49 protein-coding genes and 1 pseudogene (2 of these 50 cut by a window edge) are annotated in these 57,671 nt (G+C 73.9%); 20 read left to right on the top strand and 30 right to left on the bottom strand.

All coding sequences use genetic code 11. The annotated features are described in order from the left end of the window. On the top strand, positions 1–1,577 hold the 3' portion of the coding sequence (locus CBP52_RS15525) for a glycosyl hydrolase (protein WP_094181722.1). It extends 2,164 nt beyond the left edge of the window; the window shows 1,577 of its 3,741 coding nt (coding positions 2,165–3,741); its start codon lies off the left edge, out of view; its stop codon occupies positions 1,575–1,577. A gap of 101 nt (positions 1,578–1,678) precedes the next feature. Here CBP52_RS15525 and CBP52_RS15520 read toward each other — a convergent pair whose 3' ends face one another. The 4 genes from CBP52_RS15520 to CBP52_RS15505 all read right to left on the bottom strand — a co-directional run bounded on the left by CBP52_RS15520 (position 1,679) and on the right by CBP52_RS15505 (position 6,935). Further along, positions 1,679–1,912, bottom strand: a complete 234-nt coding sequence (locus tag CBP52_RS15520; RefSeq protein ID WP_157732677.1) for a hypothetical protein — start codon at positions 1,910–1,912, stop codon at positions 1,679–1,681. A gap of 250 nt (positions 1,913–2,162) precedes the next feature. Continuing rightward, positions 2,163–4,865 carry a type I DNA topoisomerase gene (topA, locus tag CBP52_RS15515; RefSeq protein ID WP_094181720.1) on the bottom strand — a complete coding sequence of 901 codons (2,703 nt, stop codon included), beginning with the start codon at positions 4,863–4,865 and terminating at the stop codon, positions 2,163–2,165. An 81-nt stretch (positions 4,866–4,946) separates the two neighbouring features. Further along, positions 4,947–5,861: a phosphatase PAP2 family protein gene (locus CBP52_RS15510; protein WP_232514536.1), complete on the bottom strand. Its 915-nt coding sequence runs from the start codon at positions 5,859–5,861 to the stop codon at positions 4,947–4,949. Between the two features lie 105 nt (positions 5,862–5,966). Continuing rightward, positions 5,967–6,935 (bottom strand): IS481 family transposase, encoded by a 969-nt coding sequence (locus CBP52_RS15505; protein ID WP_157732448.1) that lies wholly within the window; start codon positions 6,933–6,935, stop codon positions 5,967–5,969. Between the two features lie 109 nt (positions 6,936–7,044). Between CBP52_RS15505 and CBP52_RS15500 the strand changes: the two genes are divergently transcribed. Beyond that, positions 7,045–7,692 (top strand): TetR/AcrR family transcriptional regulator, encoded by a 648-nt coding sequence (locus CBP52_RS15500; protein ID WP_094181718.1) that lies wholly within the window; start codon positions 7,045–7,047, stop codon positions 7,690–7,692. Between the two features lie 214 nt (positions 7,693–7,906). Further along, positions 7,907–8,200, top strand: a pseudogene (locus CBP52_RS15495) (winged helix-turn-helix domain-containing protein); the annotation flags it as partial. A gap of 48 nt (positions 8,201–8,248) precedes the next feature. On the opposite strand, the gene CBP52_RS15490 reads toward CBP52_RS15495, so the two are convergent. Beyond that, positions 8,249–9,316 carry a hypothetical protein gene (locus CBP52_RS15490; RefSeq protein WP_094181716.1) on the bottom strand — a complete coding sequence of 356 codons (1,068 nt, stop codon included), beginning with the start codon at positions 9,314–9,316 and terminating at the stop codon, positions 8,249–8,251. A gap of 122 nt (positions 9,317–9,438) precedes the next feature. Between CBP52_RS15490 and radA the strand changes: the two genes are divergently transcribed. Both radA and disA read left to right on the top strand, forming a co-directional pair. Continuing rightward, positions 9,439–10,890: a DNA repair protein RadA gene (radA, locus tag CBP52_RS15485; protein ID WP_094181715.1), complete on the top strand. Its 1,452-nt coding sequence runs from the start codon at positions 9,439–9,441 to the stop codon at positions 10,888–10,890. Between the two features lie 32 nt (positions 10,891–10,922). After that, a complete protein-coding gene (disA, locus tag CBP52_RS15480; RefSeq protein ID WP_094181714.1) occupies positions 10,923–11,999 on the top strand; it encodes a DNA integrity scanning diadenylate cyclase DisA in 1,077 nt (358 codons plus the stop codon). A 64-nt stretch (positions 12,000–12,063) separates the two neighbouring features. On the opposite strand, the gene CBP52_RS15475 is transcribed toward disA, so the two are convergent. After that, on the bottom strand, positions 12,064–12,408 hold the full coding sequence (locus tag CBP52_RS15475) for a hypothetical protein (RefSeq protein WP_157732676.1): 345 nt from the start codon (positions 12,406–12,408) through the stop codon (positions 12,064–12,066). A gap of 114 nt (positions 12,409–12,522) precedes the next feature. Beyond that, positions 12,523–13,128, bottom strand: a complete 606-nt coding sequence (locus CBP52_RS15470) for a hypothetical protein (RefSeq protein ID WP_157732675.1) — start codon at positions 13,126–13,128, stop codon at positions 12,523–12,525. A 200-nt stretch (positions 13,129–13,328) separates the two neighbouring features. Between CBP52_RS15470 and CBP52_RS15465 the strand changes: the two genes are divergently transcribed. Beyond that, entirely contained in the window at positions 13,329–14,273 is a 945-nt protein-coding gene (locus CBP52_RS15465) for an A/G-specific adenine glycosylase (RefSeq protein ID WP_094182437.1), read from the top strand. A gap of 10 nt (positions 14,274–14,283) precedes the next feature. Here CBP52_RS15465 and CBP52_RS15460 read toward each other — a convergent pair whose 3' ends face one another. Together CBP52_RS15460 and CBP52_RS15455 are read right to left on the bottom strand one after the other, a co-directional pair. After that, the gene (locus CBP52_RS15460) at positions 14,284–14,805 is read right to left on the bottom strand and encodes an amino-acid N-acetyltransferase (RefSeq protein ID WP_094181711.1); all 522 of its coding nucleotides are present in this window, start codon (positions 14,803–14,805) and stop codon (positions 14,284–14,286) included. 59 nt (positions 14,806–14,864) lie between these two features. Next, a complete protein-coding gene (locus CBP52_RS15455; protein WP_094181710.1) occupies positions 14,865–15,854 on the bottom strand; it encodes a sugar-binding transcriptional regulator in 990 nt (329 codons plus the stop codon). A 148-nt stretch (positions 15,855–16,002) separates the two neighbouring features. Here CBP52_RS15455 and CBP52_RS15450 point away from each other — a divergent pair, with 148 nt between their 5' ends. The 5 genes from CBP52_RS15450 (at position 16,003) to CBP52_RS15430 (ending at position 20,958) form a co-directional block, all read left to right on the top strand. Further along, positions 16,003–17,748 (top strand): glycerol-3-phosphate dehydrogenase/oxidase, encoded by a 1,746-nt coding sequence (locus CBP52_RS15450; protein WP_094181709.1) that lies wholly within the window; start codon positions 16,003–16,005, stop codon positions 17,746–17,748. 94 nt (positions 17,749–17,842) lie between these two features. Then, positions 17,843–18,574, top strand: coding sequence for an MIP/aquaporin family protein (locus tag CBP52_RS15445; protein ID WP_232514535.1), 732 nt, complete (start codon positions 17,843–17,845; stop codon positions 18,572–18,574). A 47-nt stretch (positions 18,575–18,621) separates the two neighbouring features. Further along, a complete protein-coding gene (glpK, locus tag CBP52_RS15440) occupies positions 18,622–20,145 on the top strand; it encodes a glycerol kinase GlpK (protein ID WP_094181707.1) in 1,524 nt (507 codons plus the stop codon). A gap of 94 nt (positions 20,146–20,239) precedes the next feature. Further along, positions 20,240–20,434, top strand: a complete 195-nt coding sequence (locus CBP52_RS15435) for a hypothetical protein (RefSeq protein WP_094181706.1) — start codon at positions 20,240–20,242, stop codon at positions 20,432–20,434. Between the two features lie 146 nt (positions 20,435–20,580). Beyond that, on the top strand, positions 20,581–20,958 hold the full coding sequence (locus CBP52_RS15430) for a hypothetical protein (protein ID WP_157732674.1): 378 nt from the start codon (positions 20,581–20,583) through the stop codon (positions 20,956–20,958). Here CBP52_RS15430 and CBP52_RS15425 read toward each other — a convergent pair. Next, positions 20,955–21,977 (bottom strand): glycoside hydrolase family 43 protein, encoded by a 1,023-nt coding sequence (locus CBP52_RS15425; protein ID WP_094181704.1) that lies wholly within the window; start codon positions 21,975–21,977, stop codon positions 20,955–20,957. The genes CBP52_RS15430 and CBP52_RS15425 overlap by 4 nt on opposite strands. A 123-nt stretch (positions 21,978–22,100) precedes the next feature. Between CBP52_RS15425 and CBP52_RS15420 the strand changes: the two genes are divergently transcribed. Together CBP52_RS15420 and CBP52_RS15415 are read left to right on the top strand one after the other, a co-directional pair. Next, positions 22,101–22,898, top strand: a complete 798-nt coding sequence (locus CBP52_RS15420; RefSeq protein ID WP_094181703.1) for an exodeoxyribonuclease III — start codon at positions 22,101–22,103, stop codon at positions 22,896–22,898. Beyond that, positions 22,895–23,527 carry a DUF4190 domain-containing protein gene (locus tag CBP52_RS15415; protein ID WP_094181702.1) on the top strand — a complete coding sequence of 211 codons (633 nt, stop codon included), beginning with the start codon at positions 22,895–22,897 and terminating at the stop codon, positions 23,525–23,527. The genes CBP52_RS15420 and CBP52_RS15415 overlap by 4 nt, the downstream gene beginning before the upstream one ends. A 4-nt stretch (positions 23,528–23,531) precedes the next feature. On the opposite strand, the gene CBP52_RS15410 is transcribed toward CBP52_RS15415, so the two are convergent. Further along, positions 23,532–24,575 carry a Gfo/Idh/MocA family protein gene (locus tag CBP52_RS15410; protein WP_232514534.1) on the bottom strand — a complete coding sequence of 348 codons (1,044 nt, stop codon included), beginning with the start codon at positions 24,573–24,575 and terminating at the stop codon, positions 23,532–23,534. 118 nt (positions 24,576–24,693) lie between these two features. Here CBP52_RS15410 and CBP52_RS15405 point away from each other — a divergent pair, with 118 nt between their 5' ends. Beyond that, entirely contained in the window at positions 24,694–25,320 is a 627-nt protein-coding gene (locus CBP52_RS15405; RefSeq protein ID WP_094181700.1) for a septum formation family protein, read from the top strand. Positions 25,321–25,347: 27 nt separating this feature from the next. Here CBP52_RS15405 and clpB read toward each other — a convergent pair whose 3' ends face one another. Further along, complete coding sequence (gene clpB / locus CBP52_RS15400; protein WP_094181699.1) at positions 25,348–27,936, bottom strand: ATP-dependent chaperone ClpB; 2,589 nt, start codon at positions 27,934–27,936, stop codon at positions 25,348–25,350. Positions 27,937–28,056: 120 nt separating this feature from the next. Further along, positions 28,057–28,638, bottom strand: coding sequence for a membrane lipoprotein (locus CBP52_RS15395; RefSeq protein WP_157732673.1), 582 nt, complete (start codon positions 28,636–28,638; stop codon positions 28,057–28,059). A gap of 196 nt (positions 28,639–28,834) precedes the next feature. Between CBP52_RS15395 and CBP52_RS15390 the strand changes: the two genes are divergently transcribed. Together CBP52_RS15390 and CBP52_RS15385 are read left to right on the top strand one after the other, a co-directional pair. After that, positions 28,835–29,506: a histidine phosphatase family protein gene (locus CBP52_RS15390; protein ID WP_094181697.1), complete on the top strand. Its 672-nt coding sequence runs from the start codon at positions 28,835–28,837 to the stop codon at positions 29,504–29,506. Between the two features lie 92 nt (positions 29,507–29,598). Beyond that, a complete protein-coding gene (locus CBP52_RS15385) occupies positions 29,599–30,567 on the top strand; it encodes an alpha/beta hydrolase (protein ID WP_094181696.1) in 969 nt (322 codons plus the stop codon). 105 nt (positions 30,568–30,672) lie between these two features. On the opposite strand, the gene CBP52_RS15380 is transcribed toward CBP52_RS15385, so the two are convergent. Genes CBP52_RS15380 through CBP52_RS15375 form a run of 3 tightly spaced genes read right to left on the bottom strand, consistent with a single transcriptional unit; the run spans position 30,673 to position 33,680 of the window. Then, the gene (locus CBP52_RS15380) at positions 30,673–31,347 is read right to left on the bottom strand and encodes a hypothetical protein (RefSeq protein WP_094181695.1); all 675 of its coding nucleotides are present in this window, start codon (positions 31,345–31,347) and stop codon (positions 30,673–30,675) included. A gap of 55 nt (positions 31,348–31,402) precedes the next feature. After that, complete coding sequence (locus tag CBP52_RS17700) at positions 31,403–32,197, bottom strand: hypothetical protein (protein ID WP_157732672.1); 795 nt, start codon at positions 32,195–32,197, stop codon at positions 31,403–31,405. Further along, positions 32,121–33,680, bottom strand: a complete 1,560-nt coding sequence (locus tag CBP52_RS15375) for a hypothetical protein (protein WP_094181694.1) — start codon at positions 33,678–33,680, stop codon at positions 32,121–32,123. Before CBP52_RS15375 ends, CBP52_RS17700 begins: the two co-directional genes overlap by 77 nt. 314 nt (positions 33,681–33,994) lie before the next feature. On the opposite strand from CBP52_RS15375, the gene CBP52_RS15370 reads away from it, so the two are divergent. Beyond that, positions 33,995–35,611 carry a cellulose binding domain-containing protein gene (locus CBP52_RS15370; RefSeq protein ID WP_232514533.1) on the top strand — a complete coding sequence of 539 codons (1,617 nt, stop codon included), beginning with the start codon at positions 33,995–33,997 and terminating at the stop codon, positions 35,609–35,611. A gap of 45 nt (positions 35,612–35,656) precedes the next feature. Here CBP52_RS15370 and CBP52_RS15365 read toward each other — a convergent pair whose 3' ends face one another. Beyond that, positions 35,657–36,718 carry a cation diffusion facilitator family transporter gene (locus tag CBP52_RS15365; RefSeq protein WP_094181693.1) on the bottom strand — a complete coding sequence of 354 codons (1,062 nt, stop codon included), beginning with the start codon at positions 36,716–36,718 and terminating at the stop codon, positions 35,657–35,659. Positions 36,719–36,774: 56 nt separating this feature from the next. Here CBP52_RS15365 and trmB point away from each other — a divergent pair, with 56 nt between their 5' ends. Then, on the top strand, positions 36,775–37,521 hold the full coding sequence (trmB, locus tag CBP52_RS15360) for a tRNA (guanosine(46)-N7)-methyltransferase TrmB (RefSeq protein ID WP_198303485.1): 747 nt from the start codon (positions 36,775–36,777) through the stop codon (positions 37,519–37,521). After that, positions 37,518–38,375 carry a LysR substrate-binding domain-containing protein gene (locus CBP52_RS15355; RefSeq protein ID WP_094181692.1) on the top strand — a complete coding sequence of 286 codons (858 nt, stop codon included), beginning with the start codon at positions 37,518–37,520 and terminating at the stop codon, positions 38,373–38,375. Before trmB ends, CBP52_RS15355 begins: the two co-directional genes overlap by 4 nt. Positions 38,376–38,386: 11 nt before the next feature. Here CBP52_RS15355 and CBP52_RS15350 read toward each other — a convergent pair whose 3' ends face one another. From CBP52_RS15350 to CBP52_RS15335, 4 genes are all read right to left on the bottom strand, one after another. Then, positions 38,387–38,767 carry a DUF5997 family protein gene (locus tag CBP52_RS15350; RefSeq protein ID WP_094182434.1) on the bottom strand — a complete coding sequence of 127 codons (381 nt, stop codon included), beginning with the start codon at positions 38,765–38,767 and terminating at the stop codon, positions 38,387–38,389. 230 nt (positions 38,768–38,997) lie between these two features. Next, positions 38,998–41,493, bottom strand: coding sequence for a glycogen/starch/alpha-glucan phosphorylase (locus tag CBP52_RS15345; RefSeq protein ID WP_094182433.1), 2,496 nt, complete (start codon positions 41,491–41,493; stop codon positions 38,998–39,000). Between the two features lie 153 nt (positions 41,494–41,646). Continuing rightward, positions 41,647–42,672, bottom strand: a complete 1,026-nt coding sequence (locus tag CBP52_RS15340; protein ID WP_157732671.1) for a helix-turn-helix transcriptional regulator — start codon at positions 42,670–42,672, stop codon at positions 41,647–41,649. Between the two features lie 118 nt (positions 42,673–42,790). Continuing rightward, positions 42,791–42,964 (bottom strand): thiazolylpeptide-type bacteriocin, encoded by a 174-nt coding sequence (locus CBP52_RS15335; RefSeq protein WP_094181690.1) that lies wholly within the window; start codon positions 42,962–42,964, stop codon positions 42,791–42,793. A 142-nt stretch (positions 42,965–43,106) separates the two neighbouring features. Here CBP52_RS15335 and CBP52_RS15330 point away from each other — a divergent pair, with 142 nt between their 5' ends. After that, positions 43,107–44,339: an amidohydrolase gene (locus CBP52_RS15330; protein WP_094181689.1), complete on the top strand. Its 1,233-nt coding sequence runs from the start codon at positions 43,107–43,109 to the stop codon at positions 44,337–44,339. Between the two features lie 78 nt (positions 44,340–44,417). Here the strand turns inward: CBP52_RS15330 and CBP52_RS15325 are convergent, their stop codons facing one another. The 9 genes from CBP52_RS15325 to CBP52_RS15280 form a co-directional block, all read right to left on the bottom strand. After that, the gene (locus CBP52_RS15325) at positions 44,418–46,340 is read right to left on the bottom strand and encodes a TOMM precursor leader peptide-binding protein (RefSeq protein ID WP_094181688.1); all 1,923 of its coding nucleotides are present in this window, start codon (positions 46,338–46,340) and stop codon (positions 44,418–44,420) included. Further along, a complete protein-coding gene (locus tag CBP52_RS15320) occupies positions 46,337–47,092 on the bottom strand; it encodes an ABC transporter permease (protein ID WP_094181687.1) in 756 nt (251 codons plus the stop codon). Before CBP52_RS15320 ends, CBP52_RS15325 begins: the two co-directional genes overlap by 4 nt. Then, complete coding sequence (locus tag CBP52_RS15315; RefSeq protein WP_094181686.1) at positions 47,089–47,988, bottom strand: ABC transporter ATP-binding protein; 900 nt, start codon at positions 47,986–47,988, stop codon at positions 47,089–47,091. Before CBP52_RS15315 ends, CBP52_RS15320 begins: the two co-directional genes overlap by 4 nt. After that, complete coding sequence (locus tag CBP52_RS15310) at positions 47,985–48,764, bottom strand: M50 family metallopeptidase (RefSeq protein WP_094181685.1); 780 nt, start codon at positions 48,762–48,764, stop codon at positions 47,985–47,987. Before CBP52_RS15310 ends, CBP52_RS15315 begins: the two co-directional genes overlap by 4 nt. Before the next feature lie 352 nt (positions 48,765–49,116). Then, a complete protein-coding gene (locus CBP52_RS15300) occupies positions 49,117–50,154 on the bottom strand; it encodes a lantibiotic dehydratase C-terminal domain-containing protein (RefSeq protein WP_094181683.1) in 1,038 nt (345 codons plus the stop codon). Continuing rightward, positions 50,151–52,874, bottom strand: a complete 2,724-nt coding sequence (locus CBP52_RS15295; RefSeq protein WP_094181682.1) for a lantibiotic dehydratase — start codon at positions 52,872–52,874, stop codon at positions 50,151–50,153. Before CBP52_RS15295 ends, CBP52_RS15300 begins: the two co-directional genes overlap by 4 nt. Next, positions 52,871–54,397: a nitroreductase family protein gene (locus CBP52_RS15290; protein WP_198303484.1), complete on the bottom strand. Its 1,527-nt coding sequence runs from the start codon at positions 54,395–54,397 to the stop codon at positions 52,871–52,873. Before CBP52_RS15290 ends, CBP52_RS15295 begins: the two co-directional genes overlap by 4 nt. Positions 54,398–54,480: 83 nt before the next feature. After that, positions 54,481–56,304 carry a TOMM precursor leader peptide-binding protein gene (locus CBP52_RS15285; RefSeq protein WP_094181680.1) on the bottom strand — a complete coding sequence of 608 codons (1,824 nt, stop codon included), beginning with the start codon at positions 56,302–56,304 and terminating at the stop codon, positions 54,481–54,483. Then, positions 56,301–57,671, bottom strand: the 3' portion of a protein-coding gene (locus CBP52_RS15280) for a TOMM precursor leader peptide-binding protein (RefSeq protein WP_094181679.1). The gene runs 735 nt beyond the window's last position; the window shows 1,371 of its 2,106 coding nt (coding positions 736–2,106); its start codon lies off the right edge, out of view; the stop codon is at positions 56,301–56,303. Before CBP52_RS15280 ends, CBP52_RS15285 begins: the two co-directional genes overlap by 4 nt.

Raw genomic sequence — 57,671 nt, 5'->3', positions numbered from 1 at the left:
CGTGGGGCAACCGCGCCAAGACCGACCTCGTCAGCCTGTCGACGGACGCGGGCGAGGGCGCGCAGGCGCTGGCGTTCACCTACGACCACGCGGACGGCGCGTGGCAGGACGTCGCGCGCTGGCTCGGCGGGCAGGACTGGTCCGGCCGGGACGCGCTGTCGCTGCGGGTCAAGGGCGACGGCACGGGCAACCAGCTCGCCGTCCAGCTCGGCCTGGGCGGCGGGACGTACTACCTCGCGCAGGTCCCGCTGACCGACACGTCGTGGCACGTCGTCGAGATCCCGTTCTCGTCGTTCGCACCGTCCTGGCCGCAGGACCTCACCACACCGATCTCCGACGAGGCGCTGGGCGTGGTGAACGAGCTCGTGCTCGCGTCGAGCTCGCAGAGCGGGTCGGGCACGTTCGGGGTGGACGAGATCCGCGTCGTGGGCGGTGACGCCGAGCCGGAGGTGCCGGACGGCACGCCCGAGGTGCTGGACCGGTTCGACCAGTACGGCGCCACCACGGACCTGCGCGCCGCGTGGAACAACATCGCCGAGCAGGAGTGGGGCGACGGCTGGCAGCTCGCGCTGGCACCCGGCAAGGGCGCGGGCGGCTCGGCGGCCGCCGCGTTCGCCTACGACTTCTCGACGACCACGTACCTGCAGGAGTCGCGCTGGCTGGGCGGACACTCGTGGGCCGGGCTCGACGGCATCTCCGCGTGGGTCGACCCGAACGGCTCGGGCCAGTCGCTCTCGCTGCGGTTCCGCACCGTGTCCGCGTCGGGCACGGGCGACGACTGGTACTGGGACCTCCCGGTGCCGCTCACGGGCTCCGCGCGCACCGTGCGTGCGGCGTTCGCCGACGCGGTCGCGACGTGGCCGGCGGGGATCGACCCGGCGACGCGGCCGACGCGCGCACAGCTCGCGAAGGTCAACGAGGTCATCCTCATGGCCACGCAGGCCGACCCCGCGCTGCCCCCCACCGGCACGTTCTACCTCGACGACCTCGAGGTCGGCGACTTCCCCGCCCAGCCCACCGAGGTCGCACCCGCCGTGACGACGCAGCCCACGGCCGTGACGGGGAAGATCGGCACGACCGTCACGTTCACGGCCCAGGCGTCCGGCCTCCCGGCGCCGACCGTCCAGTGGCAGTTCCGCAGCAAGGGCGCCGCGTCGTGGCGGCCGATCGCCGGCGCGACGTCGACGACCCTCACGCTGCGGCTCGCGAAGGCCCACGACGGCGGGCAGGTGCGCGCGGTGTTCACCAACGTGGCGGGCACGGCGGCCTCGTCCGGCGCCACCCTCACCGTGACGAGGACGAAGCCGCGCATCACGGCCCAGCCGCGGTCCCTCACCGTCGCCCGCTACCGCGCCGCGACGTTCCGCGTCACCGCCACCGGCTACCCCGCCCCCACCTACCAGTGGTTCCGCAAGGCGCCCGGCAGCGCGGCGTGGGTCAAGGTGACGGGCGCGACCTCGTCGAGCCTGACGGTCAAGCCCCGCACGACGAAGGACTCGGGCACCCGGTACCGGGTCGTGGTCACCAACAGCCAGGGCTCGGTGATCTCCGCGGTCGCCACGCTGCGCGTGCGCTGACCCCACGGACGACGACGCCCCGCCGGATGGGCTGCCGGCGGGGCGTCGTCATGTCCGGGAGCGGCGCGTCACGACGACGACGTGGCGCGGGCGGCACGCGGCTACGTCGTGTCGGACTGGTCCGCAGCGAGTGAACGCACCGAGCGGACGTCCTTCAGATCGGATGCCCACAGCGGCTTCCCGTGAGGGTCGTCGGCGGCGAGCGGTGCGGTGAGCGCCGCCCTCGCCGCGTGCGCCTGCTCGGGGTCGGTCGCGCCGAGTGACAGCTCCACGTCGACCTCAGGCGGCCCTTCGCCGCTGGCGACGTCGCTCACCGTGAACTCGAACGGCAGCACGTAGGCCTCCGAGCCGCGCTCGCCCACGGACCGGACCGGGCCCCCCGACCACACCCGACGCCGCCAGATCCGCCGACGTCAGCATGTCGTCGAATCCCGCGTACGGCTCGACCTCGTCGCCCGAGATCCGAAGGGTGACGAAGTCAGCCGTGGACGGCAGAGCCGTGGCATCGCTCGTGCAACCCGCAAGTGTGCCGACGGCCGAGGGACCCGACGGCGAGGGCGGCGACGGAGCGGAATCTCTGGTGTGTCACGACGACGACTTGGCGCTCGCCCTCGGCTTGGCGCGGCGAGCCGGGGCCTTCTTCTTGGCGGGGGCGGATGCGCGCTTGTCGGCGAGCAGCTGGACCGCCTGCTCGGGCGTGATCGACTCCGCGGTCACGTCCTTGGGCAGCGTCCGGTTGGTCACGCCGTCGGTCACGTACAGCCCGAACCGGCCGTCCTTCACGACGATCGGCTTGCCCGACGTCGGGTCGTCGCCCAGCTCGCGCAGCGGCGGCGTCGCGGTCGCGCCGCGCCCGCGCTTGGGCTGCGCGTAGATCGCGAGCGCCTCCTCGAGCGTCGTCGTGAACAGCGCCTCCTCCGACGCGAGCGTGCGCGAGTCCGTGCCCTTCTTCAGGTACGGGCCGTAGCGGCCGTTCTGCGCGGTGATCTCCGCGCCCGACTCGGGGTCCACGCCGACGACGCGCGGGAGCGAGAGGAGCTTGAGCGCGTCGTCGATCGTCACGGTGTCGAGCGACATCGACTTGAACAGCGACGCGGTGCGCGGCTTCGGCGCGGCGGCCAGGGCCTTCTTGCGTGCCGCGGCGGACAGGCCCGGGTCGAGCTCGGGCTCGGGCAGCAGCTCGGTGACGTACGGGCCGTAGCGGCCGTTCTTCGCGACGATCGTCGTGCCCGTCGTCGGGTCGGTACCGAGCACCTGGTCCCCCTCGGGCTCGCTGTCGAGCAGCGCACGCGCCCGCTCGACCGTGAGCTCGTCGGGCGCGAGGTCCTCGGGCACCGACGCGCGGCGGGGGTTGCCGTCCTCACCGAGCACCGACGGGTCCTCGAGGTACGGACCGTAGCGGCCCACGCGCAGCGTGATGCCCTCGCCGATGTCGATCGAGTTGACCTCGCGCGCGTCGATGTCGCCGAGGTTCGCGACGAGGTCGCGCAGGCCCTCACCCTCGTCGGAGTCGCCGAAGTAGAAGTGCGTGAGCCACGCGACGCGGTCCTTCTCGCCCGACGCGATCGCGTCGAGGTCCTCCTCCATCGAGGCGGTGAAGTCGTAGTCGACGAGCCGGTCGAAGTTCTCCTCGAGCAGGCGCGTCACCGCGAACGCCAGCCACGACGGCACGAGCGCCTGGCCGCGGCTCGTGACGTACCCGCGGTCGAGGATCGTCGAGATCGTCGCGGCGTACGTCGAGGGGCGGCCGATCCCGCGCTCCTCGAGCGCCTTGACGAGCGACGCCTCGGTGAAGCGGGGCGGCGGTGACGTGCGGTGCCCGTCCGCGGTGAGGTCACGGCCCGTGAGCGGGTCACCCTGCGCCATCTTCGGCAGGCGCGCGTCCTTCTCGTCGGCCGGCGCCGCGTCGTCGTCGTACCGCGAGACGTCGCGGCCCTCCTCGTACGCCGCGAGGAAGCCGCGGAACGTGATCACGGTGCCGGACGCGGAGAACACGGCGTCCCGCCCGTCGGCCGCGACGGCGCCGAGGCGCACGGACGCGGTCTGCCCGCGCGCGTCCGCCATCTGCGAGGCGACCGTGCGCTTCCAGATCAGCTCGTACAGCTTGAACTGGTCGCCCGAGAGCTCGCGCGCGACCTGCGCCGGCGTGCGGAAGTGGTCGCCCGCGGGGCGGATCGCCTCGTGCGCCTCCTGCGCGCCCTTCGCCTTGGAGGCGTACACGCGCGGCGCGTCGGGGACGTACTCCGCGCCGTACAGCTCGGCCGCCTGACGCCGCGCGGCGGAGATCGCCTGCGTCGACAGCACGGGCGAGTCGGTACGCATGTACGTGATGTAGCCGTTCTCGTACAGCGTCTGCGCGGTGCGCATGGTCTGCCGCGAGGACATCCGCAGCTTGCGCGACGCCTCCTGCTGCAGCGTGGACGTGGTGAACGGCGCCGCCGGCCGGCGCGTGTAGGGCTTCGTCTCGAGGCTGCGGACCTCGAACGCCGCACCGTCGAGCGCGGCGACGAGCGACGTCGCGGCGGCCTCGTCGAGCTGCACCGCGTCCGTCTTGAGCACGCCGCGGTCGGTGAAGTCACGGCCCGAGGCCACACGCGAGCCGTCGAGAGCCGTGAGCCGCGCCTGGAAGGCGGGCTCGTCGTCGTCGGCCACCGCGAACGTGCCCGTGAGGTCCCAGTAGTCCGCCGGGACGAACGCCATGCGCTCGCGCTCGCGCTCGACGACGAGCCGCGTCGCGACCGACTGCACGCGGCCCGCGGACAGGCCCTGACGGACCTTGCGCCACAGCACCGGGCTGACCTCGTAGCCGTACAGGCGGTCGAGGATGCGGCGGGTCTCCTGCGCGTCGACGAGGCGGTCGTCGAGCTCGCGCGTGTTCTCCAGCGCCCGCGTGATCGCCTCGCGCGTGATCTCGTGGAACACCATGCGCTTGACCGGCACCTTGGGCTTGAGCTCGGCCAGCAGGTGCCACGCGATGGCCTCGCCCTCGCGGTCCTCATCGGTCGCGAGGTAGAGCTCGTCGGACTCCTTGAGGAGCTTCTTCAGCTCCGCGACCTTCTTCTTCTTGTCGGAGTCGACCACGTAGTAGGGCTGGAAGCCGTTCTCGACGTCGACCGCGAACTTCCCGAAGGGGCCCTTCTTCATCTCGGCCGGCAGCTCCGAGGGCTGCGGCAGGTCACGGATGTGCCCGACGCTCGCCTCGACGTCGAAGTCGTCGCCCAGGTACCCCGCGATCGTGCGGGCCTTGGCGGGCGACTCGACGATGACGAGCTTGCGCCCTGCCGACATGCGTGCCTCTTCCTGTCTGACGGCCCGCACCGGCTGAGTGCCGCGCGTGGCTCGTACGTCTGGGGACTCTACGACGACCCGTCAAGCGCTTCGCAACCGGCGTCCCGCGGCATGGCGCAGCGCGAGCGCGGTCGCGAACGTCGCGGCGCACGCCGCGACCGTGCCGAGCACACCGCCGCCGTACGCCCACAGCAGCTCCGAGCGCGTGCCCGCACCCGGGACCGCCTGCCACGTCCGTGCGAGCGCGGCCACCGCACCCGCCCCGGCCAGGAGCGCCACGGTCCACAGCGCGCCGAGCGTGCCGCCCTGCAGCCGCGGGGTCGGCGGCGGGCCGTCGACGTCCGGCCCGGGCCGCGGCGGCCACGACGCCGTGAGCGCGCACGTCGCCGCCGTCCACGCGAGCACGACGAGCACCGCCGCCAGCACGTCCGACGGCCGGTGCCACTGCCCGACGAGCGTCGAGACCCCGGTCGCCGCGGCGTACGCCGCACCGACCGCCGCGACGAGCGGGCGCATCCGCGCCGGCACGACGAGCAGCAGGACGACCGCGATGCTCGTCGCAGCCGTGGTGTGCCCGCTGGGCAGGGTGTTCTCGGCGCTGCCCGTGCCCACGCCGTGGTCGGGGCGCGGCAGCACCAGGTACTTGAGCACCTGCGTCGTGAGGTTCGCACCCCCCATGACGAGCGCGACCTGCACCGCGAGCTCCCGGCGCCGCCGCACCACCGCGATGCCCACCGCCACGACCAGCACGACCGCGATAGCAGAGACGGACACGACGTCGAGCACCCGCTCGGCCATCCGCCACAGCTCCGTCTGCCCGTACACCGCGCCCTCGACCGCGGCGGCGTCGACCAGCTGCCCCTGCTCGGTGTCGACGAACACCGCCCACAGCCCCAGGACGCCCGCGAGGCTCACGACGCTCACCGCGAGGCACGCCGCGACGACCGCGCCGCGGCGGGTGCGCGCAGGCGTCGTCGGGGTCGTCGTGGTCGTCACGCCGTCCACGCTAGGCCACCGCGCCGTGCGGGCGACGAGCCCTCCACGACGTGACCACCGCGTGCGCACGGACCGCGCACGTGACCGCCTAGGTGTACTCGGCCATCACGTTGGTGACAGTCGGGTGACGGGGGCGGCGCCGACGGCGTGGTGGTGACGTTCAGTGTTGTACTCGTTGAGCCAGGTGGTGAAGGCGGTGGTTCGCTGGTCGTTCGAGGTCCATGGATGCCGGTAGGCCCATTCGCTGGCGAGGGTGCGGTTGAATCGTTCGACCTTGCCGTTCTGCCAGGGGCAGTGGGCCTTGATGAACCAGTGCGCGGTCTGGTGCGCGGCGAGCACCGCAGCGACCTCGTGGGCGTGTGCGTAGGACCAGTGGTTGTCGGTGAGGACGGCTCTGACGGGTGTGCCCAGCGCGGCGAAGTGGGTCAGGGCACGGTCGATGAAGCCCGCGCAGGTCGCGCCTTTCTCGTCCGGCAGGATCTCGGCGTAGGCGACTCGTGAGTAGTCGTCCACGGCGGCGTGGACGTAGTCATAGCCGATCAGCGGGCGCTTCTTCTTCGCGGCCTGGGTGCCGGCTCGCCCATGCGCTCTCCACCCACCGCCTTGCGGGATCCGCCCGACCTTCTTGACGTCGACGTGCACGAGGTCACCCGGGTGCGCGTGCTCGTAGCGGACCGCGGTCACCTTCGACGCCCGGATCGGCTCACCGCTGATCGGGTCGCACTGCCACAGGTAGGGCACGTGGGCGCGGCGCAGGATCCGCGAGACGGTCCGCGCCGGCACTCCGGTCGCCCGCGCGAGCTCGTCCGGACCGCGCCGCAACCGCTCACGCGCAGCGAGCACGAGTGCGACCCGCTCAGGGCTGGTCACCGCCGGTGACCGTCGCGGACGCGAGGACCGGTCCTGCAGACCGGCACGGCCCTGCGCATCGAAACGAGCCACCCACCGATGCGCGCACTGGCGCGAGACACCCAGCTCGCGGGCGACATGAGCGACCGGGCGCCCCTGCACCCGCACCCGCTGCACCAACAACCATCTCCCATGCGGCGTCAGCCGCGCATTAGCGTGAACCACGAGGGCCTCCGGATCGTGAAGACGAGACATCTCCACTACGCCGGAGGCCCTCGCCCACGTCAACGCCCTGTCACCAACGTGATGGCCGAGTACACCTAGGGTGGCCGCCATGGACGACGAGGCGGCGGCCCCGGCGCCGGGGGCCAGGCGACCGCGGCGGGTGGCGACCGAGGCGCGGCGTGCGCAGATCGTCCGCGCGGCCGCCCGGACGTTCGGCACCAAGGGGTACCGCACCGGCTCGCTCGCGGACGTCGCCGAGCAGGTGGGCATCACGCACGCGGGCGTGCTGCACCACTTCGGCACCAAGGAGCAGCTGCTCGTCGAGGTGCTGCAGCTGCGCGACGAGCAGGGCGTCGCCGACCTCGAGGGGCAGCACATCCCCGGCGGCATCGAGCTGTTCCACCACCTGGTGCGCACCGCGCGCGCCAACGCGGAGCGCCGCGGCATCGTGCAGGGCTACACCGTGCTGACCGGCGAGTCCGTGACCGAGGACCACCCCGCGCGCGCCTGGGTGACCGAACGGTTCACCACGCTGCGCGGCGACGTCGCGGCCGCGGTGCGCGAGGTCGGCGGGCCGGACGTGTCCGACGACGACGCGCGGCGCGCCGCGAGCGCGGTCATCGCGCTGATGGACGGCCTGCAGGTGCAGTGGCTGCTCGACGAGGACGCGGTCGACCTCGCGGAGGCCACGCGCGTCGGCATCGAGGCGGTCCTGCGCGCCGCCTGCCCGTCGGCGGACATCCCCCACCTGGGCTGACGACGGCCGACCCGCGCCGCGAGGTCGAGCATGGCTCGCCGGGTCGTGCATCTCTCGCCAGGTCGCGCGTTCTTCCGCACGACTCAGCGAGGAACGCACGACCTCGCGGGGGCGGGGGGCCGTTCTCAGCGGTTTCACAGGGAGGGCTCAGGTGGGGTCCAGGGGCGGTCGGCACCGTGGGCGCATGACAGCGACCACGACGGACCAGCGCACCCTCGTCGTCGGCGACCTCGAGCTCGACGAGGTCAGCGGCGAGGTCACGCGCGCCGGCGACCCCATCCACCTCACGCCCACCGAGCGCGCCCTGCTCACCTACTTCATGCGCAACCCGCGCCGCGTGCTGTCCAAGCGGATGATCCTGGACCGCGTGTGGCGCGACGACCGCGGCGGTGCCGACGGGGTCGTCGAGCTGTACGTCAGCTACCTGCGGCGCAAGATCGACCGAGGGCGCGCGCCGATGCTGCACACGCAGCGCGGCATCGGCTACGTGCTGCGCCCGCCGCTGTGACCAGGCGCGGGTGACCGTCGCCGCGGCGAGGTCGACCCCCGCCGCGCATCAGACCGGGAACGCCCGGTAGAAGTCGAGGACGTCGGCGACGGGACCCTCCGCACGGAACACCGCCGTGCGGTTGTACCAGACCACGACCCCCGTGCCGTCGCCGAGGTCGACCGCGGTGTAGGTGCCGACGATCGCGTCGTCGCCCACCCGGACCGCGTCCGACTGCGGAAGCGTGTCGTCGGACGACTGCGCGGGCGCGGGCTTCGCGGGCAGCGACGCGTCGTCACCGGACTGCGCGCCGTCGCCCTGCTCGGTGCCGTTCTGCTCGGTGCCGTTCTGCTCGGTGCCGTTCTGTTCGGTGCCGCTCGGCACGGTGCCCGCCTGGTCGCCCTGCGCGGTGTCGGTCGGCAGCTCGGCGGTGAGCGACTCGGCGAACGCCTTGGCCTCCGCGTTGCTCGCCCACTGGCCGGACTGCACGGTGAACGTGCCGCTCGCGCCGTCGGTGAACTGCTCCGACCAGGCCTCGAGCGCACCGGCGTCGGTCCACGTGTCGTCGACGCCCGACGACGCGAGCGCGTACTGCAGCACGGACGCGGGGAGCACCTGGGCGAACGGCGTGTCCGCCTCCCGCGCGACGGGGTCGACCGCGGGCGTCGGGGAGGGCAGGCGGATCGTCGTGGCCGCCACGGGGGTGGCGGAGTCGCCCGACCGGTTCGCCAGGACGATGCCCGTGACGACACCGCCGACGACGAGCACGCCCGCACCGATCGCGACGGGCAGGAGCCACCGCGGACGCCGACCACCCGCGGCCGTGGCGTCGCCCGTGGGCGGCTCACCGGCCGCGGTGCCGGCGGGTGCCGGCTGCGACGCGTGCGCCGGGGTGCGGGGCGCGGCGTGCTGCGGGGGGTGCGACGCGCCTGACCCGGCCCCGGGGGTCGCGGCACCGCTCTGACCGGTGGCGAACGCGGCGTGCGCGCCGCCGCCGACCCGCGGCGTGACCGTCGGCTCGGCGGGTGGGGGCGTGGTGCCGCGGGTGGGCAGCACGCGCGGCTGGTACGGCGTGCCGCCGGGCGTCGTCGGGCCCGCGGGGGTCGTCGGGTCCTGCGGTGCGCCGCTGTCGCTCATGGGTCCCCCTCGTTGGCTCCGTGCGGACCTGCGCAGCCTACCCAGCGTCGCGGGTGGGGGTCCGCGAGCCCGCGCGGCGCGGACACGCTCGTGTCGCACCGCTGCCGCACGGGGTGCGGGGGATGTCGGAGGCGGCGGCTAGCGTGCGCGCCGTGGCGACGAAGAGCGGACGGTCCTCGGCTTCCCGGACCCCGGGGTTCCGGTGCACCGAGTGCGGGTGGACGACGACGAAGTGGGTCGGCCGGTGCGGCGAGTGCCAGTCGTGGGGCTCGGTGGTCGAGGAGGCGGGCCCGGGCGGCGGTGCGCCGCGGACCGCGGCCGCTCCCCCGTCGCGTGGTCCCGCGCGGCCGATCGACGAGATCCCGGCCGAGAGCGCGCAGGCGCGCCCGACGGGCGTCGACGAGCTGGACCGCGTGCTCGGCGGCGGGCTCGTGCCCGGTGCGGTGGTGCTGCTGGCGGGCGAGCCGGGGGTGGGCAAGTCGACGCTGCTGCTGGACGTCGCGGCGCGCGCCGCGCGGGGCGGCCGGCGCGTGCTGTACGTGACGGGCGAGGAGTCCACCGCGCAGGTGCGGCTGCGCGCGGGCCGGATCCGCGCGCTCGACCCGGCCCTGCTGCTGGCGGACGAGACGGACCTGGCGAGCGTGCTCGGTCACGTCGAGCAGTCCGACCCGGACCTGCTGGTCCTGGACTCGGTGCAGACCATCGCGTCGGCGCAGGTCGAGGGCTCGGCAGGCGGTGTCGCACAGGTGCGTGAGGTGAGCTCGGCGCTCATCCAGGCCGCGAAGTCGCGGGACATGCCGGTGGTGCTCGTCGGGCACGTGACCAAGGACGGGTCGGTGGCGGGGCCGCGCACGCTCGAGCACCTCGTCGACGTGGTGTGCCAGTTCGAAGGTGACCGGCACTCGCGGCTGCGCCTGCTGCGCGCCACGAAGAACCGCTACGGGCCGACGGACGAGGTCGGCTGCTTCGACCTGTCGGAGTCGGGCATCGTCGGGCTGCCGGACCCGTCGGGGCTGTTCGTGTCGCAGGCGCTGCACGCGGTGCCGGGCACGTGCCTGACCGTGACGCTCGAGGGCCGCCGCCCGCTCGCGGTCGAGGTGCAGGCGCTCGTCGCTCCCTCTGCCGCCCCGAACCCGCGGCGCACGACCAGCGGGGTCGACTCGGCGCGGCTCGCGATGGTGCTCGCGGTGCTGCAGCGCCGGCTCGGTGCGCGCCTCGCGGACCAGGACGTCTACGTCTCGACGGTCGGCGGCGCGCGGGTGGTCGAGCCCGCGGGCGACCTCGCGCTCGCGCTCGCCGCGATCGGCTCGCGGGAGGACGTGGCGCTGCCGCGCGGGCTCGTCGCGCTCGGCGAGGTCGGCCTCGCGGGCGAGATCCGGGCCGTCCCGGGGATCGGCCGACGCCTCGCCGAGGCGGCCCGGCTGGGCTTCCGGCGCGCGCTCGTGCCCGCGTCGTCGGTGGACGACCTGGTGCCGCCCGAGGGGGTGCACGTGCTCGGCGCGACGGACCTGGCGCACGCCGTCCAGCTCGTCATGACGGCCGCTTCACCCGCCCAGCCGGCGCCGGTTGCCTGAGCGTCCCGGGAGGCATCGTTACCATCAGTCGCGTGGCTGCCACGCACTCCCCCGACGACCTGCTGCGCTCGACCCTCGCAGCGGTCGCGCCGGGCAGCGCCCTGCGCGACGGTCTCGAGCGGATCCTGCGGGGCCGCACGGGCGCGCTGATCGTCTGCGGCTTCGACCGCACGGTCGAGAGCATCTGCTCGGGCGGGTTCGTGCTGGACGTGGAGTTCTCGGCGACCCGGCTGCGCGAGCTGTGCAAGATGGACGGCGCGGTGGTGGTCGACCGGGACATCAGCAAGATCCTGCGCGCCGCGGTCCAGCTGCTGCCGGACGTGACGATCGAGACGTCCGAGTCGGGCACCCGTCACCGCACCGCGGAGCGCGTCGCGAAGCAGACCGGCCTGCCCGTGATCTCGGTCTCCGCGTCGATGCGGATCATCGCGCTCTACGTGGGCAACCAGCGGTACGTGCTCGAGGACTCGACCACGATCCTGTCCCGCGCGAACCAGGCGCTCGCCACGCTCGAGCGGTACAAGACCCGCCTCGACGAGGTGTCGGGCACGCTCTCGGCGCTCGAGATCGAGGACCTGGTGACGGTCCGCGACGTCTCGGCGGTGGTGCAGCGCCTGGAGATGGTGCGCCGCATCTCCGACGAGATCGAGAGCTACGTGGTCGAGCTCGGCACCGACGGCCGGCTGCTCGCGCTGCAGCACGACGAGCTCGTCGGGACGATCGGCTCGGACCGCGAGCTCGTGATCCGCGACTACCTCGACGCGTCGCGCAACGACCTGGACACCGTGCTGCAGTCGCTCGCGGTGCTCGACTCGACGGAGCTGCTCGACATCGCGCGGATCGCCCGCGTGCTGGGCCTGCCCGGCGGCGGCGACGCGCTCGACGCGGCGGTCGGCCCGCGCGGGTACCGCCTGCTGTCGCGCGTCCCGCGGCTGCCGAACACGATCGTCGACCGGCTGGTGTCGCACTTCGGCGGCCTGCAGAAGCTGCTCGCGGCGGGCATCGACGACCTCATGGCCGTCGACGGCGTGGGCGAGCAGCGGGCTCGCGCGGTGCGCGAGGGCCTGTCCCGGCTCGCCGAGTCGAGCATCCTCGAACGCTACGTCTGACGCTCGCGCTCCGTCCGACCGCCCCGGCGAGCGACATCCTTCAGCGCAGACGTCTGCGGGACCGCTACGTCGCAGGACGCTCCTGCGCGGCGGCCTCGTCGTCGCGGCGCACGGCGGGTGCCGTCGGCTCGTCGTAGCCGAGCCGCCCACGCCGGACGACGAGCACGCCGAGGACGACGGACAGCACGATCACGACGAACGTCTGGCGGTCCTGGCGGGCGTCCTGGCACGCGGCGTCCCGGTCGGACACCGGGCTGCCGTCGACGTGCACGGTGTCGGCGAGCTCGAACCCGATCGACCGGCACTCCACCCGCTCGCCGCCCTCCGTGCGGAAGCCGGGCGGCGTGAGCAGCAGGAACCCGAGCACGCCGAGGACCACGAGGGTCCAGCCCCACTGACGCCACGTCATGCGCACTCCCTGTCACGATCCGGTCCGTCGGACGCTTCGGACCCCTTGGCGATCCGGGCGAGCCGTACCGTACCGGACCCCGGGCACCCGACGCCGGGCTCGGACCCGACGGCATCACCGCAGGTCGAAGACCGCCTTGGCGACGACCTCGTCGTCGATGAGCAGGCGTGCGGTGTACGTGCCGGGGCGCGGGGCGGGCTGGCCGGGCGTGCAGCCCTTGACGGACCGCACGCGCGGCCAGCGGTAGGTCTCCTTGCTCGGCTCGTCGGGCCCGAGCAGCAGCGGGCGGCTCTCGGCGTCGCGCCCGCAGTGCCAGGACGCCCACACCGTGTCGTCGCCCGAGACGACGCTCACACGACGCATGCCGTCACCCGCGTCGACGAGGCACGGCTCGTCGCCGGTGTTGGTGTAGGTGATGCGGAACGAGGGCCGCTCCGTGCCCTCGTAGGCGGTCTTGGTGGCGTCGAACCCGACGTCGAGGTCGGCGACGCGGCAGACCGGGACGCCGGCGGCGCGCGCGGCGGCCTCGACGGGTGAGAGCGTGGGTGCGGCGTCGGGGGTGGTCGCGGCGGCCTTCGGGGTGCGCGAGGTCGGCGCGGCGGGCGTGCCGTCGTCGGGGCGCGTCACGGCCCGCACGACGAGCACGGCGGCGACGACGAGCGCGGCGACGACCGCGAGCGCGACCAGCCGCCGCACGACGTACACCCGGCGGGGCAACACGGGCCGCGGCCCTCCGGCCCGTGGGCGTCCCGTTCTCGGCTCCGCCACGTGCGCCCCTCCCGTCGTCCTGCCCGTCGACCTGTCCGTCGACATCCCCGTCGTCGGTGTCCGACGACGTCGGGGCCCACGGTACGAGCCGCGCCGGGGTGCACGCGCGCTGCGCGGTCGGGCGCGCCGCCGATCGTTGGCAGGATGCGGGGGTGAGCCTCGTCCCGCCCGCCTCCGGGCCCGCACCGGCACCCGCACCGGCGCCGGCACCGGTCGACCTCGTCGGGCCGGTCGTGGACTGGTTCGACGAGCACGCGCGGGACCTGCCGTGGCGCGCGCCGGACCGCACGCCGTGGGGTGTGCTGGTCAGCGAGGTCATGCTGCAGCAGACGCCCGTGGTGCGGGTGGAGCCGGCGTGGCGCGCGTGGCTGGGGCGGTGGCCGACGCCCGCGGACCTGGCGACGGCGCCGACGGCGGACGTGCTGCGTGCGTGGGACCGGCTCGGGTACCCGCGCCGGGCGCTGCGCCTGCAGGAGTGCGCGCGGGTGCTCGTGGAGCGGCACGGCGGGCGGGTCCCGGACGACGAGGACGCGCTGCTGGCGCTGCCGGGGGTCGGGGCGTACACGGCGGCGGCGGTGCGCGCGTTCGCGTTCGGGCGGCGCGCGGTGGTGCTCGACACGAACGTGCGACGGGTCCTGGCGCGAGCGGTGGACGGTGCGGCGCTGCCGGCGCCGACGCAGACCCGCGCGGAGGTGGAGCGGGCGCGGGCGCTGGTCCCGGCGCAGGACGCGCCCGCGGCGCGGTGGGCGGCGGCGAGCATGGAGCTCGGGGCGCTGGTGTGCACGGCGCGCTCGCCGCGCTGCGGGCAGTGCCCGCTCGTCTCGTCGTGCGCGTGGGTGGCGGGGGGGCGGCCGGGCGACGTGCACGCGCACCGGCGGCGCACGCAGGCGTGGCACGGCACGGACCGCCAGGTCCGCGGCCGGGTGATGGCGCTGCTGCGCGGGTCGCCCGTGCCGGTACCGCGGCACGTGCTCGACGAGGCGTGGCCGGCGACGCCGCAGCGGGCCCGTGCGCTCGCGGGGCTGCTGGCGGACGGCCTCGTCGTGGAGGTGGCGGCGGGCGAGGACGAGCCGCCGGTGTACGCGCTGCCGGGCTGACGCGTGGGGGTCAGAGCTCGACGAGCATGCGCGTGTTCCCCAGGGTGTTGGGCTTGACCCGCGCGAGGTCGAGGAACTCGGCGACGCCGTCGTCGTGCGAGCGCAGCAGCTCGGCGTAGACCTCGGCGTCGACCGCCTGGCCCTCGATGGCGTGGAACCCGTGCTGGGTGAAGAACTCGACCTCGAACGTGAGGCAGAACAGGTGCCGCAGCCCGAGCGCGCGGGCGCGGTCCATGAGCGCGGTGAGCAGCGCGTGCCCGACGCGTCGGCCGCGGAAGGACCGGTCGACCGCGAGCGTGCGGACCTCGGCGAGGTGCTCCCACATGACGTGCAGCGCGCCGCACCCGACGACCTGCCCGGCGGTCGCGTCCTCGTCGGACTCCGCGACCAGGAACTCCTGCACGGACTCGTAGTAGCCGACCCACTCCTTGGCCAGCAGGATGCGCTCCTGCGCGTAGGGCTGGACGAGCCCTCGGATCGCGCGCACGTCGGCGGGCAGTGCTGGACGGACGTGCACGGGCGCTGCGGTCACGGGTCCAACCTAGGTGCCGCCCGTGCCGGTGCGGTGCGGGTGTCCGGTTCCGCGCGTCGTCAGCCGCGCGTGCGGGTGCGGCGCGCGGGGGCGGGCTCGGCGGCGTCGAGCAGGCCGACAGCGGTCGTCTCGTCGACGACGAGGTCGGTGACGACACCCGCGCGCAGGGCTGCGAGCAGCGGCGCGACCTTGTTGTCGCCGGCGACGACGCACACGCGCCGCGGGAGGCGCTGGAGCTCGGTGGGGGTGGGTCCGGTGGCGCGGGCGTTGAGCGGGACGTCCTCCCAGGACCCGTCGGCGCGCAGGAAGACGGTGCACACGTCGCCGACGACGCCTTCGTCGTGCAGGACGCGCACGTCCGCGTCGTCGAGGTACCCGGCGGAGTACACGTGGGAGGGCACGGCGCCGGCGACGGCCCCGACGGAGAACACCGCGATGTCCGCACGTCGTTGCATGTCGAGCACGCGCCGCACGGAGCGTTCGCGCCACATGGCGGCCTTGGTGTCGGAGAAGTCGAAGAACGCGGGGACCGAGAAATGGTGCACGGCGGCCGCGAACGCGGTACCGAACGACGAGATGAGGTCGCTCGCGTAGTCGACGCCGGACGTGCGCATGTTCGCGGCGCCGTTGAGCTGCACCACGGCGGACCCGCGGGTGGGTTTGGGCACGAGGTAGCGGGACACGGACGCGAGGGTGGTCCCCCAGGCGACGCCCAGCACCATGTCGGAGTCGAACCACGAGGTCAGGAGCTTGGCGGCGGTCATGGACACCTGGTCGAGCCGCTCGATGTGGGACGACGAGTCGGGGACGGGCACGACGTACGCGTCGATGCCGAACGCGGCGGACAGCGACCGGCCGAGGCCGGGGGCGCGCGTGCTCGCCGGGCGCAGGGTGATCTCGACGAGGCCGGTCTCCCGCGCGCGCTTGATGAGCCGGGACACCGTGGACCGGGAGGTGCCCAGGTGCCGCGCGATGACCTCCATCTTCAGGTCCTGGAGGTAGTACATCGACGCGGCGCGCAGCACGTCCTGCTCGCGGTCCAGCTCCATCGCTCCCCCTCACGACGGCGGGCGCGGCCCAGGGTGCACGTATGTGCACTCCGGTTGCGCATTCGTTCTGGTCGTGATGACCATAGCGAGCGCCGCCGGATCGGGCGACAGGGACGACGACGGACGAGCACCACCAGGAGGACGTGCGATGAGGACCGCTGCACTGACGGCCCAGGCACGGCAGGACGCACTGACGAGGTTGCGCGAGTCCGCGCGGCAGGGCGACGAGCTCGACGTCCTCGTCGTCGGCGGCGGCGTCACGGGCGCGGGCATCGCGCTCGACGCGGTCACCCGCGGGCTGTCCACCGCGATCGTCGAGGCGCAGGACTGGGCGAGCGGCACGTCGAGCCGCTCGAGCAAGCTGGTGCACGGCGGCCTGCGCTACCTGCAGATGCTCGACTTCCACCTGGTGCGCGAGGCGCTCACCGAGCGCGACCTGCTGATCCAGCGGATCGCGCCCCACCTGGTCAAGCCGGTCTCGTTCCTGTACCCGCTGGAGAACCGGGTGTGGGAGCGCGCGTACGTCGGTGCGGGCGTCGCGCTGTACGACACGCTCGCCACCGTCTCGGGCTCACGCCGCGCGATGCCGATCCACCGGCACCTGACGCGCAAGGGCATGGAGCGCCTGTTCCCCGACCTGCGCCACGACGCGGCGATCGGCGCGGTCCGGTACTGGGACGCGAGCGTGGACGACGCCCGCCTGGTCTCGACGCTGGTCCGCACGGCCGTGAGCTACGGCGCGCACGCCGCGAGCCGCACGCAGATCCTCGACCTGCAGACGACGACGGGCGGCGCGGTCACGGGCGCGGTCGTCGAGGACCTCGAGACGGGCGAGCGCATCGACGTGCGCGCCCGCCACGTCATCAACGCGACGGGCGTGTGGACCGAGCAGACGGAGTCGCTCGCCGGCTCCGAAGGCGGGCTGCGCGTGCTGGCGTCGAAGGGCATCCACATCGTCGTGCCGCGCTCGCGGATCGCGGGCGACACGGGACTGATCCTGCAGACCGAGAAGTCGGTCCTGTTCATCATCCCGTGGTCGCGGTACTGGGTGATCGGCACGACCGACACCCCGTGGGAGCAGGAGCTCACGCACCCGGTCGCGACGAGCGCCGACATCGACTACGTCATCGAGCACGCGAACGCGGTGCTCGCCCGGCCGCTCACGCGCGACGACGTGATCGGCACGTGGGCCGGCCTGCGGCCGCTGCTGCAGCCCGGTACCAAGGAGGGCACGTCGTCGGCCAAGGTGTCGCGCGAGCACACCGTGGCCTCCCCCACGCCGGGCCTGACGGTCATCGCGGGCGGCAAGCTCACGACGTACCGCGTCATGGCGAAGGACGCCGTGGACTTCGCGATCGGCTCGCGCGCGACGACGTTGCCGTCGCTCACGCACGACCTGCCGCTCGTGGGCGCGGAGGGCCTGCCGGTCGTCCAGCGCCAGTCGCGTGCGATCGCCCGGCGGTACGGCTGGGACCGCCCGCGCATGGACCACCTGCTGCACCGGTACGGCTCGCTGCTGGGCGAGCTGACGGACCTGTGCGACGAGCGCCCCGAGCTCGCCCAGCCGCTCACGCACGCACCGGCGTACATCGGCGCGGAGGTCGTGTACGCCGCGAGCCACGAGGGCGCGCTGCACCTCGACGACGTGCTCATGCACCGCACGCGCCTCAACTACGAGCAGGCGGACAAGGGGGTGAGCGCGCTCGAGGAGATCGCCGCGCTCGTCGCGCCGGTGCTCGGCTGGGACGACGCGACGACGCGCCGCGAGGTCGAGGCGTACCGCGCGCGCGCCGAGGCCGAGGACGCCGCGGCGCAGGAGACCGACGACGCGTCGGCTCAGAAGGTGCGCCTGCGCGCGCTGGACCTGGCCCCGATGCGACCGCTGGAGTCCTGAGCCCCACCCCCCGAACGCCCGCGCCCCCCGGCGCGGGAGCACGTGACAACGAAGTCCCGTCTCCGAGAAGTGAGGACCCATGGACGTCTCGCTCATGCAAGTGTTCGTCTCCGAGGTCGTCGGCACGACCCTGCTGCTCCTGCTCGGTGCGGGGGTCGTCGCCAACGTGATCCTCCCGGGTACCAAAGGCTTCGGTGGCGGCTGGCTGCTCATCAACTTCGGATGGGGCCTCGCCGTCTTCGCCGGTGTGTACGCGGCGTTCCTGTCCGGCGCGCACCTGAACTTCGCGGTGACGATCGGTCTGCTGGCCAACGGCGCCGACGAGTACGCGCCCGGGGTCGCCGTCACGGCGGCGTCCACGTTCGTGTACCTCGCGGCGGAGATGCTCGGCGCGTTCCTCGGTGCCGTGCTTGCGTTCCTCGCGTACAAGAAGCACTTCGACGAGGAGGCGGACCCGGGCACCAAGCTCGCGGTGTTCTCCACGGGCCCGGCCGTGCGCAGCTACGGCTGGAACTTCGTGACCGAGGCGATCGGCACGTTCGTGCTCGTCTACGTCATCCTCATGTTCGCGAAGAACCCGGCGAACCTCGGCCCGCTCCCGGTCGCGCTGCTCGTCGTCGGGATCGGCGCGAGCCTCGGTGGCCCCACGGGCTACGCGATCAACCCGAACCGTGACCTCGGCCCGCGCATCGCGCACGCACTGCTGCCCATCAAGGGCAAGGGCTCGAGCGACTGGGGGTACGCGTGGGTCCCGGTCCTCGGCCCGATCGTCGGCGGTGCGATCGCCGGCCTGCTCGCGCAGTGGACGCTCGACTACCTGGGCTGACCGCGCACGTCACCCATCCCCCACTCACGACGAGGTGAAGGAAGCTGATGTCTGACACGAAGTACGTCATGGCGATCGACCAGGGCACGACGAGCACGCGCGCGATCATCTTCGACCACAAGGCGCAGATCATCGCGACCGGGCAGAAGGAGCACGAGCAGATCTTCCCGAGGGCGGGCTGGGTCGAGCACGACGCGACCGAGATCTGGGTCAACACCCGCGAGGTCGTCGGGCAGGCGCTCGGCCGGGCGAGCCTGCAGAACTCCGACATCGAGGCCGTCGGCATCACCAACCAGCGCGAGACCGCGGTCGTCTGGGACAAGCGCACGGGTGAGCCGGTCTACCACGCGATCGTCTGGCAGGACACGCGCACGCAGAAGATCTGCGACGAGCTCGGCGCTGCGGGGGGCGGCGCGGAGCGGTACAAGGACCGGGTGGGTCTGCCGCTGGCGACCTACTTCTCGGGCCCGAAGATCCGCTGGATCCTCGACAACGTCGAGGGTGCGCGCGAGAAGGCCGAGGCGGGCCACCTGGCGTTCGGCAACACCGACTCGTGGGTGCTGTGGAACATGACGGGCGGGCCGGACGGCGGCGTGCACGTCACCGACGTGACGAACGCGTCGCGGACCATGCTCATGAACCTCGACTCGCTCACGTGGAACGAGGAGATCGCGGGCGAGATGGGCATCCCGATGTCCATGCTGCCCGAGATCCGCTCGTCGTCCGAGGTCTACGGCGAGGGCCGCGCGAAGGGCCTGCTCGCGGGCGTGCCGATCGCCGGCATCCTCGGTGACCAGCAGGCCGCGACGTTCGGGCAGGCGTGCTTCGAGGTCGGGCACGCGAAGAACACGTACGGCACCGGCAACTTCATGCTCATCAACACCGGGACCGAGATCGTGCCGAGCAAGAACGGCCTGCTCACCACGGTCTGCTACAAGATCGGCGACGCCGACGCGGTGTACGCGCTCGAGGGCTCGATCGCCGTCACCGGGTCCCTGGTCCAGTGGCTGCGCGACAACCTCGGGATCATCTCGTCGGCGCCCGAGATCGAGCAGCTCGCGGCGAGCGTCGAGGACAACGGCGGCGCGTACTTCGTGCCCGCGTTCTCGGGGCTGTTCGCGCCGTACTGGCGGTCCGACGCGCGCGGTGCGCTCGTCGGGCTCACGCGGTTCGTCAACAAGGGGCACATCGCGCGCGCGGCCCTCGAGGCCACGGCGTTCCAGACGCGCGAGGTCCTCGACGCCATGAACGCCGACTCGGGCGTGGACCTCACCGAGCTCAAGGTCGACGGCGGCATGATCGCCAACGAGGCGCTCATGCAGTTCCAGGCCGACATCCTCGGCGTGGACGTGGTGCGGCCCAAGATCGCCGAGACCACCGCGCTGGGCGCCGCGTACGCGGCGGGCATCGCCGTCGGCTACTGGAGCGGCGAGCAGGACGTCATCGACAACTGGGCCGAGGACAAGCGCTGGACCCCGCAGATGGACACCGACGAGCGCGACCGGCAGTACCGGCTGTGGAAGAAGGCCGTCACGAAGACGTTCGACTGGGTCGACGACGACGTGCGGTAGTCCCGCTCGAGGGGCAGGCAGGAGGGCCGGGACGGGCGTCGTCCCGGCCCTCCGTCATGTCCCGCGCGTCCACTCCTCGAAATGAGACAGCCACGTGAGCGTCGCGGCGGGCGTGCTCGTGGCGCTCGAGGACGCACCCGCCGCCCCCTCGCCGGTCCCGGCCACCACCCCGACCCCGGCGCTCGCCGTCACGGGCACCTCGGCCGGACGGGTCCTGACGCTCGGCGCGGGCCTGCTCCTGGTGGGCGGCCTCGTCGTGGCGCTCGCCTCGCGGCGTCGGCGGGTCTGACCACGCGGACGAAGGCCGCCCCGGTTCCTCCCCGGGGCGGCCTTCGTCATCTCACCCGGTCGAGCCCGGGTTACGGGCCCACGAGGTTCCGCCGCGCACTACGGTCGGCGCAGGCGGACGTGCCGCCGGCGGTCACGGAGGTCATGATGAGGTCGAGCCAGTGGAAGCCGTCCGCGGGGACCGTCCTGTGGGGCGTCGTCATCCTGATCTTCGGGGTCGTCATCTACCTGGCCGGCCAGCAGCAGAACCTGCGGTCGATCGTGCTCGACGGCTACGACACCAGCGCGGGGGTGCCGACGATGGTGCTCGGCGCGATCATCGGGCTCATCGGCCTCGTCACGCTGCTCATCGGCGTGTGGCAGGCCGTGACGAACATCGACCTCGCGAGCATGATGGCCGCGCGCGTGCTCTTCGACCAGGAGCAGGCCAAGAAGGCGGCCGAGGCCGCGTCCGCCGAGACGCCCGCCGACGCCGACAGCAGCGCCGACGCGACGGACGAGCAGCCGGCCGACGCCGAGGTCTAGCGGCGGACCGTCGCGAAGGTGCCGTCGGGGCGCAGGTCCAGGCGGGCCATGCGGACCGTGCGCAGGTGGTCACGACCCGAGCGCTCGGCGTCGTGGTACAGCAGGTACCACGCGCCGTTCCACTCGACGATCGAGCCGTGCGTCGTCCAGCCGATCACCGGGTCGAGCAGCACGCCCCGGTACGTGAACGGCCCGTACGGCGAGTCCCCCGTGGCGTGGACGAGCTGGTGGGAGTCGCCGTTCGAGTACATGAAGACGTACGTGTCACCGACCTTGCTGATCCACGCACCCTCGAAGAACCGGTTCGGGTCGCGTGACGTGAGCGCACGGCCCTCGTCGTCCACGAGGACGAGCGGGCGCGTCGGCTCGGCGAGGGACAGCAGGTCGTCGGACAGCCGGGCGATGCGGGGGGCGAGCGCGGGCTCGTCGAGCCCGGGGTACGCGTCGACGCCGGTGTAGACGTCGTCGCGCCAGCGCTGCAGCTGCCCGCCGAGGATGCCGCCGGTGACCAGGTACGACGAGCCGTCGTCGTCGGTGAAGACCGCGGGGTCGATGCTGTACGCGCCGGGGATCGGCTCGGGCTGCGCGGTGAACGGGCCCGCGGGGTGCTCGGCCGTGGCGACGCCGATGCGGAACACGCCGTCGCGGTCCTTGGCGGGGAAGTACAGGTAGTACGTGTCGCCGCGGCGCGCGGCGTCGGGCGCCCACAGCTGGCGCGCGGCCCACGGGACCTGCTCGAGCGTCAGTGCGACACCGTGGTCGACGACCTCGCCGTCGAGGGAGTCGAGGGACAGCACGTGGTAGTCGCGCATGTCGTAGTGGCTGCCGTGGTCGTCGGCGGTCGCACCCGTGTCCTCGTCGTGCGAGGGGTAGATCCACAGCGTGCCGTCCCACACGTGCCCCGACGGGTCGGCGGTCCAGATGCTGTCGATGAGCGGGCCCGGGGGCGCGTCCGGCACGACCTGCGCGAAGGCTCCTGCGGCGGCGTGCGCGACAGTGTCGGCGGCTCGAACGTGCATGTGGACCCGTCCTTTCGAGGATGCTGCCGAAACTCTACAGGCGGACTATCGGTCCGGCGCCAGGCCTTCGGTCCTCCGGACCGCGCGGCACCCGCGGCGCACCCGCCCGGTAGCCTGCGCGGCATGCGCGTCGCCACCTGGAACATCAACTCGATCCGTGCCCGCACCGAGCGGGCGGTGGCGTTCCTCGAGCGGTCCGGCGTCGACGTCCTCGCGCTGCAGGAGACCAAGTGCAAGGACGAGCAGTTCCCGCACGAGGCGTTCGAGGCGCTCGGGTACGAGGTCGCGCACGTCGGGTACAGCCAGTGGAACGGCGTCGCCGTCGTCTCGCGGGTCGGCATCGACGACGTCGAGATCGGCTTCCCCGGCATGCCGACGTGGGGCGAGCCCGCCGCGGCCGAGGCGCGCGCGATCGGCGTGACGGCCGGCGGCGTGCGCGTGTGGAGCCTCTACGTCCCGAACGGGCGCGCGATCGACGACCCGCACTACGTCTACAAGCTCGACTGGCTCGCGCACCTGCGGGACGCCGCCGCGGGCTGGCTCGCGGCCGACCCCGGCGCGCAGGTCGCGCTCGTCGGCGACTGGAACATCGCGCCGCTCGACACCGACGTGTGGGACCCCGCGTGGTTCGCGGGCCGCACGCACGTCACGCCCGCCGAGCGCGACGCGTTCGCCGCGATCGCGCAGGCGGGGTACACCGAGGTGTCGCGCGTGCACCTGCCCGCCGAGCACACCTACACGTACTGGGACTACCAGCAGCTGCGCTTCCCCAAGAACAAGGGCATGCGCATCGACCTCACCTACGCCTCGCCCGCGCTCGCGGCGCGGGTCACCGGCGCGACGATCGTGCGCGACGAGCGCAAGGGCAAGGGCGCTTCGGACCACGTACCGGTGGTCCTGGACCTCACGGAGGACGCATGAGCGAGCAGCCCTACCCGCCCGCGCACTACGCGCCCTCGTGGGCGCCCACCGCGCGTCCGCCGCTCGAAGGTTTCGCCGTCGCCGCGCTCGTCTCCGCGCTGCTGTTCTGGCTCTGGCCCACGCTGGGTGTGCTCGGCGTGGCGTTCGGCATCACCGCGCTGCGGACCATGCGCACCAAGGGCACGCGTGGGCGCGGGCTCGCGGTCGCGGGCATCGTCGTCGGCGCGGTCGGCGCACTGCTCGCGTTCGCCGCGACCGTCGCGGTCGTCGTGGTCCTCGAGCGCCAGTCACCCCTGTCGACCGACGTCAGCGAGCCGGTCACCACGACCGTCAACCGCCTGGACGCCGGCCACTGCGTGCGCGACCTGCCCGCCGACGGCCCGGTGAGCGAGGTCGTCGTCGTCCCGTGCGCCGACGCGCACGAGGCCGAGGTGCGCGCACGCGTCACGGTGAGCGGCCAGTCCGCATGGCCGGGCCAGGACACGGTGGACGCGCGCGTCGAGCAGGCGTGCCTGGCCGCCGAGCACTACTCGCGCACCGGTGAGCCGCTCGACGTGGTCTGGGCACCGGACGAGCACGGCTGGGAGGCCGGAGACCGCGTGGGCCTGTGCGTGCAGCGGACGCGCTGACGCGTCACTCGCCCGGGTAGACGACCCCGAGCCGGCGGCGCACCTCGTCGGCGGTCTCCAGCACCGTGAGCACCTCGTCGAGCGGGTGCAGCGGTGACTCGGTACGTCCCTGCGCCACGTAGCGCGCGAGCGCCGCGGCCTGGAAGCACAGCCCGTCGAGCTCCTCGACGCGGTTGTCGTCCCACGTCGCCGACTCGTCGCCCACGTGCAGCGTCACGCTCGACGGCCCACGGAACCGCGGCCCGGTGGTGACCCAGCCCGCCTCACCGTGCACGCGCGCCTCGTCGTCGGCAGGCGTCAGCATCGACGTGAACAGCTGCGCCTGGAGCCCGGGGTACGCGACCTGCAGCGCGACCTGCTCGTCGACGCCCGTGCGCGTGAGCGAGCCCATGACCTGCAGGTCCGTGGGCGTCGCGGGCAGGCCCACGGTCGTCGCGACGAACGACGCGAACGACAGCGGGTAGATGCCGATGTCGAGCAGCACGCCGCCCGCGAGCGCCGGGTCCATCAGCCGGTGCGTGTCGGGCACGACCGTGCGGGTCGCGAACGAGCCCGTGACCCAGCGCGGCTGACCGATCGTCCCGGTCTCCAGCACCTGGCGCAGCACGTCGACGTGCGGGAGGTACCGCGTCCACATGGCCTCCATCGCGAGGACGCCGGCCGCACGCGCCGCGTCGACGATCAGGCGCGCCTCGGCCGCGTTGCGGGCCAGCGGCTTCTCGACGAGCACGTGCTTGCCGGCCGCGATCGCCGCGAGCGCCTGGTCCGGATGGTGGCTGTGCGGGCTCGCGACGTACACGACGTCGACCTGCGGGTCGTCAACGAGCGCGTCGTACGACGCGTGCACCCGCTCGACCCCGTGCTCGTCGGCGAACGCCTGCCCGCGGGCGGCGTCCCGGCTCGCGACCGCCACCACGCGCTGGCCCGTGTGCCGGTGCAGCGAGGCGACGAAGTGCCCCGCGATCCACCCCGGGGCGACCACGCCCCAGCGCAGGCTCGGCGCGTCGGACGGGTCGGGGAACCGGGGCTCGGGCAGCAGCAGCGTCACGCGCACACTGTGGCACGCTCCCGACGAGGTCGGGTGCGGCCGCCACCGGCGTGCCGTGCGGTGCGCCCTGTGGAGAACTCTGAACGGCCCGGTCGTCACGTCGCTACGGTCCTGCGTCATGCTCACAGACCGGACCCCGTCGCCGAACGGCCCGACCACCGACCTCGCCGATCCGCAGGCGCGACGCCTCCGCCGCGTGCGCACCCGGCTGATCCTCGTCGTCGCCCTCGCGGTCGCCGCTCCCGTCCTGGTGGGCCTCGCGCTGCTCCCGACGCTCGGCAGGCTCGGGCAGCTCGACGACCAGCTGTCCGCGCTGCCGTCCCCGCCCGCCGGCACCGCCGAGGAGGCGTTCACGCTGCCTCTCGGGTTGTCGCCCGGGACCTGCTACGCGGAGCTTCCCGGCGCCGACGACATGTCCGACCTGCACGAGGTCGACTGCGCGCGGCCGCACCTCACGGAGCTGAGCGCCACTGTCGCCCTGACCGAGCCGTTCGACGAGTCCGACTGGACCGAGCTCGCCGAGATCGAGGCGGCGTGCATGCACGCGAACGACGCGTTCGGCACCGCACCCGGTGAGCAGGCGACCAGACCAGAGAGCTACCGCCACTTCATCGCGTGGCCCCACAGCAGCCAGTGGGACGACGAGGGCGGACGCGTCGCCTACTGCTTCTACGTCTCCCGGCCCGGTCCGACGACGGGCTCGCTCGTCGCCGGCACCTCCGAGCTCCTCCCCGGCCGGGTGTGACGCCCACACCCGGCACGGGGGGACCGCTCAGGCGCCCGTGATGCTCAGGCCCGTGTCGGTGCGGTCGACGACGATCGTCTGGCCGTCGTGGATCTGGCCGGACAGCAGCGCGCGGGCCAGATTGTCGCCGATCTCGCGCTGGACCAGGCGGCGCAGCGGGCGCGCGCCGTACGCCGGGTCGTAGCCCTCGATCGCAAGCCAGTCGCGTGCGGCGGGCGTGACCTCGAGCGTGAGGCGGCGGTCCTGCAGGCGCCGGGCGAGCGACGCGACCTGCAGGTCCACGATCTGGCCGATCTCCTCCAGGCTCAGCGGGTCGAACAGCACCACGTCGTCGAGCCGGTTGAGGAACTCCGGCTTGAACGCGGCACGCACCGCCCCCATCACCGCGTCCCGCTTCTCCGAGTCCGACGTCAGCGGGTCCACCAGGAACTGCGAGCCCAGGTTCGAGGTGAGGATGAGGATGACGTTGCGGAAGTCGACCGTGCGGCCCTGGCCGTCGGTCAGGCGGCCGTCGTCGAGCACCTGCAGCAGCACGTCGAACACCTCGGGGTGCGCCTTCTCGACCTCGTCGAGCAGGACGACCGAGTACGGGCGCCGCCGCACGGCCTCGGTGAGCTGGCCGCCCTCCTCGTAGCCGACGTACCCGGGAGGTGCACCGACGAGCCGCGCCACGGAGTGCTTCTCCGCGTACTCGGACATGTCGATGCGGACCATCGCGCGCTCGTCGTCGAACAGGAAGTCCGCGAGCGCCTTCGCGAGCTCGGTCTTGCCGACGCCCGTGGGGCCGAGGAACAGGAACGAGCCGGTGGGACGGTCGGGGTCGCTGATGCCCGCGCGGGCGCGGCGCACCGCGTCGGAGACCGCGGCGACGGCCTTCTTCTGGCCGATCAGGCGCTCGCCGAGCACCTCCTCCATGCGCAGAAGCTTGGCGGTCTCGCCCTCGAGCATGCGGCCCGCGGGGATGCCCGTCCACGCCGAGACGACCTCGGCAATCTCGTCGGGGCCGACCTTCTCCGCGATCATCGGCGGTGCGTCGACCGTGTCCTGCTCGGCCTCCGTCGCCTCAGCGTCGGCGATCTGCCGCTGGAGCGTGGGGATCTCGCCGTACAGGATGCGCGCGGCCTTCTCCAGGTCGCCCTCGCGCTGGAGCCGCTCGGCGTCCGAGCGCAGCGCGTCCAGGCGCGCCTTGAGTTCGCCGACGAGGTTGTGGCCCGCCTTCTCCTTCTCCCAGCGCGCGTTGAGCGCCGCGAGCTCCTCGCGACGGTCCGCGAGGTCGGCGCGCAGCCGCTCGAGCCGGTCCAGCGACGCAGGGTCGTCGGACTCGGAGAGGACGACCTCCTCCATCTCGAGGCGCGTCACGGCGCGCTGCAGCTCGTCGATCTCGATGGGCGACGAGTCGAGCTCCATGCGCAGGCGCGACGCGGCCTCGTCGACGAGGTCGATCGCCTTGTCGGGGAGCTGGCGGCCCGTGATGTACCGGTCGGACAGCGCAGCGGCGGCGACGAGCGCCGCGTCGGAGATCGTCACCTTGTGGTGCGCCTCGTAGCGCTCCTTGAGCCCGCGCAGGATCGCGACGGTGTCCTCCACGGACGGTTCGCCGACGAACACCTGCTGGAACCGCCGCTCGAGCGCGGGGTCCTTCTCGATGTGCTCGCGGTACTCGTCGAGCGTGGTCGCGCCGACGAGCCGCAGCTCGCCGCGCGCGAGCATGGGCTTGAGCATGTTGCCCGCGTCCATCGCGCCCTCGCCGCCGGCACCCGCGCCGACGACCGTGTGCAGCTCGTCGATGAACGTCACGACCTGCCCGTCGGAGCCCTTGATCTCCTCGAGCACGGCCTTGAGCCGCTCCTCGAACTCTCCGCGGTACTTGGCGCCCGCGACCATCGAGGCGAGGTCGAGCGCGACCAGCTTCTTGCCGCGCAGGGACTCCGGCACGTCGCCCTCGACGATGCGCTGCGCGAGCCCCTCGACGACGGCGGTCTTGCCCACGCCGGGCTCGCCGATCAGCACGGGGTTGTTCTTGGTGCGGCGGGACAGCACCTGCACGACGCGCCGGATCTCCGAGTCACGCCCGATCACCGGGTCGAGCTTGCCCTCGGCCGCGCGCTGCGTGAGGTCCACGCCGTACTTCTCGAGGGCCTTGTAGGTGCCCTCCGGGTCTGGGCTGGTGACGCGCGCGTTGCCGCGTACGGTCGGCAGCGCGGCGAGCAGGGCGTCGCGCGACGCCCCGGCCGCGCGCAGCGCGTCGGCCACGCCGGACTGCCCGGCCGCCAGGCCGATGAGCAGGTGCTCGGTCGAGACGTAGTCATCGCCGAGCGTGCGTGCCTCCGCGTTGGCCGCCTCGATGGCGGCGGCGGTCGCGCGCGACGCGCTGGGCTGCGCGACCGTCGAGCCCGACGACGAGGGCAGGTTGACGAGGATGCCGCGCACCGCACGGCCGAGGGCCCCGCGGTCGGCGCCGACCGCGTCGAGCAGACCGTTCGCGACGCCGCCCTCCTGCTGGAGCAGCGCGTCGAGGATGTGTGCCGGCTCCAGCTGCGGGTTGCCGGCGGCGCTCGCGGACTGGATGGCGCTGCCGAGCGCCTCCTGCGAGCGGGTGGTGAGCTTGGCGTCCACGTGACCTCCCTGCGCGAGTCTCGCGCGTCGTCGATGCGTCTGCACATCCCAACGCGACAAAGTTGAGTGTATTCCGCTCAACTTGAGATCCGCTGCCCGAGCGCGGGCGACGTGCGCGGGTCAGCCGCCCGGGCCGGGGTCGTTGTCCGGAGCGCCGTCGCCCCCAGGCAGGTCGCCGCGCTCCACCGGCTCGCCCTCCGGGGGCGTGGGGAGCTCGGAGAAGAGGGTGGCGAGCTCGCCGTCGCGCGCCGGACGCACCGCAGCGCCCGCCGCGCGCAGGGTCGCGGCGTCCACGCCGTCGCCCTCGAGCAGCACGTGCACGCCGTCGGCCACCACCTCGCACGAGGCTCCCACGCCGTCGTCCTCGAGCTGTGCGCACGCCGGAGCCTGTCCGCCGGCTGCGCGGGACGTGCGCAGCAGCACCGTGCCGGCCGGGCTGACGTAGGCCGCGGACATGCCCTCGTCGCCCGAGACCCCGACGGACTGCACGGCGAGGTCGAACCCGTCGACGTCGGTCACGTAGACCAGGTCCCGTGCGATCCCCGCGTACTGCATCCGCGCCGCGACGTCCGCGCCGCCGGTCCCGGTGGTCCCGCCGCCGCACGCGCCGAGCACCAGCACGACGAGCGCCCCGACGAGCCCACCGGCGGCGGCCACCGCACCCCTGCGGTCACGGTCGCGGCAGCCCCGAGCGCGGTTCATGCCTCGCACCGTACCGGCCGCCGCCCGCGCGCGGCCGCCCGGCGGACGACGAGGCCCCGGCCCGGTCGTCGAACCTGGGCCGGGGCGTGGCCGCCGTGCAGCGCGGGACGTGCATCGAGCCGACACCTCGTCGTCGCCGCCCGGCAACCTCGCCGCCCTAGCGTCGAGCGCGACCGATGACGACGGAAGGGCGACGATGACCCTCACACTCACGCTCGTACGGCACGGGCGCACCCACTTCAACGCACGCCGCGTCCTGCAGGGCCGCTGCGACTCCCCGCTGACGCGCGACGGACGCCAGGGCGTCCGGACCACCGCCCGGCACCTGGCCGGCACCCCGTTCACGGCCGCCTGGTCCTCACCGTCCGGACGCGCCGTCTCGACCGCGGTCGAGCTCCTGCGCCACCACGAGGACGTGCGCCTGCGCACGCACGTGGACCTGCGCGAGTACCACTTCGGCGTGTACGAGCGCCGGCCCGAGCACACGCTCGACGCCGTCCAGCCCTGGCCCACGCTCGTCGAGCAGGTGCTCGCGGGCACGCACCCCGGGCTGCCGGGCGGCGAGCACGCGGCCGACTTCATGGGCCGCACGACCCGGGTGTTCGCGCGGCTCGTCGAGCAGCACCTCGGCACCGACGAGCACGTGCTCGTCGTCGGCCACGGCCTCGCGCTCGGCGCGTACCTCGCGACGCTCGCGCCCGTCGGCCTCGTCGCGCTGCCCAACGCGTCGGTCAGCACGGTCGAGGTCGACGACGACGGCACGGCCCGCATCGCGCGGCTGGCCGAGGACGTCGCCGCCCAGGGCGCGCTCGCGGCGCGCCCCGCGACGCCCGGTGCCACCCGCCCCGCGCTCGCGCCGGTCGCCTGAGTCGCAGCGGGTGGACTTGCGCTCGCCTGGTGAGCGCAAGTCCACCCGTCAGCGCGTCGCGGCGCGTGCGGCGCGTGGGGCACGATGCGCAGATGAGGGACGGGGCCGCATGGGGTGACGAGCAGCCGGACGTGCTGGGTGGCGCGTGGGTCGCGCGGACGCTCGAGCTGCCGCCCGACGACGAGAGTGCGCGCGAGGGCGTCGACCCCGTCGCCACCCTCGTGCACCGACCACCGCGCCACCGGCGTGCGGTGCTGTACCTGCACGGGTTCGTCGACTACTTCTTCCACCCGCACGTCGCGGACGCGCTCGACGCCGCGGGCTGGGACCTGTACGGGCTCGACCTGCACGACTACGGCCGGTCCATCCGCGAGGGCCGGCGCCCCAACCACACGCGCGAGCTCGCGGGGTACGCACACGAGATCGACGCGGCCGTCGCGCTCCTGCGCGCCGACCACGACCGCGTCGCGCTGCTGGGGCACTCCACGGGCGGTCTGGTCGCGGCGCTGTGGGCGGACGCGCGCCCCGGGCGCGTGGACGCCGTGGTGCTCAACTCGCCCTGGCTCGATCTGCGCAAGCCCTGGTTCGACCGCGTGGTGCTCACGCGCATCCTGCGCGTGCTCGGTCGCGTCACCCCCGAGCTCGTCGTCGGTCACATCCAGCCGCACTACGGGCGCGCGCTGCACGCCGGCTCGGGCGGCGAGTGGACGTACGAGCTGGCGTGGAAGCCGCACGAGGGCTTCCCGGTGCGCGCGTCGTTCATCCGCACCATCCGCGCCGGGCACGCGCGCGTCGCGCGCGGGCTCGACATCCGCGAGCCCGTGCTGGTCCTGACGTCCGACGCCACGGGTCCCGACGACCGCCTCCACGACGGTCTGCTGACCACCGACTCGGTGCTCGACGTCGCCCAGATCGCCGCGCGCGCCCCCGGGCTCGGCCCGCACGTCACGCTGACCACGGTCCCCGGCGGCGCGCACGACCTCGCGCTGTCCCCCGCCCCCGCACGCGAGGAGTACCTGCGCGCGGTCGTGGCGTTCCTCGACGCGCACGCGCCCGCCTGACCGCGCTCGCCTGACCGCGCCCGTCTGACCGCGCCCGTCTGACCGCGCTCGCCTGGCCGCGAGCCCGGAGCGGACGCTCGCCGCGTGCGCCCCGGGCCCGCACCGTCAGGTGACCTTGACCGACACCGCCGACGAGCTCGCGCCGTTCAGGTAGGTCGTGGAGCTCGAGGTCGGCCTGTACACCGCTGTGACCTTGTACGACCCCCTCGCCTGGGCGGGCAGCGTGACGGTCGTCGTCCCGGCGTGCGTCGCGGTCATCGTGACCGTGACGGTCTTGGTGCCGATCGTCACCGCGACCGACCCGAGCGGCTTGGTCACCAGGCCACCCGAGTCGACCCGCACGGTCGCCTTGAGCGTCGAGCCCGCCGTGACCGACGGCACCGACAGCTTCACCGTCGGCGTCACGCGCGGCACCTTCGTCTGCACCGACGTCGAGCGCGCGACCGAGCCGTCCGCGCCCCGCGCGGTCACCCGCACCGACAGCTGCTTGCCCACGTCGGACTTGGCGACCTTGTACGACGACGCCGTGGCGCCGGCGATCGCGACGCCGTCGCGCAGCCACTGCACGCTCGTCGAGACCGGGCCGGGCGACCACTCACCACGCTTGGCCCACACCGTCCGGCCGTAGCCGACCGTGCCCGAGATCGTCACCCGGGTCACGTTCGTGATCGGCGGGACGACGGTGACGGGCGTCGACGTCACTGACGTCGGCAGCCAGCCCGCGCCGCCGCGCGCGGTCACGCGCGCCGACAGCCGCGTGCCGCCGTCGGCCGCGGTCACGGTGTACGACGACGAGGGTGGTGCCGGGGAGCGGGTCGGGCAGGGCCGCGGACGGTCAGGTGACCTTGACCGTCAGGGCCGACGAGGTCGCGCCGTTGAGGTACGTCGTCGAGGTGGACGTCGGCGTGTACCTGGCTGTGACCGTGTACGAGCCCTTGACCTGCGCGGGCATGGTGACGGTGACCGTCCCGGCCCGGGCCGCGGTCAGGGTGACCGTGGTGGTCTTCGAGCCGAGCGTCACCGCGACGGTCCCGAGCGGCTTGGTCACGACGCCGCCGGAGTCGACCACGACGGTGACCTTGACCGCCGTCCCGGCCTTCACGGACGGCGCGGACACCCTGACGGCGGGCGTCACCTTCGGCACCTTCGTCTGCAGGGACGTCGACCGCGCCTGCGAGCCGTCCGCCGCGCGCGCGGTCACGCGCACCGACAGCCGCTTGCCCACGTCGGACTTGGCGACCTTGTACGACGAGCCGGTCGCGCCGCTGATCTCCACGCCGTCGCGCAACCACTGCACGCTCGTCGACGTCGGCGGCGTCGACCACGTGCCGCGGTCGGCCCACACCGTCTTCCCGTACGCGACGGTGCCGGAGATCGAGGCGCGCGTGACGTTGCTGATGGGCGCGGGCGCGACCGTCACGCCCGGCGACGTCGCGGTCGCGGCCAACCACCCGGTGCCGCCCTTCGCGGTGACGCGCACCGACAGCCGGGCGCCCTCGTCGGCGGCCGTCGGCGTGTACGTCGTGGACGTCGCGCCGCTGATCGCCGCGCCGTCACGCAGCCACTGCACGCTCGTCGTGACCGCGGCGGGGTCCCACGTGCCCGTCGTCGCGCGGACCGTGGAGCCCACCCGGACCGTGCCGGTGACCGCCGGGGCGGTCAGGTTGCGCACCGCGAGCGGGATCACGACGTCGATGCCGGTGGTGTGCCGCACGACCTTCGCCTTCGCGGGGTCGCTGGTCAGGGGCGTGCCGTTGCCCGTCCAGAAGCCGGCCGTGAACCGCGCGTTCTTCGGGTTCACGTCGGCGTGCGGGTCGAAGTACACGAGGTGGTCCTCGGTCCGCTTCGCCAGGTCGAACGCCTGGAGCGAGAACCAGCCGGTCTCCGCGACGCGCTGCGAGTCGGTCTCGGCCCACGTGCCGTCCGTGCCGCGCCGCCACAGCTGGACCTCCGCGGCGTACGTGTCCCAGTAGCCGAACAGGAAGTCGTCCGGGGCGGTGACGAAGCCGCGCCCCGGCGGTGGTCGGCGGGCTCAGGACGACGCCGGTCGTCGTCGGGCGGACCTTGCGCAGGCTCGACCACGTCGCGTCGAAGCCGGGCTCCCCCGGCCGGATCGGGGACCACGTGCCGTCGGCCCGCTGCGCGCCGGGCTTCAGGTCGTCGAAGCTGAACATCCCGATCGCGTACGAGCGGCCGGTGTCGAGGTCCGGGATGGTGAACGTGCCGTCCGCGTCCGTGTACGTCGAGATGTTCTCCCGGAAGCCGGACGCGTCGCTGACCGCGTCGAGCGCGATCGTCGTGTTCGCCAGGATCGCGGCCGGTGCGTCGACCCGCCCCGAGATGCTGCCGGCGAGGTTCGGCCGCAGCGCCAGGCCGCTCGCGGGCACGGTGACCGTGCCGACGTTCAGCCGGGAGCCCGAGAAGTACCCCGTCGCCGGGTTCCACGCGCCGTCGAACAGGACGTACTGGGGGTCGACGAGTTCGATCCGGACGGCCTGGCCCGACGGGAAGCCGCCCACGGTGAACCGACCGTCGGCCTCGATGCGCCCGTAGGCGAACCGCTCGGAGCCGTCGTACGGCTTGCCGACGGTCGCGACCACGCTGAGCGGGCGGTTCGGGTCGGGCGTGTACCCGGCGGGCAGGACGATGCTGCCGGTCACCTGCTGGCCGAGCGTGGCGGTGACGACGACGTCCGTCCGACCCGGCGCGACGAGCGCGCCGTCGGGGTGCTGCTGCGCGATCCCGCCGCTCGCGGTCACGTACCCGCCGACGAGCCGCTGCTGGCCGTCCTGGAGCACCAGGTAGTACTGACGGCCCGACTGCAGCCTGCTGCCCGGGACGGTGAACGTCCCGTCGGCCGCGACGGTGGCGTACAGGATCGGGTAGCGCACCGGCTCGGTGGTGGTGGGGCTGGCCGGGTAGCGCACCTCGAACCGCGGCGGCGTCGCGGCCGAGTACGTGTACCCGGCGGGGAGGACGACCCGCCCGGTGATGTCGAGCGGGTCGGCCGCGCGCGCGGGGACGGCGAGCGCGGACACGAGGAGCGAGAGCGCTCCCACGATGGCGAGGAGCGCGGTGCGGGCGCGCGGGACGGCTGTCGGGGCGGGGGTCATGCGTACGGCCTCTCGTCGACGACGGCTCGCGCCGGCGCCGGCGCGAATGTCGGGACTGTACCGATTCGGCCCTTGCCGCGGACCATGGTCGCCACATGTCGGGACGCCCGATGACCTGCGGGTTCACCCGCCGAGGGGGCGCAAGCGCTTCGACGGGGCGCGCTGCACCCGCCCGGCCCGCCGCCGACCGGGTGACGGGGTGAAACGGTTCGCCGGTGCTGACCGGGCCGCCGGGAGCGGTAACCAGGACCCGGCCCGCCCGCACCCGGCGGCGGGCGGGGCTGCGGACGGGCCGTCCGCGGGGAGGAGCGCACGTGCGGTCGACGAGGACGGGCACGACGACACACCCGGGGACCACCCCGGGCACCGCGGGGCGCACACGCCTGCGGCGAGGCACCCTCGCGGCCACGCTGGCCGCCGTCCTGGCCGGCACGCTCGCGGCCGCGACCGCCGCCGCGGCCGCCGAGCTCGACCCCCAGCTCGCGGCGACCGCGCACACCGCGGGCCGCGTCGCCGCGGCGGCCGACGGCTCCGCGCAGCTGTCCTGGCCCGGCGTGTACTTCGAGGGCCGGTTCACGGGCACCGGCGTCGGGGTGCGGCTGTCGGACTCCGCGGCCGACTGGGAGATCCAGGTCGACGGCGCCCGCGTCGCGACGCTCGTCATGCCCGGGACGACGACCCGCTGGGTCGAGGGGCTGGCCGCCGGGACGCACACCGTGCGCGTGGTCAAGCGCAACGAGTCGCCGTGGGCGACCAGCACGTTCCGCGGGTTCGTCGCCGCACCGGGCGGTCAGGTGCTCACCGCACCCGCGTCCCGCGACCTGCAGCTCGAGTTCCTCGGCGACTCGTTCACGGCCGGCTACGGCAACGAGTCCACGTCCCGCGACTGCTCGGGCGACCAGGTGAACCGCACGACGAACGCCGACCGGTCGTTCGGGGCGATCGCGGCCCGGACGCTGAGCGCGGACTACCAGCTCAACGCGTTCTCGGGCCGCGGGCTCGTGCGCAACTACGCGGGCGGTGAACCGGGCACGAGCTTGCGCACGTACGCGGACCGCGCGCTGCTCGCCGTCGCGGGCGACGTGTGGCAGCGGCCCGCGAGCTGGACGCCCGAGGCCGTGGTGATCGGCCTGGGCATCAACGACTTCTCGACGCCCGTCGGCTCGGGTGAGCAGTGGACGGCGGCGTCGCTGCGCACCGCGTGGGTGCAGGCGTACCGCGAGCTGCTGACGAGCCTGCGCGCGAAGAACCCGGGCGCCTACCTCGTCGTGAGCGTCGCGGCGTCGGGCGGGACGGACCAGCGCACGCTCGGACGGCAGGTCGTCGACGCGGCACGCGCGGCCGGGGACACGCGCGTCGTGCTGTGGGACTACAGCGACGCGCCGCTCGACCTGCAGGGCTGCCACTGGCACCCGTCGCTCGCGGACCACCGCGTGCTCGCCGACCGGCTCGTCGCGCTCCTCGACCCGCTGCTCGACGACCCGCAGCCCACGCCCACCCCCACACCGACCGCGACACCCACTCCGACGCCGACTCCCACTCCGACTCCCACTCCGACTCCCACGGTGACCCCCACACCGACTGCCACCCCCACGCCCAGCCCCTCCCCCACGTCGTCGGCACGCGGGTGCACCGCGACGCTCACGGTCGCGGGCACGTGGCCGGGCGGGTACCAGGCGACGCTCAAGGTCACCGCGGGCAGCAGCCCGATCGCCGGCTGGCGCGCGACGTTCGCGCTGCCCGCGGGCGGCTCGGTGGCGCAGGGCTGGTCGGGCGTGTTCACGCAGTCCGGCGCGCAGGTCACCGTGGCGGGGGCCGGCTGGAACGCGTCCCTGACCGCCGGTCAGTCCACCGAGGCGGGGTTCATCGGGTCCGGCCCGGCACCGACGTCGACGACGACGACCTGCGCGGCGGCGCTCCCGGCGGCCTGACCGGGCCGCGACCGCGGCCTCACCAGACAGCCGCGGCCCGTCCGTTCAGCGGCGGACGGGCCGCGGCGTGAGCGCGGGCTCCTCGGGCTCGGAGAGCGACAGGATCGCGCCGACGACGCCCGGCGCTGCACGGATGCGCCGCTCGAGCGCGGCGAGCTGGTGGGACGCGGCGGTCTCCCCCGGCTCGCCCGTCAGGTCGACCGCCCCGGACAGGAACACCTGGCGCGCGCCGACGAGCTCGAGGCGCAGGTCCGTCACCCGGGCGACCTCAGGCTGCGCGGCGACGAGCGCGAGCGCGGCGTTCCACACCCCGTCGTCCACGACCTGCCCGACGAGGAACCGCCGGTTGCGCTCGATGAGCACGACCGCGACCACCCCCAGCAGGACGCCGACGAGGATCGAGCCGACCGCGTCCGGCACCGCCGAGCCGGTGACCTGGTGCGCCGCGATCCCGGCAGCCGCGATCACGATGCCGACGAGCGCGGCCGCGTCCTCGAAGAACACCGCGCGGACGGTCGGGTCGGAGGTGCCCAGCACGTGCTCGAGCACGCCGCTGGAACGGCGCCTGGCGGCCGCCCGCACCTGCCGGTTCGCCTGCAGGAACGAGATGCCCTCGAGGACGAAGGCGACGGCCAGCACCGCGTACGCGACACCGAAGTCGCTCGCGGGCTCGCCGTGGCGCAGCTCGGAGATGCCGTGCGTGACGGACACGCCCGCCCCGACGGCGAACAGCCCGATCGCGGCGAACAGCGACCACACGTAGACCTCGCGGCCGTGCCCCAGAGGATGGGTGCGGTCGGGCGGCCGCGCGGCCTTGCGCTGCGCGATCAGCAGGAACACCTCGTTGCCGGCATCGGCCCAGGAGTGCGCGGCCTCGGCGAGCATGGAGGCCGCACCGGTGACCACGGCAGCGGCGGTCTTGGCCACCGCGATGAGCAGGTTCGCGGCGAGCGCGATCGCGACGGTGAGCGTGCTCTCGCCGCCGGAGCCCTCGTCGTGCTCGGTCAGGCCGGGGAGCGCGGCGGCGCCCGGACCAGGGGCCGGCGCTCCGGCCGGCGCGCCCGTCCCTGCGGCCTCGTCGGACGAGCCCGACGCGAGGGTCCCCATGCGGGCGACAGTAGCGACGCGTCGGCACGCGCGCGCGGCGTCCGTAGGCTGGCCCCGTGCCCCCCGCCACCCCCGTCGACCGCGACCTGTTCCGGCAGGCCGCCGCGCGCCCGCACGAGCCGCTGCGCACCTACCACCCGCGCCGCGCGTCGCTCGGGCGGGACCGCGGGGACGCGCTGGACCGGCTGTTCGGCCGCCTCGGGTTCTCGGTGCACGACGAGGCCGCCCCGTTCCCGCGCACCGCGGACGGGATGCTCGACGCGGCGGCGCTGTTCGGCCGCACCGCGCCCGTCGTCCTGGAGATCGGCCCCGGCATGGGCGAGACGACGGCGGCCATGGCGCAGGCCGACCCGGACCGCGACTACCTGGCGGTCGAGGTGCACCTGCCCGGCCTGGCGAACCTGCTGCTCCTGGCGGAGCGTCTGGGCCTGACGAACCTGCGCGTGGCGCACGGGGACGCGCTCGAGCTCGCGCGCACCGCGCTCACACCCGGGTCGCTCGACGCGGTGCACGCGTTCTTCCCGGACCCGTGGCCCAAGGCGCGCCACCACAAGCGCCGGCTGGTCCAGCCCGAGCACGTCGCGCTGCTGCGCTCGCGCCTGCGGGTCGGCGGGACGCTGCACGTCGCGACCGACTGGGTGCCCTACGCCGAGCAGATGGTCGAGGTGCTCGCGGCCGACCCGGGCCTCGACTCCGCGGGTCCCGTCCCCCGGCCGGAGCACCGCCCGGTCACCAAGTTCGAGGCGCGCGCGCTCGCCACGGGCCGCGCGTCGACCGACGTGATCGCGAGGCGCCGCGCATGACCGACCGACCCGACGAGCGTGCGACGACGACCGCACCCGGCTTCCGCCTGGGGATGGTGCCGGGCGTGAACCCCGGCCGCTGGGTGCGGGTCTGGGAGGAGCGCATCCGCGACGTCCCGCTCGAGCTCGTCCCCGTGCCCGCGGCGGACGCCGAGCGCGCGCTGCGTGCGGGCGAGGTCGCGGCGAGCCTGCTGCGCCTGCCGGTGGACCGCGACGGGGTGGACGTCATCACGATGTACACCGAGGCCACCGTCGTCGTCGTCGCGAAGGACCACCTGTTCACCGCCGCGGAGGAGATCGCCGCGGCGGACCTGGCCGACGAGACGCTCGTCGTGCCCGCCGACGACGTGCTCGGCTGGTCCGACGCGCCCGGCGAGCGGTTCGCGGGGGACGTCGCGACGACCGACGAGGCGCTCGACCTCGTCGCCGCGGGCCACGCGGTGCTGCTCGCGCCGCACTCGGTCGCGCGCCTGCACCTGCGCCGCGGTCTGACGACCCGACCCGTGACCGACGCCCCCGGCTCGGCGGTGGGCCTCGCGTGGCTCGTCGACGCGTACGACGACCTGACCGAGGAGCTCATCGGCATCGTCCGCGGACGCACCGCCGCGTCGTCCCGCGGCCGCGCGGGCAGCCCGTCCGAGGGCGCGCCCGAGAAGCCGGCCCGGTCCGGGACCGGCAAGGGTGCCGGCAAGGCGGGTGCCGGCAAGACGAGCGCCGGCAAGGGTGGCGGGTCGAGCAGCGGCCGCAAGCCCACGGGCCGGTCGGCCGCGAAGGGCGGCTCGTCGGGCTCGGGCCGGCGCGGCACGTCGGGCGGGCGCCCGTCGGGACGCTCCGGGGGCAAGGGCCGCCGCTGACGCCCGGCGGGTCAGCCCTGCTCGCGGCGCGCCTGCTCCGCGCGGCGGTCGGCCTCGCGCGCCTCGAGGCGGCGCTCCTCGCGGCGCACCTCCTCGAACGTCTGACGCTCGCGCACCAGCCACTGCGGCGGGTCGGCGACGAGCGCGTTGATCTCGTCGGTCGTCAGCGGGTCGGTCACGCCCGCACGCGCGAGCCCCGACGTCGAGACGCGCAGGCGGGCCGCGACGACGTTGCGCGGGTGCGGCCCGTTGCGGCGCAGCTCTGTGAGCCAGGCGGGCGGGTTGCGCTGCAGCTCCGCGAGCTCGTCGCGCGTCACCGTGCCCGTGCGGAACTCCTCGGGCGTCGCCGGCAGGTACACGTCGAGCTTGGCCGCCGCGGTGGACGGCTTCATCTCCTGGGTCTTCTTGGGCACGCGCCAACCCTACGCGTCACGTCCCACCCCACCCGCCGAGCGCGGACGGTTCGGCCCGACTGCTGACGCTGTGCGGGTGCAGTCGCGCACGAACGTCCGCGCTCGGCGGGGGTGGGCGGGTGTCCTGCCTGGTCTCGGAGCGCAGCAGGGACGACGACGGGCGCCCCCGCCCCCGGGACGGGGGGCGAGGGCGTCCGTGCGTGCGCCGGTCAGCTGCCCGGCGGGACCGGGTGGGTGTGCCAGATGCGGTCGATGTAGTCGCGCATCGACCGGTCGGACGAGAAGAACCCGCCGCGCGCCACGTTGAGCACCGCGCGCCGCGTCCAGTCCTCGGTGTCGGCGTACGCCTCGTCGACCCGCGCCTGCGCGTCGACGTACGCCTGGAAGTCCGCGAGCGCGAGGAACCGGTCCTCGTTGAGGAGGTTCGAGACGACCGGCTCGAACACGGCGCGGTCGCCGCCCGAGAACGCACCCGAGGCGATGAGGTCGAGCGCGTGGCGCAGGTCCTCGTTCGTCTCGTAGTACGCCGACGGGTGGTAGCCGCGGTCCACGAGCTCCGCGACCTGCGGCTCCGTCAGCCCGAACAGGAAGAAGTTCTCGTCCCCGACGAGCCGGCGGATCTCGACGTTCGCGCCGTCGTCCGTGCCGATCGTCAAAGCACCGTTCAGCATGAACTTCATGTTCCCGGTGCCCGACGCCTCCTTGCCCGCGAGCGAGATCTGCTCGGACAGGTCGGCGGCCGGGATGAGCGTCTCGGCGAGCGTGACGTTGTAGTTCGCCGGGAAGGCGACCGTGAGGCGCCCCTCGAGGGCCGGGTCGGAGTTGATCGTCGAGCCCACCGCGTTGATGAGGTGGATGATCTGCTTCGCGAGCACGTAGCCCGGAGCGGCCTTCGCGCCGAACGCGAACGTGCGGGGCGTGACGTCCTCGAGCCGGATCTTGCCCGTCGTGACCTTCTCGTACAGGGACACGATGTGCAGGAGCTTGAGCGTCTGGCGCTTGTACTCGTGCAGGCGCTTGACCATGACGTCGAACATCGTGTCCGGGTGGACCTCGATGCCGTCGCGCGCCGCGAGCACGTCGGTGATGCGCCGCTTGTTGGCCTGCTTGATCTCGCGGAACCGGCGGCGGAACTCCGCGTCGTCCGCGAGCGGCTCGAGGCCGGACAGCTGGTCGAGGTCGGTGACCCAGCCGTCACCGATCGCCTCGGTGACGAGGTCCGACAGCCCCGGGTTCGACAGCTTGACGAACCGGCGCGGTGTCACGCCGTTCGTGACGTTGGTGAACTTGTCCGGCCAGTACCCCGCGAAGTCGTCGAGCACCTTGTCGCGCAGGAGCTGGCTGTGCAGCTCGGCGACGCCGTTGACCTTGGTCGCGGCGACGGTGGCGAGGTACGCCATCCGGACCGCGCGCACGGGGTACTCCGCGATGATCGACATGCGGCGCACGCGCAGCTCGTCGTTCGGGTAGGTCTCACGCAGCTCGGCGAGGAACTCGTCGTTGATGCGGTAGATGATCTCCAGGTGGCGCGGCAGCAGCCGGCCGAGCAGCTCGACGGGCCACACCTCGAGCGCCTCGGGCAGCAGCGTGTGGCACGTGTACGCGAAGCACTGCTTCGTGACCGCCCACGCCTCGTCCCACTCCCAGCCCTTCTCGTCGACGAGCACGCGCATGAGCTCCGGGACGGCGATCACCGGGTGCGTGTCGTTGAGCTGGAAGACGATGCGCTCGGGCAGCCGGTGCAGGTCGTAGCCCTCGGGCAGCACCTGGTCGACGAAGTCCTTGATGGAGCACGCGACGAAGAAGTACTGCTGCTGCAGGCGCAGCTCCTTGCCCTGGGGCGTCGAGTCCTCCGGGTACAGGACCTTGGAGATGTTCTCCGCGAACGTCTGCGCGCGCACGGCCTCGGCGTAGTCGCCCGAGTTGAAGATCTGCAGGTCGAACGCGTGCGTCGCGCGCGCGCTCCACAGCCGCAGGGTGTTGACCCGGCCCTTGGCGTAGCCCGGGACCATGTAGTTGTACGGCACGCCCAGCACGGACCAGCCCGGCACCCACCGGCGCCGGACCACGCCGTCGTCGGCCTGGTACTGCTCCACGTGACCGCCGAAGCCGACGGTCACGGCGGCCTCGGGGTGCGGGAACTCCCACGGCGAGCCGAGGCGCAGCCAGTCGTCGGGCTTCTCGACCTGACGCCCGTCGACGAACGTCTGCTTGAAGATCCCGTACTCGTAGCGGATGCCGTACCCGATCGACGGGACGTTCATGGTCGCGAGCGAGTCGATGAAGCACGCCGCGAGGCGCCCGAGGCCGCCGTTGCCGAGGCCGGGCTCGACCTCGGCCTCCCGCAGCTCGTCGAGGTCGATGCCGAGGTTCGCGAGGCCCTCGCGGACGATGTCCTGCAGGTCGGACGCGAGCAGCGCGTTGTCGAGCTGGCGGCCGAGGAGGAACTCCGCGGACAGGTAGGCGACGGACTTCGCCTGCAGCTCGGCCTGGCGGCGCAGCGTCTCGATCCACCGCGTCATGAGGTAGTGGCGCACCGTGCGCGCCATCGCCAGGTACTTGTCGTTCACGGAGGCGCGCGTCAGGTCGACGCCCTGCCCGAAGTTCAGCTCGCGCAGGAACTCCCTCGTGAAGCCGTCGACCGTGTGCTCGCGCGTGGCGATAGGGGGTGTCGTGTCTGCCGTCACAAGATCCACCGTAACCATCATGTGTGTCTGCGCGATGACGAAAGTCCTTGCAATTCTTGCGAACACCGATGAAGGGGCATCCAGATTCACCCGTACGGGTGACGCCTCATCGCCACGATACGCCCGTCCCCGACGAGGTCCTCGGCGAGGGACGCGGCCGCTCCTGGGCCGTCAGGCGGAGCCGGACACGGGCGGGCGGACGCCGGTCGTGGGCTTCACCCACCCGCGCGCCACGGCGAGGACTCCCGCCTGGAACCGGCTCTCGGCACCGAGGAGCTCGAACAGCGCCGCGATGTGCCGCCGGCACGTGCGCACGCTGATGCCGAGCCGGCTCGCGAGCACCTCGTCGGTCAGGCCGCGGCTCAGGCCCACGAGTATCGCGCTCTGCAGCTCCCCGAGCCCGTCGCACGCGTCGTGCCGCTCCTGCGTCTGCTCCGGGTGGAACGGCAGCGCCACCTCCCAGGCGGCGTCGAACAGCGACGCGAACGTCGCGACGAGGTCCGGGTCCCGCAGGACGAGCGCCGCACGGTCCGCGGCGTCCCGCTGCCGCGCGACGAGCGCGAGGCTGCGGTCGAACACCAGCAGCCGGAACGGGATGTCGGGCAGCGTGCGGAACTGCGCGCCCAACGGCTCGAGCTCCGCCACGGTGCGCAGCGTCGGCACGTGCTCGCGGCGCCGGTGGTCGTAGAGAGTGCGACGGGCCACCCCCGCCTCGAGCAGCACGCGGTCCTTCGCGTTGGACTCCTCCGCGCGCTCCACGCTCGTGCTGGCGCCCGGCAGCGCGATGAGCACCTCGGTGGACACACGGCGGCCCATGTCCATGAGCAGGCTCAGCACCGTCTCGGGGTCCTCGACGACCTCGACCCGCTCGGTCGCGACCGCGCTCTCGCGGGCCAGCCGGTAGGCGGGCAGCAGCGCCATGAGGTCACGGCGCCGGCCGGCGACCGACGCGCGCAGCTCCTGGATGCGCCGCTCGTCCGGGTCGACGAGCCCCGCGAGCGCGACGTCCGGAGCGGCCGCGACGAGCGCCTCGCTCCCGGCGTGCTCCGGGGTCAGCAGGCCGAGGTCCAGCAGGTCGTGCCGCGCGGTCTCGATGTCGACGACACGGACCCCCAGGTCGACCGATGCGGACTCGACCGTCCACCCCGGGTTCTTCGTGACGTAGAGGAACAACGACGCAGCAGTCCCGCTCAGCAACCTGGCCCCCCTCGTGTCACAGGTCACACCGGGCCGTACTCTATGCCACCCGGGTGCGGCCGTGTGCTGCGCGTGCGGGCCGCGAGACCGGGGCCCGCACGCGCCGGGGTGCCACGGGTCAGGCGGTGCAGCTCGTCGTCGACGTCGTGCTCGAGCAGGTCGAGGTGCTCGACGACGAGGAGCAGGACGCGAGGATCGCCTCGGCCGCGTCCGCGTAGTCCGAGATCTCGAAGTTCTCCGACTCGAGCGCCGTGATCTCGCCGGACAGGTTCGCGATGTCGTTCGTGGTCATGATGACTCCTTCGGTTCGCCAGGGGTCCGTCCCCTGCCGACAAGACAACCGGTGCCGCCTCGCGAGTCGCTGTGCGTCCCGCTCACACACCGCTGTCACGGCGTGCCATCGACGTGTGAGCGGGACGGCGTTGACTGCTGGCATGACCACGCCTGCGCCCGCAGCCGCGCTCACCCGTGCCCTCGCGCTGTACCGGGACGTGCACGCGCACCCCGAGCTGTCGGGCGAGGAGGTGCGCACCGCGCGCGCCTTCGCCCGCACCCTCGGCGAGAGCGGGCTGCGCGTCGTCGGGGGCGTGGGCGGGCACGGCGTCGTCGGCACGCTCGACAACGGGCCGGGGCCGACGGTCCTGGTGCGGGCCGAGCTCGACGCGCTCCCGCTCCAGGAGGACACCGGCCTGGACTACGCGAGCACGGCCACGTCGTCGGGCGGCCGGCCGGTGATGCACGCGTGCGGGCACGACCTGCACCTCGCGGCGCTCGCCGGCGCGGCCGACACGCTCGCGCGGGACCGGTCCGGCTGGCGGGGGCGGCTCGTCGTCGTCGGCCAGCCCGCCGAGGAGACGCTCGAGGGGGCCGCCGCCATGGTCGCGGACGGGCTGCTCGACGTCACGGGACCCGTCGACGCGGTCCTCGCGCAGCACTCCGTGCCGCTCCCCGCGGGGATGGTGGCGCACGGCGGCGGGCCGGTGCTCGCCGGCAGCGCCACGCTCGCGGTGACCGTCCGGGGTCGGGGCGGCCACGCCGCGTCACCGCACCTCACGGTGGACCCCGCGGTCGTCGCCGCGTCGATCGTGCTGCAGCTCCAGACGGTCGTGTCCCGCGCGGCGTCACCCAGCGAGCCCGTGATCGTCAACGTCGGCCGCCTCCACGTCGACAGCCCGCCCAACGTCGTCGCCGACGTGGCCACCCTCGAGGTGACCGTGCGCGCCGTCGCCGAGACGACCCTCGTGCGGCTGGTGGAGCGCGTCCGCGCGATCGTCCACGCGCAGTGCGCGAGCGCGGGGTGCCCGGCCGAGCCGCTCGTCGTCGAGGTCGCCCGCTCGCCCGTGACGCAGCCCGACGCCGGCGTCACCGCCACCGTCCGCGACGCCCACGTGCGGCACCTGGGGGCCCAGCGCGTCACGTGGTGGCCGCCCTCGCTCGCCACCGAGGACGTCGCCCACCTCACCGCGGGTGGTGCGCCGCTCGGCTACTGGATGCTCGGTGCCGTCGGACCGGCCGCGTGGGCCGCGGCGCCCGGCACGAGCGCGCTCGAGAAGCTCTCGTCGCTGCCGGCCAACCACTCCCCGCGGTACGCGCCCGACGCGCCCCGCGCGCTCGCGGCGGGCGTCGACGCGCTCGTCGTCGCGGTCCGCGCGCTCGCCACCGCCTGACTCGTCACGGCTCGAGCGGCACTGCCCGACGCACGACGACGGCCGGGGCATGCTGCTCGCCCCGGCCGTCGTCATCGCTCAGGGGAACGGGTGCGGGACCCGCCGCAGGTCGGCGGCCGACACCGCACCCGACGTGCCGAGCGCCTTCCACGTGCGGGGCATCGTGAGCGCGCGCTGCCGGGTCCACCCGAAGTCGAACGGCACCAGGCCGGGCACGATCACGCACACGGTCCGCAGCCCCATCGGCTCCTGCTCCGGCGCCGTCTGGTCGACGACGATCACGTCGTGCTCGGCCAGCTCGTCGAGGCACGCCCGCAGATCGTCGCGCAGGTCGAGCGACCGCGGCCGCACGGCCTGCCACTCGCGGTAGAGCTCGTCCAGGGACGCGGTGCGCGAGGGGTGCAGGTAGGAGTCCGCGAACCGCGCCATGGCGGGCAGCCCGAACAGCGCCGCGTGGTCCGGCAGGCCGTGCACCAGCGAGTAGTCGCGCGCCATCGCCTCGAGCTCCTGGCGGCGGTCGGCGACGGTCCTGGCCTGGTGCGGCAGGTACGTCAAGGCCTCCTCGATCGCGCCCTCGACCGCGCGGACGGGGTCGAAGTGCGCGGCCGCCGCGAACGACAACGTCCCCAGCCCGCCGTCGGACCGCACGGCGAGGGCCGTGACCGCGGGGATGCGCATGTCGATCCGGTTGTCGAACGCGTGGATCCGGTACCCCTGGAGCCGGGCGCGGTCGGCCATCGCCGCCACGAGCGGGCTGGGGACGGACGCCAGGTCGATCTCCGGCAGGTCCGCGTTGCCGTACCAGCCGACGAGGAACGCGTCCCGCTCGACGAGCTCGAGCAGCCCGTGCAGCACCGCCTCCTCGAGGGTGCTGCCCGTCGCGCAGCCGTTCGACGTGGTGAGCACGAAGTTGTCGTGCTCCGCCCCCGAGCTGTAGTGGCTGAGCCGGCGCGGCACCAGGACGGGACGCTCGTCGCGCAGCGACCAGCCCCACACCCACGGGATCACGGCCGACGCGGAGAACGGGGCGATCATCGGGTCGCACTCGTAGGCCGCCGCCGGGTAGAACCCGCACGTCGACGGGTCGAGCGCGAACCCCTCGAGGTCCGTGTACGCGGCCATGACCGGCTCCGCGTTGCGGCGCCGGTGCGTGCCCGCGTACCGCTCGAGGCCCTCGATGAGGGCGAGCCGGCGGCTCGTCGCGTAGGAGTTGGCCTGCCCGCTCCAGGACACGTCGAGCAGGCCGCCGTACCCCCGGATGAAGATGCTGCCGGAGACGGGTGCGGTCGTCGGCGACGTCACCGTCATGAGGGCCCCCGCGCCGAGCGCGCCGCAGACGGGGTTCGCGAGCGCCGCCTCCGGCAGCGGGTAGTCGTCCAGGGCGCGCTGCCGGTAGGAGCCGGGCGAGGACTTCACGCGCTCCTCGAGGCGCACGGTCGCCTGCCGAGGACCGTCGGGGACCCGCACGCCGCAGCTCGGGCACCTCGGGTCCGGCAGGAGCGCCGTGCTGCGCACGGCGAGCGTCGCGAGGTCGAGGCTCGCCACCAGCGGGAGCCGGCGGCTCGCGGCGTCAGCCGCCCCGAGCGCGGGCGGCTCGTCGGCCACCACCAGCGCCTCGTACAGGTGCCACACGGCGTCCACCACGTACGCGGGCAGGACGGGCCACTGCCCCACCGGGGTCAGGTCCGTGCCGGTCTCGAGCGCGTCGCGGTGCGTGCGCGCGCGCAGTCGCTGCCACCGCGTGCCGAGGCAGTGCCCGCACGCGCCCGCGCCACGCGGCCCGACGAGCACCGCTCCCCCGGTCACGTGCACCGTCGCGTCCCGGCGCTCGAGGTCCGGCGCCGCGAGGACGTCCTGCGCGCCGAGCACCACGACCCGCGGCTCGACGACGCCCCGCTCGAGGGCCAGCAGCGTCAGCGCCTCCTGCAGCTGGTCACGCGTCGCCGCGAACGCCTCGTGCAGCGGGGCCGGGGCTCGCGCCCCGGCCGTCGCGACGCTCATGACTCACGCGTCCAGCGGAAGACCTTGGCACCGATCGCGAGGAACACGGCGCTGAACCCCAGCAGGACCGCGAGCGCGGTCAGGTAGTCGCCCGCGTCGCCCGCACCGACCAGCGAGTACGCCGTCGCGTCGTTGAGGTAGCGCAGCGGGAGGACCTTCGAGAAGCTCTGCAGCCAGTCCGGCATCATGTCGAGCGGCAGGAACGAGCCGGACAGGAACGCCATCGGCACGACCACGCAGTTGGAGATCGCCGCGACGGCCTCCGGGGTGTTCGCCACCGAGCCGATGATCACGCCGATCGCCATGAACGCCGTCACGCCGGCGACGACCGCGGGCACGACGAGCCACGGCTGCGGCCCGACCCGCATGCCGAAGAACGGCGAGACCGCGACGCCGATGAACAGCACGACCTGCGCGAGGCCGAGCGCGAGCGCGATGGTGTACCGCGCACCGATCACCGACCCGAAGCTCGCGGGCGACAGGCGGATGAGCCGCAGCAGGTCGTCGTTGCGCCACTGCATGAGCGTGAACGCGACGCCGAACAGCGCGGCGCTCGCCATGCCCCACGCCAGGACGCCCGACGCGATGAAGTCGACGTACCCGTGGCCCGTGTCGCCGACCTCCTGGCCGCGGAAGATCGTGCCGAACACGACCAGGAACACGAGCGGGAACGCGAACGTGAAGAACACCGTGGCGACGTCGCGGACGTTCGCCTTGTAGGTCGCCTTCGTCAGTGCCGTGTAGGTGCTCATGGCTTCGGGGCTCCGATCAGGTCGAGGTAGACGTCCTCGAGGGACGCGGTGCGGGTGCGGACGCCGTCGAGCCCGACGGACGCGCTGAGCGCGGCGAGCAGCGGACCGGGGTCCTGGGTGGTGAGGACCACGTCCTCGCCGTGGACGGCGACGTCCGGCGAGCCGGGCAGCTCGTGCGCCGCCTGCGGGTCGAGCCGCCGGCGCGGCACGACGAGCTGGACCCGCGGGTCGGACTCGCCGATGAGGTCGCGCGGCGTGCCGAGCGCAACGACCCGGCCGGCCGAGACGATGGCGACCCGGTCGCACAGCACCTCCGCCTCCTCGAGGTGGTGCGTCGTGTAGACGATCGTCTTGCCGGCCTCCTTGAGGTCGAGGAGCAGCCGCCACAGGTCCCGACGAGCCTGCGGGTCGAGCGCGGCCGTCGGCTCGTCGAGGAAGACGAGCTCGGGGTCGTGGACGAGCGCGGACGCGATGGCCAGGCGCTGGCGCTGGCCACCGGAGAGCTTGTTCACCCGCGCGTCGGCCTTGTCCTCGAGCGACACCCGCGCGAGCGCCGCGTCGGCCTCCCGGTCGCCGAGCCCGTACAGGGCGGCCATGGTGCGCAGGTGCTCGCGCGCCGTGAGCCGCGTGAAGAACGCGGCGGACTGCGTCTGGACGCCGATGCGCGGCAGCAGCGCGCGGTTGCGCGGGTGCGGGTCCTGGCCGAGCACGCGGACCGTGCCCGCGTCGGGCTCCCGCAGACCCTCGACGACCTCGATGAGGGTGGTCTTGCCCGCACCGTTCGGGCCGAGGATCCCCAGGAACTCCCCGGTGGTGACGCTCAGGGAGATCCCGTCGACGGCGCGCACGTCCCCGTAGGACTTGTGCAGGTCGACGACGTCGATGGCTGTACTCATGGCGTGCTCCTTCTGTGCTTCTCCAGTGCCGGCTGGGCGAGCCACCCGGCGACGACGAGGACGACCACCGCGATGACGACGCCGCGCCCGGCCGGCCCCATGACGGCGGCCAGGAGGTTGCCGGCGACGACGACGACCGCGGTGATGACGAGGGCGACGAGCGCGAACCAGACGAGGGCGTACGCGCCGAGCCGCACCGCGACGCCGCGCGGGTAGCGCAGCCGGGGCTCGCGGATCCGCGCCGCGAGCCCGTACACGTAGCGCTGGCTCTCGACCGCCAGACCGGCGGTGCCCATCGCGTGGCCGACGATCTTGTACCCGTCCCACGGCGGGAGCGGGACGAGGCTGAGCAGGGTCAGGGCCGCGCCGCCGACGAGGAACGCCGCGACGAACGCGCTGCCCGGCGCGACGAACCACACGACCGCGAACGGCACGAGGAACGCGGCGTTGGTGATGACGCCCGCGGCCGCGATCAGCACCTGGGCGCCGCGGGACGGCAGGTACAGGTAGTCCTCGACGACGCAGCGCAGCGCCACGACGTTGACCTTGGTGACCGTGCAGCCGAAGTACCGTGCCGCGACGCCGTGCGCGAGCTCGTGCGTCGCCTCCGACGCCCACAGCAGGACGACGACGCCGACGACGAGCGCGGGGTCGTCGAACACCGTCCGGGCGGCGGGCAGGAGCCGGGGCAGGTCCACGAGCACCGCGACGAGCCCGGCGCCGAGCACGACGAGCGCGGCCGCGAGGACGCGGCGGCTCACGACCGCGCCGAGCACGCGGGCGAGCGTGTCGAGCAGCGCGACGGCTCGCGTGGGTGCGGGCGCCTCGACCGGCGCGCCCGACGACGACGTCTCGAGCAGCGACCGCGTCCCCAGGAGCCACAGCAGCCGCTCCCAGTGGGACTCGGCGAGCCGGCGGCCGTAGGCGGCCGCGTACTCGTCGCCGATGTCCCGAGCGTCCGCACGCCGTCGAGCCGGCTCAGCACGAAGTGCTCCTTCGCGGGCACCTCGTACGCCTTGCCGTTCGCGCGGTCCTTGACGACGTACACCGTCGCGGCGCCGCGGGTCAGCGGACGCGACACGAGCAGACCGCGCCGCAGGCGCGGGGTCGCCTCCAGCAGCTGCGTGGTCATCTCGCCGCCACCGCCAGCTCCTCGCGCAGCACCCGGAACATCAGGTACGACAGGTAGGCCTCGTCGCGCAGCGTGACATGGAAGCGGTTGTTCGTCATGTGCAGGTACGGGGACAGCAGCGTCCGCAGCGCCTGCGCGGGATCGCTCTGGCGGATGTCCGTCGTGCCGTCCCAGCTCGAGAACACCAGCACTCCCGCCTCGGCGAGCTCGACCACGCGGTCCCGCAGCTGCGCGGAGTGCTCGGCCCAGCCGCGCAGCGTGCGCGGCAGCGCCTCGAGGTCGCCCGACTCGAGCGCGTCGAGCACCGACGTCATGCGCGCCGCCACCTCGGGGGCCATCGGCTCGTACATGCGCTCGTACTCGGACGTGCCGACCAGGTCCGTCCCCGAGAACGCCCGGTGCCAGAAGTGGTGGTACTGCTCCAGGAAGTCGGCCAGGTCGCGCCGGTCCGGCAGGAACGTGGCCGCCATCACCAGCATGAGCTGGGCGGCCGTGCCGAGCAGGACCGTGCGCAGGTGCGCGTTCGTCGTGCCCAGGACGTCGAGGACCAGGTCGGTCGAGTGCGTGAAGTGCCACTCGGCCAGCTCGACTCCCGCCGGGCCGCCGTACTTGCCGTACTCCGGCTCGTACGGGCGGTACTGGAACGAGTTGTTCGGCTGCAGGACCATCCGGCCGTCGTCGCCGATCAGCTCGGCGGGACGGCCCTGCGGGAACTCCAGCTCGAAGAGGATGTCGAACAGCTCCCCGAGGTAGCCGTGGCCCATCTGGTAGAGCGCGGGCCGCCGCTCGAGGTACGCCTGGACCGCACGCTCCGCGCGGGCGCGCACCTGCGGCTCGACGTCCGGCGTGACCGGCCGCAGCCGCAGCCGCACGTGCGCGCCCTCGAGCCAGTAGTTGATGAAGAAGTGGCCGGCGGTCAGGCCGTCCGCCTCGAGCTCGGCGACCAGCGGGGCGATGCACTGGGTCAGCAGCGGCTGCGGGTTCGCCGCGTAGAAGATGTGCATGGCGAACCAGTCGCCTGCGGGTGCGGTCATCGTCCGGCTCCGTCCTGCGTCGGGGCGTCCGCGCGGAAGGTCTCCAGCGCGATCTCGGTCACGTGCCCCCGGCCGTCGGCCGACCGCAGGGTCAGGTCGTCGGGCCCGGGGAGCATCTCGGCCACCACGGCTTTGTCGGCCGGGTCGGTGACCATCGCCTCGAAGGCCTGCAGCGAGAGCACGCTCGCCAGGTCGAGGAACTGCGGCTTGGGCGACGCGGCGCCCGTGCGCTGCGCCGGGTACACCGTCACGAACGTCTGCAGCGGGATGCCGTGGGTGCGGCGCCACCGGTGCCAGCCCAGGAACCAGTCGGCGTCCGACTGGCCGGGGGCCCGCAGCGGCAGGTCCGCGCCGAGGACCGCCCAGCTGCGCCGGGACAGGACCACCGAGCCGAGCCGCACGCGAGGACGGGTCGACACCCCGCCGGTCGTCACGGTCTTCGGCACGCCGCCCCACACGTCGAACCGCACCATCAGGGTCGGCGAGAGCAGCAGCAGCGTGCGGGCGATCTTGGGCAGCGCCATCGGCACCAGGTAGCCGTTGTAGACGGGGACGACCTCGCGCTCCAGACGCCGCGAGCGCAGCACCAGCCGGTCCCGGTCCGCGTCGTGCAGCAGGTACAGGTCGTCGAGCGGGATCTGCTCGTCGGCCGGTGCGTCGCTCGACTCCCCCGGGCAGACGATCACGTGGTCCGTGAGCCGGCGGTGCAGGTTGAGGTTGGACGTCGCGGGACCGCCCGTGACCTCGGCGTACACCGCGTCGGACGGCAGGTGCGCGGCCGCCGCAGCGCGCAGCGTGTGCGCCAGCGGGCCACCCGCGACGTCGTCGAACGCGTGCGTGAACCGGCTGAACGGGAACGACGGACCACCGAACGACTGGTTGAGCACCAGCATCCGGTCGTCGGCGCCGACGACCTGCGCGAAGTGCCCCAACGGCCGCGGGCCGCCCGTGACCCCGTCGAGCGCGTCACCGATCAGCCCGACGACGTCGGGGTCGAGGAACACCTCGGGCTCGCCACCGGCGACCGCGTCGCGCACGTGCGCCGACAGGCGCTGCCGAGCGTCGTCGAGCACGGCCAGCTCGGGCCGCCCCAGCCAGTCCTCCTCCGGGACGTACTGCTCGTCGTCCCACGTGCGGCGGTCCGCGGTGTACGACGAGTACTGGTCGTACAGGTCCTCGTGGAAGTCCTCGACGACCCGCAGCAGGTCCTCCGCGCGTCCACCCCGGCCGAACCGGGCGACGAAGAACCCGAGCAGCACCAGGCGGTGCGGGAACGACACGTCGAACGCCGGGATCAGGCGCTCGACCGCGGCCAGGTCCGCACCGAACGCGTCCCGCCACGGCCGCGCCGCGATCGCGACGAGCCCGTCGCCGAGCCGGACGTCCTCGTACAGGATCGTGCGGGGCAGGGACCGCTCGCCGCCGAGCCCGTCGAGCAGCTCGAGCAGCAGCTCCCGCAGCGCGGCGAGCACCGCACGCCGGCGGTCCAGGTCCGCGGTGGGCAGCTCGTCCACCAGGGCCACCGGGCCGTCCAGGTCGCTCGCGAGGTCGTCGGCCCACGGCGCACCCACGCGCTCGAGCGCCGCCTGGAACCCGCGCAGCGGGTCGGGGGTGTGCACCAGCGTCTGGAAGCCCGGCAGCGCGAGCATGCCGAGGTCGAGCAGGATCGTCAGGTACTGCTCGCACTGGTCCGCCTGCGCGCCCGTGCGCTCGGCGAGCCAGCCGACCACCGCACGCGCGCTCGCCGACCCGCGGTCGTTGAGGTAGCCCGTCAGCGCGTCCAGCGTGCCGCTGCGGCGCAGGAAGTACAGGCCGTCGCGGATCGAGTCGAAGCTCACCGACGCGTCGTCGTCGCCCATCGTCGTCCAGTGCCGCACGTACCGCAGGCGGTCGCCGTCGCTGCGCCAGCCGGGGCTCAGCGTCACCTCGAGGTCCGCGCGGCGCGCGGGGTCCCGCAGGATCGCCTCGACCAGCCGGGCGATCACCGTCACGTTGATGCGCACGTGGCTGCTCGCCGGTCCGGGGACGTCCCGCACGGGCTCGGCCCACTCGCTCAGCTCGGCCGCCGCGACGCCCGTCATCGTCGAGAACGGGCTGGTCTTGCACGCCGTGCGCGCCACGTAGGACAGCAGCGACCGCTCGACCTTGCGCAGCCGCTTCGCCGCCGGCCGCGCCGCACCCGGCGCGGCCATCGAGACCAGCTGCTGGTCCAGCGCCGGTGACGCGAGCTGGATACCGCGCCGCAGCGTGGGGTCGTCGGCCAGCTCGAACAGCCGCAGGCGGGCCGCGTCGGTGTCCGCCGCGAGCACCGCCGCCCCGTCGTCGACCCGCCGCGCGAGCGTGCCACGGCGGTCCTCCCACGCGGCCAGTCGCGCCGCCACCTGCGGGCTCAGGTCCGCGAGCGCCGCCAGCACGCCGTCCAGGTCCTGCGGCAGCACGTCCTTGAACACCTGGCGCCGGACCGCGAGCAGCCGCCGGCGCAGACCGTCGTCGTCGAGCCCGCCGATCACCTCGTGCAGCAGGTCCGCGAGCTGCGCGGACTCGGCGGACAGGTCGTCCTGCGCGTCCAGCACCTCGTGCGCCCAGCGGGTGGCGGCGAGCGTGCGCAGCCCGTCCGTCACGTCCCACGGCAGGCCCGCGACCCGCAGGCCGACGTGCTCGCGCAGGGTCCAGCGGGTCCCCAGACCCGTCACCTCGGTCGTCGTCGTCACGTCGGTCACCCCAGCTCGTAGCGGTAGTCGCCGCCGCCGGCCCGTTCGTGGCCGAGCAGCATGATCAGCAGGGGCGCCTCGTCCGTGACCGTGGTCCCCAGACGCTCGGCGTAGGAGATGTTGTCGAAGCCGAGCGCCACCCCGGCGCCCAGCCCCAGGGCCGCCGCCGCCGTGTAGAAGTTCTGCGAGACCGCGCCGATGGCCGCGTTCACGACGTTGTAGCCACGGGCCCCGACGGCGTCGAGCACCGCGTGCGTGCGGACCGTCGGGACGATCACCACGGCCGTCTGCTCGAGGTTGTAGTTCGCCAGGAAGTAGCTCTGCTGGAGGAACTCACCCGGCTCGTCAGTGCTGACGAGCCGCAGCGCGTTGGCCTCGGGTGCGTACTCGTACACGCCCGCCGGCACGTCCGTGACGTGGTTGACGAACACGTACAGCTTGACCAGGGTGCCGTCGTCCGGACCGTCGATCTCGCTCGGGACCCGCGCCGCGACCGACGCGGCCAGGGCCGCCGCGAGCTCGGCCGCGCTGATGGGACGGCCCTCGAACCGGCCGAAGCTGGACCGGCGGCGGCGCAGCGCCGTGACGAGCGGCATCGTGAGACCGGCCGGCTCGGGCAGCTCGATCACCGCGCCGTCCGCACGAGGCACTGCACCCACGCCCGCGAGCGAGCCGACCGCCGGGCGGTCCGTCGCGGCCGCGGCCGTGGTGCGGTGGATCGTCGTGAGGGTCGGGAACTCGATGACGACCTTCGAGCGCTCACGGTCGGAGCGCACGACGCGACCCCTGCCGGGCTCCCGCCCGGTGGCGGGAGCCTGAGCGCCCGCCCACGCGATCGGCACGACCGCGAAGAGGCCCTCGGCGTCCGGCTCGAGGCCCAGCAGGTCGGACAGGTCGCCCTGGTCGAACCACAGCACCGGGTTGATCAGCCGGCCATGCGCGCCCGCCCACGTCCGCCAGGTCTGCAGGGTCGTGCCGACGTCCATCGACACCGCGTGGTAGGAGAAGCTGTTGTACTTGAACGCGTTCTGCCAGTACTTGACGCCCACCACCAGGAACTGGGAGGCGTCGTCCGCCGCCGGCCCGACGATGCGGCGCAGACGCTCCACCACGTCCCCCGCGACGAGGCGCTGCATCCCGTGCTGCGCCGGGCTGTAGTAGTAGACGCCGGGGCTGACCTCCGCCCCGGGACCCGCGACCCAGTACGTGCTGCACGGGTACAGCCCCCCGCCGGACGCCGTACCCCGGTACCAGTTCGCGTACTGGTAGGCCGGGAGCGAGACGAGGTCGGTGTTCGCGGTCGGCGCCAGCCGACGGCCCTGCAGCGCGTACGAGAACTGCAGCATCGCCGACAGCGACGGCAGGTCGAACGGCTCGTCGCCGCCGGCCGCCGCGAACCCGTCGGCGACCGTCGGCGCGTCGTCGTCCGCCGTGATCGCGACGTCGGGCAGCGGGAAGGTGACCGCCCCCGGGTACAGCTTGTGCCGGCGCGGGGCGTCACCCCAGTTCGGGACGAAGTCCTCGGGGGGCATCGGGATCCTGCCGCGATGCATGATCGCTGTCGCGTAGTCGTGCGCGTAACCCATCGGAGGGTCCTTTCCTCAGTGGCTCACGGTCAGGGGAAGGGGTGCGGTGCGGGGTTGATCTCGTCGTCGCGCAGGTCCCGGTCCATCAGGCCGGCCTCGCGCAGCGCGGTGCGCACGCGGCTCGAGTGCGGCGCCCGCTGGCGCAGCCACCCGAAGTCGATGGGCACGAGCCCCGGCACCGTGACGCTCACGGTGTGCAGCCCGAGGGCCTCCTGCTCGGGCGTCGTCTGGTCGACGACCACCACGTCGAAGCCGCGCGCGGCGACCTGCTCGACGCAGTGCGCGAGGTCGGTGCGCAGGTCGTCCGCCAAGGGCGGTGCGGGCCGGTCGGCCCCGAACGTCTCGGCCACGCTGCGCGGCTCGTCGCGTCCGTCGAGGAGGAACGCCGCGTGCCCGCGCATCTGCGGCAGGCCGTACACGTGCGGGTGGTCGTGCAGCCCGTACATCGCCGTGAAGTCCGCCGCCATCGCCTCGTAGCGCTCGCGGTCCCAGCCCACGCGCATCGGCGCCATCAGGCAGTCGGTGCCGATCTCGCACAGCGCCGCGGCGATCGCCGCCTCGGGGTCGAGGCCGGCGCCCGCGCCGAACGCCAGGGTGCCGAGGCCGCCGTCACGCCGGACCGCGACACCCACCACCACGGGGATGTCGAACGACAGGCGGGCGTCGAAGAACCGCGCCTCGTACCCGTACATGTCGAGGCGGTCGACCATGCACCGGGTGCTCGCCAGGGCGCTGGTGCGCGGGTCGATCTCCGGCAGCGACCGCCTGGCGAACCACGCGACCAGGAACGCGTCCCGCTCCACGAGCTCCATGAGCCCGTGGTAGGTCGCCTCGGTCAGGGACGACCCGGACGCGCAGCCGTTCGACGTCTCCTGCACGAACCGCTCCGTGACCGGGCCCGCGTGGTAGTACGCCAGGTTCTCGGGGACCAGGACCGCGCGGTCGTCGCGCAACGACCAGCCCCACACCCACGGGATCGGCCGCTGCGGGTCGAACCGCTGGATGTGCGGGTTCTTCTCGTAGAACTCGTCCCGGTAGAGGCCCCCGACCCGCGGGTCGACCGCGCCGTCGCCGAGCTCCGCCAGGCTCGCGTGCACGGCGGTGCGCCGGCCCCGCGGCCGCAGACCCGCCGCACGCTCGAGCCCTTCCAGGACCGCCACCTGCGTGCTCACGCGGACCGAGTCCGCGTGACCGCCGTACAGCGTCTCGCGCAGGTACTCCCCGGCCCGCAGGCCGAACGTGCCGTACGCCGGCGCCGTCGAGCGCGAGGTCATCTCGAACCACATCGACGTGCCGAGCGCGCCGCTCACCGGGTTGGCGTACGCGTCGGTCTCGAGGCCGTAGTCGTCGAGGGGACGCGAGCGGAAGACGGTCGGGGCGGGCTTCGGTGCGAGCGTCAGCTCGGGCCGCAGCGGCACGTCGTCGCGGGCCGTCCCGCAGCGCGGGCACTCGGCGTCCGGGACGAACGGCACCCGGCGCACCTCGAGCGACTCCAGGTCGACGCGGTAGACGCTCGCGTACGGACCCGCACCCGCCGCGGCCTGCTCGGCCGCCGCCAGGACGGCCTCCACCGCGTCCCGCTGGAACGCCAGGAGGAACGGGCTCTCGGCGACCGCAACGGACGGCCCGCCGAGCTCCAGCGCATCCCGCAGCGACTTGTCGCGGGCCGCCTGCCAGCGCCGTGCCAGGCACGTGCCGCACGACGCCCCCGAGTCGCCCGCGCCCGGGAACGGCCCGACCAGCCCGTGCGAGCCGGCGACCAGCACCCGCGTCGCGACGTCCTGCGCGTCGGCGGCGAGCTCGTCGTGCAGCCCCAGGCGGTGCGCCTCGAACCGCGGGGCCACGGTGGTCACCGGCGCACCGCCGTCAGCAGCACCCGCACGGCCACGAACCCGCCCGCCGCGACGTCCACGCCGCCGACCTGCACGGCGAACGCGTCCTGCCCGGCGGTCTCGAGCGCGGCCCGCACCTCGCGCCACGTGGTGGCGCGGTCCAGGGGCGCGTCGGTGGTGGTCGCCGCGACGAACGTGCCCGCGTCGAGCTCGGGCAGCACCGGGTCGTCACCGTCGACCAGGCCCGCACCGGCGACCTGCACCCGGCCGACGAGGTCACGCAGCGCGGCCACCGCGGCGTCCCGCCAGGACACGTCGGCGGCCACCGCCCAGACCGGGCGGCCGGGGGCCGTCGTGCGGGCCACCACGACCGGGACCGGCGCGTGCGCCGACAGGTCCAGCACCTCGACGTCCACGTCCAGGTTGCGGGCCGAGCGCAGCAGGAACTCCAGCTCGACGTCCGTGCGGAGGCTGTCGAGCGCGACGCCCTGCACCGCCCCACCGCGGATCGTGGCCTGCAGGGCCGCGTACGCGAGCGCACCGGCGAGGCCCGCACGCACCGCCGCACCCGCCGTGTCACCCGCGCCGCCGCCCGCGGGCGTCGGCTCGAAGCCGTGCGTCGCGTTGGCCGCACCGAGCGGCTCGGCCGCGGCCAGCGGGACGGCCACCTGGTCGCCGCTCAGGAGCGACGTCGCCGCGACCCACGGGCCCTCCTCGACGAGCTCCGGCCGCACGGCGGTCACCAGGCGCTCGGCCACGCGCTCCATCTCGGCTCCCGCCGGGGCCGTCACGGCGTCCCGCGCGGTGACGCCGACGACCGCCGCGGCCAGCGCGCGCTGCCGCGCCCCCGCCACGTGGTGCAGGTCGAACGCGGGGACGGAGCGCCGCTCACCGGTCGCGGACGCGACCTCGACGACACCCACCTTGATCGGGGTCTGCAGCAGCGTGTCGTCCGCGTAGCCCGCGAAGACCCCCACGTGCGGCTGCAGGAGCGGCTGACGCGCGTTGAGCGCGGCCACGACCTCCTCGTCGGACAGGTCCGGGACGACGGCCGGCTCGACCCACGCCGTGACGTCCAGCTCCTGCGGCGCCGCCGAGCAGAACGGGCAGCGCGGGTGCACGAGCAGCGGCTCGGCGATCACGTCGAGCGACTCGATGTTCTGCACGACGACCTTGCCCTCGGTCTCGCCGGGCAGTGCGCCGGTGACCACGCGGAACGCCTCGTAGGCCAGCAGGTTGCCGACCATCGACGCGAGCGGACGACCGAGCGGACGCGCCGAGCGCGGGGCCGGCCCGGGCAGCGTGACGCCCGCCCACAGCGGCGCGGCCGCGGCCGCGTCGTGCGTGCTCGTCAGACGCAGCACCGCGCACACCCAGCACCCCGCGCC

Source organism: Cellulomonas sp. PSBB021 (assembly GCF_002240455.1).
Taxonomy (GTDB): domain Bacteria; phylum Actinomycetota; class Actinomycetes; order Actinomycetales; family Cellulomonadaceae; genus Cellulomonas; species Cellulomonas uda.
The sequence above is the reverse complement of the archived record's forward strand: the minus strand, read 5'-3'. Positions and strand labels throughout refer to the sequence as shown.

Coding starts and splice junctions, on each gene's coding strand:
- topA (WP_094181720.1), bottom strand. CDS start 4,865: ATGTCGGCAGGGCGCAAGCTCGTCATCGTCGAGTCGCCCGCCAAGGCC.
- CBP52_RS15500 (WP_094181718.1), top strand. CDS start 7,045: ATGGACGACGAGGCGGCGGCCCCGGCGCCGGGGGCCAGGCGACCGCGG.
- CBP52_RS15490 (WP_094181716.1), bottom strand. CDS start 9,316: ATGAGCGACAGCGGCGCACCGCAGGACCCGACGACCCCCGCGGGCCCG.
- radA (WP_094181715.1), top strand. CDS start 9,439: ATGTCGGAGGCGGCGGCTAGCGTGCGCGCCGTGGCGACGAAGAGCGGA.
- CBP52_RS15475 (WP_157732676.1), bottom strand. CDS start 12,408: ATGACGTGGCGTCAGTGGGGCTGGACCCTCGTGGTCCTCGGCGTGCTC.
- CBP52_RS15455 (WP_094181710.1), bottom strand. CDS start 15,854: ATGGAGCTGGACCGCGAGCAGGACGTGCTGCGCGCCGCGTCGATGTAC.
- CBP52_RS15450 (WP_094181709.1), top strand. CDS start 16,003: ATGAGGACCGCTGCACTGACGGCCCAGGCACGGCAGGACGCACTGACG.
- CBP52_RS15445 (WP_232514535.1), top strand. CDS start 17,843: ATGCAAGTGTTCGTCTCCGAGGTCGTCGGCACGACCCTGCTGCTCCTG.
- glpK (WP_094181707.1), top strand. CDS start 18,622: ATGTCTGACACGAAGTACGTCATGGCGATCGACCAGGGCACGACGAGC.
- CBP52_RS15430 (WP_157732674.1), top strand. CDS start 20,581: ATGAGGTCGAGCCAGTGGAAGCCGTCCGCGGGGACCGTCCTGTGGGGC.
- CBP52_RS15425 (WP_094181704.1), bottom strand. CDS start 21,977: ATGCACGTTCGAGCCGCCGACACTGTCGCGCACGCCGCCGCAGGAGCC.
- CBP52_RS15420 (WP_094181703.1), top strand. CDS start 22,101: ATGCGCGTCGCCACCTGGAACATCAACTCGATCCGTGCCCGCACCGAG.
- CBP52_RS15415 (WP_094181702.1), top strand. CDS start 22,895: ATGAGCGAGCAGCCCTACCCGCCCGCGCACTACGCGCCCTCGTGGGCG.
- CBP52_RS15405 (WP_094181700.1), top strand. CDS start 24,694: ATGCTCACAGACCGGACCCCGTCGCCGAACGGCCCGACCACCGACCTC.
- CBP52_RS15395 (WP_157732673.1), bottom strand. CDS start 28,638: ATGAACCGCGCTCGGGGCTGCCGCGACCGTGACCGCAGGGGTGCGGTG.
- CBP52_RS15390 (WP_094181697.1), top strand. CDS start 28,835: ATGACCCTCACACTCACGCTCGTACGGCACGGGCGCACCCACTTCAAC.
- CBP52_RS15385 (WP_094181696.1), top strand. CDS start 29,599: ATGAGGGACGGGGCCGCATGGGGTGACGAGCAGCCGGACGTGCTGGGT.
- CBP52_RS15375 (WP_094181694.1), bottom strand. CDS start 33,680: ATGACCCCCGCCCCGACAGCCGTCCCGCGCGCCCGCACCGCGCTCCTC.
- CBP52_RS15365 (WP_094181693.1), bottom strand. CDS start 36,718: ATGGGGACCCTCGCGTCGGGCTCGTCCGACGAGGCCGCAGGGACGGGC.
- CBP52_RS15355 (WP_094181692.1), top strand. CDS start 37,518: ATGACCGACCGACCCGACGAGCGTGCGACGACGACCGCACCCGGCTTC.
- CBP52_RS15350 (WP_094182434.1), bottom strand. CDS start 38,767: ATGAAGCCGTCCACCGCGGCGGCCAAGCTCGACGTGTACCTGCCGGCG.
- CBP52_RS15345 (WP_094182433.1), bottom strand. CDS start 41,493: ATGGTTACGGTGGATCTTGTGACGGCAGACACGACACCCCCTATCGCC.
- CBP52_RS15335 (WP_094181690.1), bottom strand. CDS start 42,964: ATGACCACGAACGACATCGCGAACCTGTCCGGCGAGATCACGGCGCTC.
- CBP52_RS15330 (WP_094181689.1), top strand. CDS start 43,107: ATGACCACGCCTGCGCCCGCAGCCGCGCTCACCCGTGCCCTCGCGCTG.
- CBP52_RS15325 (WP_094181688.1), bottom strand. CDS start 46,340: ATGAGCGTCGCGACGGCCGGGGCGCGAGCCCCGGCCCCGCTGCACGAG.
- CBP52_RS15320 (WP_094181687.1), bottom strand. CDS start 47,092: ATGAGCACCTACACGGCACTGACGAAGGCGACCTACAAGGCGAACGTC.
- CBP52_RS15315 (WP_094181686.1), bottom strand. CDS start 47,988: ATGAGTACAGCCATCGACGTCGTCGACCTGCACAAGTCCTACGGGGAC.
- CBP52_RS15300 (WP_094181683.1), bottom strand. CDS start 50,154: ATGACCGCACCCGCAGGCGACTGGTTCGCCATGCACATCTTCTACGCG.
- CBP52_RS15290 (WP_198303484.1), bottom strand. CDS start 54,397: ATGCCCCCCGAGGACTTCGTCCCGAACTGGGGTGACGCCCCGCGCCGG.